The following is a 55,303-nucleotide window of genomic DNA, read 5'->3' as shown; positions in this document are numbered from 1 at the left end:
TTTGCCGGGTGCCGCCGCCGGCGGTGGGTACTGCCCGGTCGACAGCGGATACGCGCTGTCGATGTCCTGTGCGCGCGGCAACGTCGCGCCGCGGTCGTCGTTGATCGTCATCGGGTCGCCCCACATCCCTTGAATTCGGCCAGTTCCACTGCTTCACGCCAGCACCGCACCATCGCGTCCTCCGCCGAGGACAAGGCGGCGGCGCATTGGTCCACCCCGGCGTGGAAGCTCTTCGCCCAGCCCCGCCATTCCTGTTCCCGTCCGTGCACCGCGCGCAGCAGCCCGGAGACCGCGTGATGCGAACGGCAGTGCCCGTCCACCCGCCGCCGCAGGTTCAGCAGCGACGACGCCGTGGTGTGCAACGACTCCGCGCTCACCGGGCGCTGTGTCGCGCGCGTGGCCGCCTCGACCTCTCCGGTGCCGTCCAGGACGACCTCGGCGAGATGGTCCGCCGCGGCGAGCCCGACGCCGGCGGGCCGGTCTTCGGCGACACTGATCTCCAAGGCCCGCCAGCATGCGGCCACCTGGTTCACTTCCTTGCCCAGCCGGGAGAATTCGGTGTCGAGCGTCATCTCGCCCTCCTGCCGAGCTCTTCCATGAAGAAGCCGAAAAGCCGTTTCGGCGGAGCCATCCGTTCGTCGAGTGCGAAGCGGACCGCGCCGATCAGGAACCGTTCCGGGACCACGCCGGGGGAGACCCCGTCGGCCAGCCTTCCGGCGGCTTCTTCGATCATCGCCTGTTCTTTGGCCTCGAACCGCAGCACCTTCGCCAGGGGACGGTGCCCCAGCGAGGGGAACGAGGTGAAGCACATCGCGTCCACCACCGTGGGGATCGCCTTGTCCGCCGTCCGCAGCAGCGCCGGCGGCGCGTTCACCAGCTTCGCGCGCGGGTACAGCTTGTGCCACATCGCCGCGTACGATTCCGCGTGCCGGGTGAAACCCATGCGGCGCAACAGTTCCACCGAGATCTTCGCGCGGAGGTACGGCACCGGGTGCACCGCGCGCGGGGCGAACCCCGTCGTTTCGAGTTCGGTGCGCCCGATGACGTCGAACAGCGAACCGACGACCGCCGGGCCGCCCAGCAGCAGCGCGGCCAGGTCGGCGAACGTCTCCCGGTTCCACCTGACCCAGACGCCGGTCACCTCCCGCGGCACCCCGGCTTCGACTAGCCTCGCCGCCACCTGGAGCGGGATCGCCCTGGCGATGCCGAGGTCGTTCTGCAGGTTGTGACTCACCTCGTGCAGGACCGCGCCGAGTGTCCACGGGTTCACCAGCCGGTGGTACGGGAGCTGGATCAGCGGAAAGGGATTGAGCCGGTTCCCCAGCCGCCGCAAGGGAATCCCGCGGCGCGAGGTGGCCGGGCCGGATCCGGTGCGCAGGTAGCAGAACGGTGGCGGGGTCGGGATCGACCGCCAGCGCCCGATCCCGAGATAGGCGTACTGGTAGCAGTCGAGCGCCACCCGGTCGCACGCCACGAGCCACGGGGCGAACGCGCCTTGCCGCTGGTTGAACAGGTCGAGGTAGAAGTCCCAGACCCCTTCGGTGGTCTTGACCCAGCGCTGTGCCCGTGACTTCGCCCGCAGCAGCCTGGCGAACTCGGCTCGCTCCGGCCGTGCCACCGCCTCGTCCGCGGCACGGCGGACCGCACGGGTCGCGGAGTACAGCGGCTTCCGCAGGGTCGCCATCGTCCGGTTGACCGCCGCGAGATGGGCCCGGCTCGGGCCGGTGGCCGGGTCGCCGAACTCCGACCAGCGGAACGGCCGCAGCGCCTCCAGATGCCGTTCCACGTTGGTGGCCTGGGAGAGCACCCAAGCCGTCAGCTCGTCTTCCCCGGACGGCCTCGCCCGCCGGAACCCGGTGGACGAGGCCGATTCACCGGATGCCGCGGGCGGTGCCTCAGCGGCGGCGCGCACGGCCGCGCGCCTTGCCACGACGGGCGGCGCCCGCCCTGGCCCGGGACTGCGTCCGGCGTCCGCCACGGGCGGCGGGACGACGGCGGCGCTGCTGGGGACGGCCGCGACGGCGCTGTTGCTGGTTCCGGCGGTTCGCGGGCGCGTTCTGCGCGCTGTTCACGGTGTGGCCGACCAGCCTGCGCGTGATGTACCGGGCGTTGATCGGGCGGCCGTCGGCGTACCGGCGCCCGACGTCGCGCGCGGTGCGGCCGATGATCTTCGGGATATGCCGGACGGCGCGGCGGGTCGCCGGGTTCCGCCACAGCTTGCGCCCGAGGTTGACCGCGCCGCGGATCAGCTGCGGACCGTGTTTGATGATCTTCGGCGCCGCCCATTTCGCCGCCTGGAACGCCAGCGGCGCGAGCGCGCCGAGGAAGGCCTCCGCCTCGTCCTCGGTCTCGGCGTTCTCGGCCTGGAAGGCCAGCTGCGCCATCATCTCGGCGTCGGGATAGACCCGCCGCGCCGGATGCGTGAAGTCCTCGTCCTCGGATTCCAGTTCGAACTCGTCCTCGAGTTCGCGGACGACGGCCTCGAACTCGGACTCGAATTCGTCTTCGTCCTCGTACTCGCCGTAGACCTCGTCCTCCAGCTCGTCTTCGAGCTCACGGGCCAGGCCGCCGAGCTCGTCTTCGAACTCGTCCTCGTCCTCGAATTCGCCTTCCAGTTCGTCCTCGAGTTCGTTTTCGAACTCGGCCTCGAGTTCACGGCTCAGCTCGTCTTCCAGCTCGCCGTCCACTGCCGCATAGCCACGGCTCATAACCGTTCTCCTCTGCTCCGGTGAAAATCCGCGATCGCCGGCGCGGTGCGTCGGTGAGCACTGACCCGACACTGCCCGCATACCGGGGGACACCGGTAGTCACACGTTCTTGCGTGACATGAATCGACTAGTTCGTACTTGTCACACAAACCGACGATGCGCTTTTCCTGTCGGAGGGGTTTGCTAGAGAAGGAGGGAGACCTAGAGGGGGGAGACCGGTCTATGTCCACGAGCCCGGTGATGGGATTTCCTGCTTCATCGATACACGACCTCGCGCGGCAGCGGGCGACGGTCGTCACGGAGGACGAAGCCGTACGAAACCTGGCGAGATCACTCGTCAGACGTGTCATGGAACTGAACGACGGGGGCTCCGTGCAGCGGAAGCCGCTGCTCGACGTCACCGAGCACGGCGTCAGATGCCTGCTCGTCCCGGTGGCGCCGGAGCCGCACGACCTGCTCAGCCCGCGTGAGCACGAGGTGGCGCGCATGGTCGGCCGTGGCTATACGAACAAGCAGATCGCCGGTGTCCTGGAAATCAGCTTGAACACGGTTTCCGCGCATATGCGCCGGATCTTCACCAAACTGGGGGTCGGCAGCCGGGCGGCGATGGTGGCCGCGTTGACCGGTGAGAATCTCGCCGCCGGATGAGGCGATCGCCACGCGGGCCCCATTGGTCACAGAACCGCGTCGGCGGGCCTGGAGCGAGTAGGCCGGGTGCTCGTGAGTGGCGATTCGGGTTCTAAGCCGAATCGCCACTCACGAGGACGTGGCACCGCACTCACGTGATCGAAGGCGGAACTCGCATGATCGAAGGCGGAACACCCCGAGTGCGGCCTCCGATCACGCGAGTCACGTCCCTGATCACGCGAATCACGCCTTCGCTCACGCCCGCGCCTCTCCTGCTAGTCCGTGAAGGCCTCCTTGAGGGACCCAGAGTCCCTCAAGGAGGCCTTCACGGACTTTCGACTTGTCCCGTCAAGAAACCGCGCACTACCCGAGAGCCGCGCGCAGCCGCCGGTCCCGTTCCGCCGGGGTCTGCCGGGGGCAACTGGTGCACTTCGGGTTGCCCGCCTCGTAGATCAGGCAACAGGAAGCGCGGCGCACCACGGTGTTCCGCCCGACCCTGGCGAACCGCGGTTCCGGCAGCCCGAGCCCGATCGCGGCCACGAGCGGTGCCGCCAGCGCGATCGCCCGTTCGGTGTCGCCGGTCCACAGCAGGCGGTTGCCGATCGAATCCGTGGCGATCGCGCCCAGCGCACGCGGATTCGCCCCGGTGACGGCCGAAATCGTGCCGATCGCCGTGCCCAGCGTCCCGGCGAAGGCGTCACCGAGTTCGGCGACGCCGCCGGCGAGGAGCCGTGACGATCGGGCGCCGGTGAAACGGCCGTCCGGGACGAGGTCGATCGTGACGGCGTCGAGTGACGGGTCCAAGGGCTCGCCGCGAACGAGTGATTCCACTGAGGGCGCGACGAGGACGGAAGAGAGCGAGTACCACCAGATCGTGCCGAGCACCTCCGGCCGGGAGCAGCCGTAGAGCTTCGCGGCGCCGCCGATGCGGGCGCTGACCCAGGCGGCGTCGGCGAGCAGGGTCGCGGGTGCCTCCATCAGGACACCGGCCGGTACAGCGTCACGCCGAACGAAGTGGTGACGTCCACCGGTCCGGTGATCGCGTCGAGGCGTTCACGCCTGCCGTCACGGTGGAGGTGATGTGCGCTCGGGCCCATCTCCACCACCTGGCGGATCTGGGCGGGCGCCAACGTCACCTGCCGGGTGACGTCGTGCCGGTCCACCCGGGTGAAGTGTTCGCCGAGGGTGTCCTCCAGCCGCGCGTCCTTGCCGCCGTCGACGGAGATCACCAGGTCGCCCAGTTCCCGGAGGTGACCTGGGTTCGGTGTGGCGACGGCCAGCAGCCCGTCCGGGGCGAGGACGCGGTGGAACTGCGGGGCGTTGCGGGGAGCGAAGACGTTGAGGATCAGCGACGCGCACGAGTCCGCCACCGGCCAGGGCTCCCAGAGATTCCACACGGCCGCGCCCACGCGCGGGTGCGCGCGAGCGGCCCGGCGCAGGGCGACGGCGGAGACGTCGAGCGCCAGTCCGTACGCGGCGGGGACGGCGTCGAGCACGTGCGCGAGGTAGTACCCCGTGCCCGCGCCGGCGTCGATGACCATCCCGTTCTCGACGTGCTCCGAAGCGACCTTCGCGAGGGCGTCGGCGAGTGGCAGGTAAACACCCGAAGAGAGAAGGTCGGCACGGGCCGCGACCATCGGCGCCGTGTCCGCGGTCCCCGCCGGGATACGCGCGTGCAGAAGGTTGACGTAACCCTGCTTCGCCACGTCGAACGAGTGGCCTCGGCCGCAACGCACCGTGCGCTCGTTTACGCCGACCGGGTCACCGCAGACCGAACACCGCAACGACCGGACGATCGCCGGTGGCAGAGGGTCATGGCCGGATACACGCGCGTTCATGGCCCTATTCGACCACGAGGTTTCGCAACCGGACAGAACGCACCAGGTCACCGGAAACCTGGCCGTAACAACGCCGTACCGACAGTTCACGCGGGTGAAACCTGAATCGCCGCCCGAGGAAACACCGCGGTCCAAAAATTCCTGCGCAGTACACCCCAGGCACGGGAGGAAGATTGTGCTGAACGCAGGAGACACCGCATGGGTGTTGATCAGCGCCGCGCTGGTCATGCTCATGACACCGGGATTGGCGTTCTTCTACGGCGGCATGGTCCGCGCGAAGAGCGTTCTGAACATGTTGATGATGAACTTCATCGCGCTGGCCGTGGTCGGTGTCCTCTGGACGCTGTACGGCTTCACGATGGCGTTCGGCAACGACGTCGGTGGCGGGTTGCTCGGGAACTTCGACTTCGCGGGTCTCTCGACCATCTCCGGCAAGCTCGCCGGGTTCGCGACCGCCGCGACCAGCTCCACACCCGAGGTCGCCTGGCCCGGCGCGGACGCGTTGCCGCTGTTCGCCTTCGTGATGTTCCAGCTGATGTTCGCGATCATCACGCCCGCGCTGATCTCCGGTGCCATCGCCGACCGCGCCAAGTTCTGGGGCTGGACGCTGTTCGTCGCGGTGTGGGTGACCATCGTGTACTTCCCGGTCGCGCACTGGGTGTTCTCGTTCAACGGCTTCATCAGCGCCGATTCGGTCGGCGGCTGGATCGCCAACCAGCTCAAGGCGCTCGACTTCGCCGGCGGGACCGCGGTCCACATCAACGCGGGCGCGGCGGGTCTCGCGCTGGCGATCGTGCTCGGCAAGCGCAAGGGCTGGCCGAAGGGCACCGGACGCCCGCACAACGTGCCGTTCGTGCTTCTGGGCGCCGCGCTGCTGTGGTTCGGCTGGTACGGCTTCAACGCCGGTTCGGCGCTGGCCGCCAACGACCTCGCCGCGGTCGCGTTCACCAACACCACCGTCGCGACCGCGGCCGCCATCCTCGGCTGGCTGATCATCGAGCAGATCAAGGTCGGCAAGCCGACCACGCTCGGCGCCGCCTCCGGTGCCGTCGCGGGTCTCGTCGCGATCACCCCGGCGGCCGGTTTCGTCAGCCCGCTGGGTGCCATCGCCATCGGTCTCATCGCCGGTGCCCTCTGCGCACTGGCGATCAGCCTCAAGTTCCGCTTCGGTTTCGACGACTCCCTCGACGTCGTCGGCGTGCACCTCGTGGGTGGTCTCGTCGGCACGCTGCTCATCGGTTTCTTCGGCACCACCAGCGTCAACTCGCTCGGTGTCGACGGCCTGTTCTACGGCGGCGGCCTCGGCCAGCTCGGCAAGCAGGCGCTCGCCGCGGCCGTGGTACTCGGCTACTCGTTCGTGCTGACCTTCGTCATCGGCTGGGTGATCAAGAAGCTCGGCGGATTCCGCGTCAGCGCGGAGGACGAGGTCAGTGGTATCGATGAGGCCCAGCACGCGGAGAGCGCGTACGACTTCACCGGTTCGGGCGGCGGCCTCGGCCAGCCGAGCTCCATCCCGGTCAAGACGTCCACCGGAACCGCGGCCACGAAACTCGAGGAGAGCAAGGCATGAAGCTGATCACCGCGATCGTCAAGCCGTTCACGCTCGACGACGTCCGCTCCTCGCTGGAGCAGCTGGGCGTGCTCGGCATGACGGTCAGTGAGGTACAGGGCTACGGCAGGCAGAAGGGCCACACCGAGGTCTACCGGGGCGCGGAGTACTCCGTGGACTTCGTGGCGAAGCTGCGGGTCGAGGTCGTCACCGACGATTCCAACGTCGAGAAGGTCCTCGACGCGATCACCACGGCCGCCCACACCGGCAAGATCGGTGACGGGAAGATCTGGGTGACGCCGGTGGAGACGGTCATCCGGGTACGCACCGGCGAGCGCGGCTCGGACGCCCTATAGGCGCCCACGATGGCCGACGGGGGTGAACTGGTCAAGGCCACCGAGCGTTTGCTCGAAGGCAGGCACGGGAGGCTAGGGGCGTCCGCGTTGCGGGCGGCCTTGGTCGACCTCTACGAATTCTGGTTGGGCAAGGGCGCTTCGGCGGCCGGCGTCGACACCGCTGAACCCGGTGTCGCGCTGGCCGCCGTCGGCGGCCTCGGGCGCAGCGAACTGGTGCCCTTCTCCGATCTCGATCTGTTGTTGCTGCACAACGGCAACTCGCACGTCGGCGAGATCGCCGACGCGATCTGGTATCCGTTGTGGGACGCGAAGATCGGCCTCGACCACTCGGTCCGCACGCCGGGTGAGGCGCTGAAGGTGGCGTCGGAGGATCTGCGGACCGCGATGGGGCTGCTCGACATCCGCCATATCTCCGGGGACGCGGAGATCACCGCGAGGCTGGCGGCCGCGGCACGGGATCAATGGCGGCGGACGGCCAGGAAACAGATGGACGAACTGTCGGACGCGGTGCGTCAGCGCTGGGCCCGCAGCGGCGAGATCGCGCAGTCCGCCGAGCCGGATCTCAAGCACGGCCGAGGAGGGCTTCGCGACTTCGCCGTCCTCGAAGCGCTGGCGGCGGCACAGCTGACGGCGAGGCCCGGCGAGGAATTGCTCGCGGCCAAGAGCCTGCTGCTCGACGTCCGGACGGAACTGCGCCGGGAACTCCGCCGGGAGCGGGACATCCTCAGCGCGCCGGAGGCCGAGACGGTCGCGGGTGAACTCGGCTTCGGCGATCGGTTCACGTTGGCGCGCAAGCTTTCCGGTGCCGGGCGGACGATCGCGTACGCGGTCGACGTCGCGCTCCGGTCCACTGTGGAACCACCGAAGGCGCGGTTCGGCCGCCGTCCGGTGCGGACGCCGCTCGACGAGGGTGTCGTCCTGCACGGGAACGAGGTCGCGCTGGCGCGGGACGCCTTGCCCGCCAAGGATCCGGCGCTGCTGCTGCGGGTCGCCGCGGCGTCGGCCCGGATCCGCAAGCCCATCGCGCACGGGACATTGCGGGCGCTCGCCGACACCGCCCCCGAACTGCGTGCGCCGTGGCCGGCCGACGCCCTCAAGGCGCTGGTGGAACTGCTCGGCGCGGGCGAGGGACTCGTCGACGCCGTGGAGGCGCTGGACCGCACGGGCCTCTGGGCGCGGCTGTTCCCCGAATGGGGGGCGGTGCGGGATCTCCCGCCGAGGTCGCCGGTGCATTCGTGGACCGTCGACCGGCATCTCGTCCGGGCCGCGGTCGAGGCGTCGAAACTGACGACCACCGTTTCGCGGCCGGATCTGCTGCTGATCGGCGCGTTGCTGCACGACATCGGCAAGGGCCGCGACGCGGACCATTCCGAACTCGGCGCGAAGATCAGCGCACAGGTGGCGGCCCGGCTCGGGTTGTCGTCGGCCGATTCGGCGCTGGTGGCGGCGATGGTGCGGCATCACCTGTTGCTGCCGCACACCGCGACGCGGCGGGACATCAGCGATCCCGCCACGATCCAGCGGGTCACCAAGACCCTCGACGACAACCTCGTCCTGCTGGAACTGCTGCACGCCCTGACGACGGCGGATTCGCTGGCCACCGGGCCGGGGGTGTGGACGGACTGGAAGGCGCGCCTGCTCGCCGAGCTGGTGTCGGGTTGTGAAGAAGCGTTGCACGGCAAGGGTTTCGTGCCGCCGGAGCCGATGGGCGCCGAACAACGGGAGCTCGTCGCCGAAGCCGTGGCGTCCGGCCGCGGCGAGGTGCGCATCACCGCCGCCGGCAAGGTGGTGACGGTGGTGCTCGCGGTCCCGGCCCGCGCGGAACTGCTGGCGCCCGCGGCCGGCGTGCTCGCGCTCAACTCGCTCGAGGTCCACGCGGCGGTACTGCGCGGGCACGACGGGGGACGGGCGGGAGTCTTCACGGCGTCACCGAAGTTCGGCTCGCTGCCCGACGTCACGTTGCTGCGGGAGCAGTTCGCGCGGGCGGTGGCGGGGACGCTGCCGCTCACCCAGCGGCTCGCGGCGAAGGAACGGGATTACGGCGGAGGGGAGACGCCGTCGGCCGGGGCGAAGGTGATCTGGTTCGACGACGAGACCAGCGGGCACGACACGGTCGTCGTCGAACTGCGGGCCGCGAACCGGATCGGGTTGCTGTACCGGGTCGCGGGCGCGTTGCGCCGGTGCGAGGCCGAGGTGCGGTGGGCGAAGGTGGCCACGCTCGGTGGCGCCGTCGTCGATTCGTTCGCCGTCGCCCCGCGGAGCGGCCTGGTCGACCAGGCTTGGCGGTCGAAGGTCGAAGCGGCGCTGCTGACGGCCGCTTCCTGACATTCGGGGTGTCGCGCGAGTCACGGAAGGTGGCGGTGGCAGGATGTGCGCGGTCGAGACCTGAAGGAGCCGGAGGGTGGTGAGCGCGTGCCCGGTCCACAGCGTGTCACGTTGCCGCCGACGGTCGTGGCCTCCCATCTCCGCGCGTGCGCGGACGACCTCGCCGTCTCCCTCACCGCCTCCGGTCCCGCCGCGACCGTGCCCGAACTGCTCAAAGTGGTCCGGCACCTCGTCGCGGGCCAGCAGGCACTGGCCATCGCGCTCGAAGGCATGGCGGGCCGGGTCGAAGGGGGAGGCGAAGGCGCGCTTGCCACCGCCCCGATGGTCGACGTCGAGGTGGTCGCTGAAGTGCTCCGTGCGGCGGCCACCGCTGTCGACTGTTCGGCCGAGGCGCTCGCCGAATCGCGTCCGTCATTCGAATGTGTGAGCGATTCAGTCGCCCCTGACACCCGTTTGTAGCTGTCCCGCCGCTTCGGCGCGTGGATACGCTGGCCAGGCGGAGGTGGGCCATGCGCGCGGTGTGGAAAGGCACGATCGGATTCGGGACCTACGCCATTCCGGTGAAGGCGTACAGCGCGACCGAAGAGCACAACATCCCCCTCCACCAGGTGCACGAGCCGGACGGCGGCAGGGTGCGGGTGAAGTGGGTCTGCGAGGTCGACGGCGCCGAGGTACCCGCGGCCGAGATCGCCAAGGGCTATCCCGTCCCCAACGGTGACGTCGTCCTGCTGACCAGCGGGGATTTCGCGTCGCTGCTCGCGCCGACCACCCAGTCGATGGACGTCGTCGGCTTCACCCCCGCCGACCAGGTCGATCCGATGTATTTCGCGCGCAGCTACTACCTGGAACCGGAGCCGGCGGGCACCAAGCCGTACGTGTTGTTGAGCGAAGCGCTGCAGCAGTCCGGGCGGATCGCGATCGTCAAGGTGACCTTGCGGCAGCGCGAGACGCTGGGCGCGCTGCGCGTGCGGGACCAGGTGATCCTGCTCGAGACGATGCTGTGGCCCGACGAGATCCGGCGGCCGGATTTCCCGTTCCTGCACGAGGACGTCGACCTGCGGCGCGGGGAACTGCAGCACGCGGTCTCGCTGATCGAAGACCTCACACGGGATTTCGAACCCGGCCGGTACACCGATCGCTACCGTGAGGCGCTCGAAGCGCTCATCCAGGCCAAACTGGACGGCGACGACGTACGCCAGCCGACCGCCGCCGAACAGGCGGAAGGGGTGACGCGGCTGCTGGCCGCCTTGCAGCAGGGCCCGGTCGAGAAGGCCAAGGAAGCGGCCGACAAGGCACGTCAGGCGCGGACACGGGCGAAGCGGGCTGCGTCGTCGGCGTCGTCGGCCAAGACCAGTTGAGTAGATCTACTCAGGGGGAGTTGGGGGTCTTCACGCTGCCGTGACCCCACGGTGACCGGGCAAGGTTATGCCCATCGCGCGGAGAGAGCGCGGGCAGCGAATCGCCTGGTACTGGGGGTCCGGCGATACCGAGTCCCGCGAAGCTCGCCAAGTGTGCTTACGGTCGGCTCGCGGGGAGGCGAGCCTTCCGTAGGGGCTCCGGTACCGGTCTGCGAGGGGCGATCGGTCCCGGAGCCCTGTTTTTTGCGCTAGTAATTACGCATGGGCGAGGCCTGGCCGTCATGCGATCGCGAGGATTGCCGTGGCGTGCGCGTCCCCGGCTTCGATCACTGCCTCGAGCACCTCGAAACCGGGCAGCAGGACGAGTACTTCCGTGGTCTCTCGCTCGGCGCCGAAGTCGATCTCCGGGGAACCGGGCTTTCCGGGGAACTCGTCGGGAGACTCGTCGACGCCGTCGGCAGCATCGACGGCCGTCGCGCGGAGTTCGGCCGCGCGGATTTCGCCGAAGCGCGCTTCCACGGTCTCGTGGTTTTCGAAGACGTCACGTTCTTCGACGCGGACTTCACGGATGCCACGTTCGAAGGCACCACCAGATTCGACAAGGCCGGCTTTCGTGACAGCGCTTCGTTTCTTCGCAGCCGGTTCGGCGGGTCGGTGACGTTCGAGGACGCTTCGTTCGAGAAGACCACGTTCGAGGACACGCGGTTCGGTGGGCGCGTCTCCTTCGAGAACGCGAAGTTCGAAACCGACGTGTCGTTCTCGCGCGGATTCCCCGGTCAGGTTTCGTTCGCCGGAGCGGAATTCGCGGGCGAAGCGGGCTTCGGCTCGTTGCGTTTCGACGGCCGCGCCATGTTCAGCGGTGCGAAATTCCGTGGCGCCACGACGTTCTCGGAATCCCGTTTCCAGGACTACGCCTGCTTCAAGGACTCCCGGTTCGACGGAGACGTGAAGTTCGAAGGTGCGCGATTCGCGACGACGGCCCGCTTCCGAGGGGTGGATTTCACGGCGGCCGAACGCTTCGGGCCGGTCACCGCCGAGCACCTGATCTTCGGGCGTGCGACCTTCCGCAGACGGATGCTCATCACCGCCGAAGCCGAGGTGGACTGCGCCGAGACCAGGTTCGAGGACGGGGTCACGCTCAGGCTGGGCGCGAACTCGGCGGCCTGCCTGCGGCGGACGATCTTCGGCAAGGCGTCGACGGTCATGGGACCCGCGTCGGTGAAATCCGTCGAGGGCACGGATGTCGCGGATGTCGTGTTCACCGACATCGACCTCGCGGGCTGTCTTTTCACCGGCGCGCATCACCTGGACAAGCTGCGGCTGGAAGGTGACTGCGGATTCGGTTCGTACCGCAAGCGCCAGGTGCTCGCGGAGGAACGGGAGTGGCGGGCCGACCGGAATGCCCCCGTCGGCCCGCGGCGCATCGCGGATCTCTACCGCCAGCTCCGCAAGGCACAGGAAGACAGCAAGAACGAACCCGGTGCCGCCGACTTCTACTACGGCGAGATGGAGATGCGCCGCCACAGCCCGGCCACCCCGTGGTCCGAGCGCGTCATCCTCCACCTCTACTGGCTCGTCTCCGGCTACGGCCTCCGCGCCCTCAGAGCCCTCGCGACCCTGGCGGTCCTCATCGCCGTCGTGAGCACGAGCATCTGGCTAGGCGGCTTCAAGACCACGCCCGCCTTCGGGGACACCTTGATCTACGTCGCACAGAGCACCGTTTCGCTGGACACGAAGCTGGCGTCGCTGCCGAAGGAGCTGACGCCGTTCGGCGAGGTCCTGCGGCTGGTCATGCGCGTCCTCGGGCCACTGCTGCTCGGGTTGACGCTGCTGGCCGTCCGCAACCGCGTCAAACGCTGACCCCGGACACCGACTACCCTGGGAAGCCGCCGGTCCGTACCGGCAAGCCACAACGACCCAGCTGGAGCGTGCACACCCGTGTTCGACACCCTCTCCGATCGGCTCACGTCCGCCCTGCAGACCCTGTCTCGCAAGGGCAGGCTCTCCGACGCCGACATCGACGCCACCGCGCGCGAGATCCGGATCGCGCTGCTCGAGGCGGATGTCGCGCTGTCTGTGGTCAAGGACTTCATCGCCCGCATCAAGGAGCGCGCCAAGGGCGCCGAGGTGCACGGCGCGCTGAACCCGGCGCAGCAGGTCATCAAGATCGTCAACGAGGAACTCGTCACCATCCTCGGCGGCGAGACCAGGCGGCTCACCTTCGCGAAGAACCCGCCGACGGTCATCATGCTCGCGGGTCTGCAGGGTGCCGGTAAGACGACGCTCGCGGGCAAGCTCGCGATGTGGCTGAAGAAGCAGGGCCACGCGCCGATGCTGGTCGCCTGTGACCTTCAGCGCCCCAACGCGGTCACGCAGCTGCAGGTCGTCGGCGAGCGGGCCGGGGTCGCGGTGTTCGCGCCCGAGCCCGGCAACGGCGTCGGAGACCCGGTCGACGTCGCCCGCCGTGCCATCGACGAGGCCAAACGCGCCCAGCACGACATCGTCCTGGTCGACACCGCCGGCCGTCTCGGCGTCGACGAAGAGCTGATGAAGCAGGCCGCGGACATCCGCGACGCCGTCTCGCCGGACGAGACGCTGTTCGTCGTCGACGCGATGATCGGTCAGGACGCGGTCACCACGGCCGAGGCGTTCCGCGACGGCGTCGGCTTCACCGGTGTCGTGCTCACCAAGCTCGACGGTGACGCCCGCGGTGGTGCCGCGCTGTCGGTCCGCCAGGTCACCGGGCAGCCGATCCTGTTCGCCTCCAACGGTGAGAAGCTCGAAGACTTCGACCTCTTCCACCCGGACCGGATGGCCAGCCGGATCCTCGGCATGGGCGACGTGCTCAGCCTCATCGAGCAGGCCGAGCAGCATTTCGACCAGGAGAAGGCCGAGCAGACCGCGGCCAAGCTCGGCAGCGGCCAGCTCACCCTCGAAGACTTCCTCGAGCAGATGCTCGCGGTCCGCAAGATGGGCCCGATCGGCAACCTGCTCGGCATGCTGCCCGGCGCCGGCCAGATGAAGGACCAGCTCGCGCAGGTCGACGACAAGCAGCTCGACAAGCTGCAGGCGATCATCCGCGGCATGACCCCCGCCGAGCGGGCCGACCCGAAGATCATCAACGCCTCGCGCCGGGTGCGGATCTCGAAGGGGTCCGGTGTCGCCGTCCGCGACGTCAACGACCTGGTCAACCGGTTCTTCGAAGCGCGCAAGATGATGGCGCAGATGGCGGGCCGCTTCGGCTTCGGCGGCGGAGGCGGCGGCAGCAAGAACCGCAAGGGCAAGAAGGGGAAGAAGGGCAAGGGGCGCGGCCCGACGCAGCCCAAGGTCCGCGGCGGCTTCCCCGGCGGTATGCCGATGCTGCCCCCGGGCGGCGGGATGCCCGGGGGAGCTGGCATGCCCGACCTCTCCCAGCTCGGCGGCATGAACGACGTACCCGGGTTCGACCCGAAGAAGTTCAAGCTGCCGAAGGACAAATAGCCCGTGGAGGCGCTGCACCTGGCCGGCGTCGTCCTGCCGGACGGCGAGCACCGCGAGCTGTGGGTCACCGGCGGCCGGATCACGACCGAACCCGTCGCCGGAGCGGAAACCGTTGTCCGGGAAGGCTTTCTCGTTCCCGGGCTGGTCGACGCGCACTGTCATCCCGGGATCGGGGTCGGCGGCGCGACCACGCTCGAAGAGGCCACCGAGCAGGCGATCACCGACCGCGACGCCGGGACGCTGCTGATCCGCGACTGCGGGCTGCCGATCGACGTCCGGCCGTTGCAGGAGCGGGCCGATCTGCCGCGGATCATCCGCGCCGGACGGCATCTCGCCCTGCGCAAGCGCTACATCCCGGGCCTCGGTATCGAACTCGAAGACCCGTCCGAGCTGCCGGAGGCGGTCGCCGAACAGGCGCGTGACGGCGACGGCTGGGTCAAACTCGTCGGCGACTGGATCGACCGGGGCGTCGGTGATCTCGCGCCGCTCTGGCCCGACGACGTCCTCGCCGAGGCCATCGCCGCCGCGCACGCCGAGGGCGCCAAGGTGACGGCGCACGTGTTCGGCCAGGCCGCGTTGCCCGGTCTCATCGACGCGGGGATCGACTGCCTCGAACACGGCACGGAGCTTTCGGCGGACCAGCTGGGCGTCCTCGCCGAACGCGGGATCGCGCTCGTGCCGACCCTGATCAACATCGAGAACTTCCCCGGTATCGCGGACAAGGCGGGCAAGTACCCGGTGTACGCGGACCACATGCGGGCGCTGCACGCCGGCGTGGGGGAGATGGTCTCGACGGCGATCGAGGCGGGTGTCGGGGTGTACGCGGGAAGCGACGCGGGCGGCATGGTCGAGCACGGCAGGCTCGTCGACGAGATCGAGGCGCTGCACAAGGCGGGTATGTCCGCGGAGCAAGCGCTGGCGTCGGCTTCGTGGGCGGCCCGCGACTGGCTCGGCGTACCGGGCATCGTCGACGGCGCTTCGGCCGATCTGCTCGTCTACCCGTCCGATCCGCGCGAGGATCTCGCGGTGCTCCGCCATCCGAGCCACATCGTCCTGCGTGGCAAGATCTACGCCTGACCCGACTCCACCCGTGACCGGAGCGGCACTTAGCGTGGAGGCGTGGTGGACGACGGGCAGGCTCGTGAGCGTCTGGTGCTCGGAGCGCACTGGGGATTCGTAGCGTTCTTCGCGGGCATCGCCGGATACCACCTCGTCACGCTCGTCATGAGCTTCCTGATGTCGGGTCGCTTCGGCGGCTACGACCCGCTCGAACTCCGCGACGTCGGCCCGCTGCTGATCCTCGCGTTCCTGCCGACCCTCGTGCTCGGGCTCGGCCCCGCGGTGGGCTCTCGCCTGTGGGGCCAAGGACTTCGCGCGGATTTCGGGCTCAAGCCCACCTGGCGCGACGTCCGGATCGGGCTCGCCTGCGGAGCCGCCGCGCTCGCCGCCGGCTACCTGCTCAACCTGCTCCTGCTCGCCGTCTACGGGACCGACAGCGACGACAGGACCTTCTCCGACGTCTCGCCGGGCCCGATCACCGAACTGTCGGGCACCACCGAAGGCGACACGGTCTGGCTGGTGCTGGCCGCGGTCATCGTCGTCCTCGCCGCTCCGGTCACCGAAGAACTGCTCTTCCGCGGCACACTGTGGAACGCCATGGGCTTCCACCGCCTGCCCTCATGGGTGATCCTGCTGGTGACGGCGCTGGTGTTCGCCCAGTTGCACGGCGAGGCCGCGCGCACGATCGCGTTGTTCGGCCAGGGCATCGCCATCGGTCTGGCCCGTTATCTGTCCGGCCGGGTGTGCGCGTCCGTGATCGCGCACGCGGCCAACAACCTCCCACCGGCTGTATTGCTCTTCGCGGCGAGGTGATCGCCGGTCCTGGCGGTTAGAGTCTTTGAGTAACCGAACGATCACCGGAGGATCGGCGTGACCGTATCTCAGCCAAGGGAGCCGATCCCCGAGGCGGCGCCGCCGGATGAAGTCACTGCCGGAGGTGAGGTGGCCGCGCCCGACACGCCACCGCCGCATCGCTGGGGATTCGGGGCCTTCCTCCTGGTGGAAGCCGTCCTGCTGGCGTCGGCGGCGTTCATCAGCGTCCTGCTCGGCGACGTCCAGCCCGGTCAGCCCCTGCCGATGCGCATGGTGCTGCTGGGCACCATGGTGCCGACGATGATCGCCGCCGGGGTGGCGCTGCTGATCACCCGGCTGCGTGGCAACGGACCGTTCACCGACCTGCGGATCGGCTGGAGCTGGGCCGACGTCAAGGTCGGGCTCAAACTCGGGGTGCTCGGGCTCGGGTTCACCTCGCTGGCCGCCTACGTCTGGACTCAGGCCGTCGGAAACGAGAACGCGACCTCGGCGATCTCCGCGCTCGTCGAGGACCGGCGGATGTCGGTCTCGGCGGCCGTCGTCATGTTCATCTACCTGTGGCTGGTCGGGCCGATCTGCGAGGAGATCATCTATCGCGGCCTCCTGTGGGGCGCGGTGGAGCGGCTCACCTGGCGCACCGAACGCTGGGGGAGGATCGCGGCGTTCCTCGTCTCCACGGCGGTTTTCGCGGCGAGCCACCTCGAACCGCTGCGTACCACCTTGCTGCTGGTGATCGCGATCCCGATCGGGCTGGCCAGGGTGTTCACCGGGCGGCTGCTCGGCAGCGTCGTCGCCCATCAGGTGAACAACTTCCTCCCGGCCGTGACGATCCTGCTCGCCTCGCTCGGGATAGCCGCGTTCTGACGGCGGGCGGGCGTCTGGCAGAATGTTCGCTTGCCTGCTTTGGCCGGACCCTCTCACCGCGCCCGAGCTCACCCTTCGGGTGTGCGCAGCCGTGTCCCCACTCGGCTGGCGTGCGCCTTCCACATGCATCAGAGAGAACTGAGGAGTACCCACACCCGTGGCCGTCAAGATCAAGCTGCAGCGTCTCGGCAAGATCCGTGCGCCGTACTACCGCATCATCGTCGCCGACGCGCGCACCCGCCGTGATGGCAAGGCCATCGAGACGATCGGCAAGTACCACCCCAAGGAGGAGCCGAGCCTCATCGAGGTGAACTCCGACCGCGCCCAGCACTGGCTGTCCGTCGGCGCCCAGCCGACCGAGCCGGTCCAGCGCATCCTCGAGATCACCGGTGACTGGCAGAAGTTCAAGGGCCTGCCGGGCGCCGAGGGCACCCTGAAGGTCGCCGAGCCGAAGCCGTCGAAGCAGGACCTCTTCAACGCCGCGCTCGCCGCCGCCGGCGAAGAGCCCTCCGCCGAGGCCACCACGCCGAAGAAGAAGTCCGCTCCGAAGAAGGCCGAGGCCGAGAAGGCCGAAGCCGCCGAGGGTGACAAGGCCGAGGCGTGAGCTTCCTCGCTGACTCCCTCGAGCACCTGGTGCGCGGGATCGTCGACAACCCGGACGAGGTCCGGGTCGAGCTGCTGACCACGCGCCGTGGCCGCACGCTCGAGGTGCACGTGCACCCCGACGATCTCGGCAAGGTGATCGGCCGGGGCGGTCGTACCGCGACCGCCCTGCGCACCGTCATGGGCGGCATCGGTGGCCGCGGCGTCCGCGTGGACGTCGTCGACACCGATCGCTGACCAAGGACTGAACGGGATGGACGTCGTAGTCGGCCGGATCGCCAAGGCGCACGGAATCCGCGGGGAACTCGCGGTGGACGTGCGCACGGACTCACCGGAACAGCGGTTCGCGGTCGGTTCGGCCGTCACGACGAAGCTGCGTGACGGCAGCAGCAGAAACCTCACCATCGCAGCCGCCCGCGAACACAGCGGGCGGCTGCTGGTGCGTTTCGAAGAGGTGCTGACCAGGGACGTCGCGGAGACCCTCCGCGGCGCGCTGCTGATCGCCGACACCTCGACGCTGCCGCCGACCGAAGACCCCGACGAGTTCTACGACCACGAACTCGAAGGCCTCCGGGCCGAACTCGGCGACGGCACCGTCGTCGGCAAGGTGCTCGAAATCGTGCATTCGCCGGCCGGGGAACTGCTGTCGATCGAACACGACGGACGTGAGGTGCTGGTGCCGTTCGTGAAGGCGATCGTCCCGGCCGTCGACGTCGCGGGCGGCCGCGTGGTCCTCGACCCGCCGGAAGGCCTGCTGGACGCCTGATGCGCCTCGACGTCGTCACGATCTTCCCCGAATACCTCGACCCGCTCCGCGCCGCGTTGCTCGGGCGCGCGATCGACCGCGGCCTCATCGAGGTCGGCGTGCACGACCTGCGGGACTGGACGCACGACGTCCACCGCGCCGTCGACGACGCCCCGTACGGCGGCGGGCCCGGCATGGTGATGAAACCGCAGATCTGGGGCCCCGCCCTGGACGACGTCTGCGGCGAGAACACCCGCCTCGTGGTCCCGACCCCCGCCGGGCGGCCGTTCACCCAGGCCATGGCCCACCAGTACGCCGCCGAGGAGCACCTGGTGTTCGCGTGCGGCCGTTACGAGGGCATCGACCAGCGGGTGATCGACGACGCCGCGCGGAGGATGCCCGTCGACGAGGTCTCCATCGGCGACTACGTGCTGGTCGGCGGCGAGGCCGCGGTACTGGTGATGGTCGAAGCCGTCGTCCGGCTGCTGCCCGGAGTCCTCGGCAACGCCCGCTCCGCCGAGGAGGACTCGTTCTCCGACGGCCTCCTCGAAGGCCCCAGCTACACCCGTCCGGAGGTCTGGCGCGACCTGGCCGTACCGGACGTCCTGCGCTCGGGAAACCACGCGCTGATCGACCGCTGGCGCCGCGACCAGGCGCTGGAACGCACCGTCCGGCGCAGGCCCGAACTGATCGGGCAGCTGCCGGAGGGTAGTCTCGACAAGCACGATCTCGGTGTCCTCGAACGGTTGGACGAGGGCACCGGCCAGGCCGGGTCAAACGCCTGAGACCTGGTCTGCAATACTTGACAGGTTGGCGTGAGTGGACGCGCGGCTTCGCAGCCGGCGCCGTACACCGGAACGCCATCAGCCCCCGGGTAGGTCGCAGTGCCCGACACTGCGCGCCCAAGCTGCACGTAAGCCATACGAAGACGAGGACGGACCACCGATGAACACCCTGGACGCGCTGGACGCGCAGTCACTGCGTTCCGACATCCCGGACTTCCGACCGGGCGACACGCTCAAGGTTCACGTCCGCGTCATCGAGGGCAACCGCGAGCGCAACCAGGTCTTCCAGGGCGTCGTGCTGCGTCGCCAGGGCGGCGGCATCCGCGAGACCTTCACGGTCCGCAAGGTGTCGTTCGGGATCGGCGTGGAGCGCACGTTCCCGGTGCACTCGCCGAACATCGCCCAGATCGAGGTCTTCAAGCGCGGTGACGTCCGCCGGGCGAAGCTGTACTACCTCCGCGAGCTGCGCGGCAAGGCCGCCAAGATCAAGGAACGCCGCGAAAACCGCGAGACGACCTCCGCTTCCTGAGTAGCCACTCGGTTACAGGTAACCTGGCGTCGTGGTCGAACCCGTGTCCCAGAACACCTCCGAAGACGAGCCCGATCGCCCCGAAGAGGAGCGCCCCACCCGGGCCTCCCGCCGGGGCCGATCCGGATCCAAGAAATTCGGCAAGGTCAACAAGAAGCGGTCGTTCTGGAAGGAACTGCCGATCCTGATCGTCGTCGCACTGGTGCTGACGATCTTGATCCAGCAGTTCCTCGCCAAGGTCTACATGATCCCGTCGGGGTCGATGGAGACCACTTTGCACGGCTGCTCGGGATGCACGGGCGACCGGATCCTGGTCGACCGGATCACGTACGACTTCACCGATCCCAGCCCGGGCGACGTGGTGGTCTTCAAGGGACCGCCCGCCTGGGTCGGCGAGATCGACACGCCGGAGTCCAGCAACATCTTCGTCACCGGATTCCGCACGCTGGGTTCCCTGATCGGGTTCGCGCCGCCGGACGAGCGTGACTTCGTCAAGCGGATCATCGCGGTCGGCGGCCAGACGGTCCAGTGCTGCGACAACAACCGCGTCGTCGTCGACGGCAAGGCACTCGACGAGCCGTACGTCCACTGGGAAGAGGGCATGGCCCCGACCGAGCGGACCTTCGAGCCGGTCAAGGTGCCCGCCGGATACGTCTGGGTGATGGGCGACAACCGCAACAACTCCAGCGACTCCCGTATCCAGGGTGGCGGTGGGGTCAACGGCGCCGTCCCGGTGGACAACATCATCGGCAAGGCACGGGTCATCGTGCTCCCGCCCGGCCGCTGGGGTGGCGTTTCGGACCACAACCCGCAGGCGAACGCTCAGCCGCTGGCGCTCGGCGCCCCGGCTTGGCAGCAGGGGCTCCCCTTGGGGGTCGGTATCGCCGCGGCGTGGCCCGTGCTCTTCCTCGGCAGGCGGATGTCGGCCGGAGTGCGCAAGGCGGTCGACCGGAGGCGGTAAGGCCTTGAGAGTTCCTGTACCGCTCACACCGGCCGAGCCGCTTCGGCCGCCGCGGGCAGTGGTGCGTGGCGACCTCTTCTGGGGTTTGCAGGGTGCGCTGGACCGGCGGGGCCTCGGGCCCGTCGCCGGAGTCGACGAGGCAGGGCGCGGTGCTTGCGCCGGCCCGCTCGTCGTGGCCGCCTGCGTCCTGCGGCCCGGCGACGCCGCGCGATTGCCCGAGCTCACCGATTCGAAGGTGCTCACGGCCAAGGCGCGCGACCGCGTGTACGACCGGGTCGTCCAGCGTGCCGTCGACTATTCGGTCATCGTCATCCCGGCGGCCGAGGTCGACCTGTACGGCATCCACGTCATGAACCTCGAAGGCATGCGGCGCGCCGTCTCGGCGTTGCGGAACGCGCCCGGTTACGTCCTGACCGACGGATTCCGCGTGTCCGGGCTGCCCGCGCCGAGCGTCCCGGTGATCAAGGGGGACAAGGCCGTCGCGTGCGTCGCGGCGGCTTCAGTGCTGGCGAAGGTCACCCGTGACCGGATCATGGGCGACCTGCACGACGTCCATCCGCACTACGGTTTCGACGTGCACAAGGGATACAGCACCACCGATCACAGCGCGGCGCTGAACACTCACGGTCCGAGTCCGGTCCATCGCTGGTCGTACGCCAACGTGGCCACCGCCGCCGCCGCGCACCGTGTCCGGCCGCCTCACCCGGTCGTGCTCACCGTCGCGGCGCTGGAAAACCCGAGCGTGCCGATACGTGCCCTCGGCCCGTACGTGGGTGACAATGAACGCTCCGCCGCTGGAACAGCAGCAAAATCGCGAGGAGGGGCGCGGATTTCATGAGCGCAGAGGATCTCGAGAAGTACGAGACCGAGATGGAGCTCTCGCTTTACCGCGAGTATCGCGACATAGTCGGCCAGTTCTCGTACGTGGTGGAGACCGAGCGGCGGTTCTATCTCGCGAACGCCGTCGACGTGCAGGTGCGCGACGGTGGCGGTGAGGTGTACTTCGAGGTCCGCATGTCCGACGCGTGGGTCTGGGACATGTACCGGCCCGCCCGGTTCGTCAAGCACGTCCGGGTCATCACGTTCAAGGACGTCAACGTCGAAGAGCTCGACAAACCGGATCTCCGGCTGCCGGAAGACGGACCGTTCTCCGGCTGATGCCCTGAGTACGTGGAAGGCCCCCTTCACCTGGCGTCCAGCCCGTGAAGGGGGCCTTCCACGTACTTGCCCGGGGCGCATAGCACAACCCACCGACGATTCCGTCCGACGAGCTCCCACGACGGCCCAACCATCCACAACACCCCGGTTGTCCACAGGCGGCCAAATCGGGTCTGTCCGCCACCCCCTCACCCTGGCAGCGTTGATCGCACACGCACCGTGACGATCGCTGAGGGGGATCGAGATGACGAGCACCGCCGAACAACCATCCGCCGGGACACCCCGGATCGAACTGGGCCGCTGGGGTGAGGACCTCGCGGTCCGGCATCTGGAGAAAACGGGCTATGTCGTCCTGAGCCGTAACTGGCGTTGCCGTGACGGCGAGCTGGACCTCATAGCGACCGACACGAAACGCCTCGTCTTCTGCGAGGTCAAGACGAGGACGGGGCTGGGCTTCGGTACTCCGGCCGAGGCGGTGACCCCGGACAAGGCGGATCGCATCCGCCGTCTCGCGTACCAGTGGCAGCGCAAGTTCATGCTCCGCTGGTGCCCGGTCCGCTACGACATCATCGCGATCGTCGCCCAGCCCGACGCCCCGCCCCGGGTGCGGCATATCAAGGCGGCGTTCTGAATGGCGCTGGCGAAGGCCTGGTCCGTCGCGCTGCTCGGCGTCGACGGCAGGATGATCGAGATCGAGGCCGACATCGGCGGTGGCTCGCCGAAGGTGACGATGGTCGGCCTTCCCGACACCGGGCTGAAAGAGGCCAAGGACAGGGTCCGTTCCGCCGTGCGCAATTCCGGGCGGACCTGGCCGGACGAGAGGGTGATCCTCGGCCTGTCGCCGGCGAATCTGCCGAAGGTGGGGTCCGGCTACGACCTGGGGATCGCGGCGGCGGTCCTGGCCGCCACCGGCTCGGTCCCCGCCACGAAGCTGCTGAACACCGTGCTGCTCGGTGAGCTCGCCCTCGACGGCCGGGTACGGGCGGTCCGCGGGGTCCTGCCGGGGCTGTTGGCGGCGCGCAACGCCGGGTACCGGCGGGCCGTCGTCCCCGCCGAGTCGCTGTTCGAAGCCGCTCTCGTGGACGGGCTGGAGGTCGGCGGGGTAGCGCGGCTGAGCGAGTTCTTGGACTGGCTCAAGGGCGAAGGGGAACTCACCCGCCCCGAGCCGTCGGCAGTCCAGAAGCCGCCGCGGGTGCCGGACCTCGCCGACGTCGTGGGGCAGCCGGAAGCGCGATGGGCGTTGGAGGTGGCCGCGGCAGGCGGGCATCACCTGCTCATGACCGGCCCGCCCGGGGTGGGCAAGACGATGCTCGCGAAACGCCTTCCCGGTCTGCTTCCTCGGCTGACCGCCGAAGAGTCGTTGCAGGTGACAGCGGTGCATTCGGTCGACGGTTCGCTCTCCCGCGCCGAACCGCTGGTCACCGTGCCGCCGTTCGTCGCGCCGCATCATTCGATCAGCGTGCCCGCCCTGATCGGCGGCGGAAGCGGCCTGGCGGTCCCCGGCGCGATCAGCCGGGCGCACCGGGGAATCCTGTTCCTCGACGAGGTGTGCGAATTCGGCCCGGAACGGCTGGAGTCGCTGCGCACGGTGCTCGAAGAGGGCGAAGTGCGGATCGCGAGGGTCAAGGGCTCCGTGCGATACCCCGCGCGTTTCCAGCTGGTGCTGGCGACCAACCCCTGCCCTTGCGCCCCGGCGAAGGACGCCGACTGCACCTGTTCGGCGACCGTGCGAAGGCGCTACTTGGGCCGGCTGTCCGGGCCATTACTCGATCGGGTGGATCTGCGGGTTCGGCTGCGCCCGCTGTCCGCGCTCAGCGCGCACCTGAGCGAGCCGCCCGAGGCGTCGGCGGCCGTCCGGGAGCGAGTGCTGGAGGCACGCGAGCGGGCCGGGAAACGCTGGGCGGAGCAAGGCTGGCTCACGAACGCGGAAGTGCCCGGACCCGCGCTGCGCCGTGAGTTCGCCCTGCCACCGCAGGTCACGGCGCTGCTGGACCGGGCGCTGGAGAGGGGTGCGATCACCGCCCGCGGCGCCGACCGCTGCCTTCGCATCGCTTGGACGCTCGCCGATTTGAAGGGGGCCGACAAGCCGGAGGCGGATGAGGTCGCGGCTGCCCTGAACTTCCGCGAGAGGTCATCCGGATGAGTGAACTCGAAGCCGAACGTCTCGCGCGGTCGTACCTCCTGCGCGTTGCCGAGCCTCCGGCACCCGCTTTGGCCGGCTTCGTCGGCGAAGTCGGCCCTGTCGTGGCCGCGGAACGGGTGCGGCGCGCCGACTGCCCGCCCAAGGTGCGGGACGAGACGGCCGCCCGGCGGGCGCACGACTACGCCGAGCGGGATCTGGAGCGGGCCGCGGCCGACGAGACCAGGCTCGTCATCCCGGAAGACGGCGAATGGCCCGCTTGGCCGTTGCTTTCGCTGGCCGTGGCGCAGAGCAGGGGCGTTTCCGGTGTGGCACCTCCGCTGGCACTGTGGGTCCGCGGCCCGGCCAAGCTCGATGAAGCGGTCGACCAGGCGATCGCGATCGTCGGCGCCCGCGCGGCGACCGGATACGGCGAGCACAACGCGGCCGAGGTGGGTTATCACCTCGCGAGCCGCGGGATCCCGGTGTTCTCGGGAGCGGCGTACGGCATCGACGGCGCGGCCCACCGGGGCGCGCTGAGCGCGGGCGGGACGACGGTCGCCCTCCTCGGCTGCGGAGCCGACGTCGGGTACCCGGCGCAGCACGCGACCTTGTTGCGCAACATCGGAAAGGCCGGCGCGGTGGTCAGCGAATACCCGCCGGGCACCTCGCCCGCGAGGCATCGGTTCCTCGTGCGGAACAGGCTCATCGCGGCGCTCACGGAGGGGACGGTCGTGGTCGAGGCGGGCAGGCGCAGCGGCGCGCGGAACACCGCGAGTACGGCCGGGGCCCTGGGCAAGGTCGTGATGGCCATGCCGGGGCCGGTGTCGTCGGGGATGTCCGCCGGCTGCCACGCGCTGATCCGCGAAGGCGAGGCCACGCTGGTGACCTCGGTCGACGAGATCCTCGAGACCGCCGGACGGCTGGGAGCGCCGGGAGCGGATCCGTCGAAACCGCGCCGCCGCACCGATCGGCTCGGTCCGGAGGCGCTGCGCGTGCACGACGCGCTGTCCGAGCGATCGGCGAGACCGGAGGAACGGCTGGCGGCCGAGTCCGGCATCCCGGTCGAGCGCGTCCGCTCGCTGCTTCCCGAACTGGAACTCGAGGGCTTCGCGGAAAAGAGTGACACAGGGTGGCGAAGAAGGGCCGCCAAGACCTGACTGGCCTACACCTGAGACGCCATCCCGGCACGATCCGACCACGGACACCGCAACAGGGTGCGGCGATACTTGACCATCCGCCGTACATCGCGCAGCGTGATCGGCATGCCGTCGACCGAAGGTCCCCACGGCACGGGGAAACGCGCCCGCAGACCCGATCTGCGCGCCGCCCGTGCCGCGCTGCCGGAATCTGTCCGGAAGCTGATCGACGACTACGAGCGGCACCTTTCGCTGGAACGCGGGCTGTCCGCGCACACCGTGCGTGCCTACCTCGGCGACGTGGTGTCGCTGACGGGTTTCGTGGACGGGAACGGCGGCCGGTTCGAAGATCTCGACATCGGGGTACTGCGCGGTTGGCTCGCCCGGCAACGCGAGGAGGGAGCCGGCCGGACGACTTTGGCGAGGCGTGCGGCCGCGGCCCGCACCTTCACCGCGTGGGCACACCGACGTGGGGCGCTCGCGTCGGATCCGGGCGGACGGCTGGTGGCGCCCCGCGCGCACCGCAAGCTTCCCGGGGTCCTCCGCGCGGAGCAGGCGAGCGATGTCATGCGCTTCTCAGCCGCCGGTGCCGAACAGCGCGACCCGGTGGCTTTGAGGGACAGTGCCATCGTGGAACTGCTCTACGCGACCGGTGTGCGGGTCTCGGAACTGTGCGGGCTGGATGTGGGCGACGTCGACTTCTCCCGCCGGGTCGTGCTCGTGCTGGGCAAGGGCGGCAAGGAACGGGTCGTACCGTTCGGCGTCCCCGCCGAAACGGCTTTGCGGGCATGGCTGGACGAGGGCAGGGGAAAGCTCGCCGTCGAGACGAAGGATCCGGGGAAAGCGGCGCTCTTCCTGGGGGCCCGGGGTGGCAGGCTCGACCCGCGGGCGGCCCGGCGGATCGTCCACGACGCCGTCGGTTCGGTGCCGGGCGCGAACGACATGGGGCCGCACGGCCTGAGACATTCCGCGGCCACCCATCTGCTCGAAGGTGGCGCTGATCTTCGAAGCGTTCAGGAACTGCTTGGTCACGCTACGCTGGCTACAACGCAGCTCTACACTCATGTGACCGTCGATCGGCTGAAGGCGATCCACGACCGCGCGCACCCCCGGGCCCGATGATGCCGGGGAGAACTCGGCAGGTGACCCGGCGGCCCGGACCGGCGGCGCACGCGCATCCGCACGAGCACGGAGACCACGCTGAGTCGCATGCTGAGAACGGCGGTCCGATGACCGCCGACCCACATGTCACCGAAGCCGCCGGGAAACATCGTCCCGGCGGGGACGGTCCTGCCGTCGCACCCGAAGCACGGACCGGCTACGAAGTGGACGCCGGGATCCAGGCGCTGTGGCGGGAGTTCACCGAGTCGCCGGACCAGGTCGTGCGCGACCGGCTCGTGCTCCACTACGCCCCGCTCGTCAAATACGTCGCGGGCCGGGTCGGCACCGGCCTGCCGACCCACGTCGACGTCGGTGACCTGATCCAGTCCGGGATCTTCGGCCTGGTCGACGCGATCGAGAAGTTCGAACCCGCCAGGGGCCTGCGGTTCGAGACCTACGCCATGCAGCGCATCCGTGGCGCGATCCTCGACGATCTCCGTTCCCAGGACTGGGTGCCCAGGGCGGTCCGCAGCAAGGCCCGCGAGGCCGAACGCGCGCTGGAACGTCTCGGCGCCCGGCTGAACCGCACACCGACCGACGCCGAGCTCGCGGCCGAGCTCGAAATCAGCGTCGACGACCTGCGCGAGTTCTACGGGCAGATGCAGCTGACCAGCGTCATCGCACTGGAAGACCTGGTCGCCGCGGGCAAGGACAGCGGCTCGCTGGTGGACACCCTGCCCGACGACGGCGCCGTCGACCCGGTGGCCGTCCTGGTCGACCAGGACAACCGGCGCCAGCTGGCGCAGGCGATCGCCCAGCTGACCGAACGCGACCGGATCGTGGTCGGTCTCTACTACTTCGAAAGCCTCACGCTCGCCGAGATCGGCAAGGTCCTCGGCGTCACCGAGTCACGGGTCAGCCAGCTGCACACCCGCGCCGTCATGCGGCTGCGCGCCAAACTGGTCGAGCAGGCCTAGCCGGTCGGTCCCGCGACGATCAGCCGCGGTGCCCGGCTGTCCGACGCCCGCCCGGGCCGCTCCGGGTGAACCGGCAAGGCCGCACGTCGCGGCCTTGCCGCGCTACTGGAAGCCCCTTTCTCGAGTGAGTGCGCCGCACGCGCCTCCTGACAGAGGGACGGCGCGCGTGTCTGGAGGGACGGCACATGTGTAAGGCCGGACGGCGGGTGTGTCTGGCCGGACGGCGGGTGTGTCTGGAAGGGCGACGCGTGTGTCTGGAGGGACGACGCGCGTGTTCGGGCCGGGTGACGTGTGTTTTGGGGCCGGAACAGGCGTGGAGCCGGAAGGCACGTCGCGGCCCCGGACTCGGAGTGATCGTCCGCCCAGCATGGGAGTTCCGCCTTCCAGCACGCGAGTTCCGTCTCCAAGCACGCGTGTTCGGCCGTCGATCACGCGAGTTCCGTGCTCAGGCAAGTGCGAATCGCGTGATCTGCCGAGGACCCCGCGTCCCGCTCTGGCAACCCAGGCCCCACCTGGATCATTCGCGGGCAGGGAGCGGCGCTGGCCCCGGAACGGTCACTCAGTCCCCTTCCCACGGTTTGAGCCGGATCTCGGACGGCTCGCCGATCAAGGCGAGCGGATCGACGTACTCCTCGCCACGCCGGACGCCGAAATGCAGGCACGCCGGCTCCGGGCAGCCAGGGTGTCCCGCCGCGAGCGTCCCGAGCACCTGCCCGCGGTAGACCTGATCACCCGCGGTGACCGTCGGGGCGAGCGGTTGATAGGTGGTGCGAAGCCCGCCATCGTGGTCGATCGACACCACGCCGCGGCCGGCCACCTGCCCGGCGAACATCACCACTCCTTCGGCGGCCGCGAGCACGTTCGTTCCCGGTGCCGCGGCGAGGTCGACTCCCCGATGACCGGGGCCGTACGGAGTCGAGGGCGGCTCGAAGTACCTGGTGACGCTCGGTGCCGGCGAGAGCGGCCAGGAGAGGCGCCCTTGCGGGGAGGGCGCGCCTCTGGCCGTGCCCGGCATCGCCGCCGACGCGAAGATCGCGAGCAGTGTCGCGAGGATCGCGAGGCGGGGAAGCCGCCGAGGGCGCCCAGGGCGGCGGTGCCGCCCACCGGTGCGGTCGAGAGCGAAGGAGTGCCTGGTGACAGGGCGGGAACAGGTCGTCATGGTCATGTGTTCCAGGCTGGGGGACCGGCGTGGCGTGCGGGGCGCGCCGGGGGAATCTGTGGATAACCGAGGTGGTTGTGGACAACCCCTCTCAGCAGGGGCTGCCGGTGCGGTACCCGGTGGCGACAGGGAGTAGACTCTTTTGCGCGGTCCGCGGCAGCGGACTGACTTCGCGTGCACGTGCGCGCTCCCGATGGCCGATCTCCTCACGGAGGGTCAGGACAGCCGGGGGCACACGGCCCGGCGGTCCTTGGGGTCACTTCGCCACAGGGTCCGGGCCCGAGCATCGGCACCAGGGCGATCGGCCACCCGGCCGAGAGCGACGAACCGAGCAAGCGCGTTCCGGCGGAGCCGGGCGCGCACGACACAGAAGAGGTTGATTCCGGCAATGGCCGTCGTCACCATGAAGCAGCTGCTCGACAGCGGCGTGCACTTCGGGCACCAGACCCGTCGGTGGAACCCGAAGATGAAGCGCTACATCTTCACCGAGCGCAACGGCATCTACATCATCGACCTGCAGCAGACGCTGACGTACATCGACCGTGCGTACGAGTTCATCAAGGAAACCGTCGCGCACGGCGGCACCATCATGTTCGTCGGCACGAAGAAGCAGGCTCAGGAAGCCATCGCCTCCGAGGCCTCGCGCGTGGGCATGCCCTACGTGAACCAGCGCTGGCTCGGCGGCATGCTGACCAACTTCCAGACGGTGCACAAGCGTCTCCTCCGCCTGAAGGAGCTCGAGTCGCAGGAGCAGACCGGCGGTTTCGCCGGCCTGACCAAGCGCGAAATCCTCACGCTCACCCGTGAGAAGGACAAGCTCGAGAAGACCCTCGGCGGTATCCGCGACATGGCCAAGGTGCCGAGCATCGTGTGGATCGTCGACACGAAGAAGGAGCACATCGCCGTCGGCGAGGCTCGCAAGCTGAACATCCCGGTGGTCGCGATCCTGGACACCAACTGCGACCCGGACGAGGTCGACTACCCGATCCCGGGTAACGACGACGCCATCCGTTCGGCCGCGCTGCTGACCAAGGTCGTGGCCGAGGCCGCCGCCGCCGGTCTGATGGCCCGCTCCAGCCGCAACGGTGCCTCCGCCGACGCCAAGCCCGAGGCCGGCGTCGCCACGGACGAGCCGCTGGCCGAGTGGGAGAAGGAGCTGCTCGCCGGTTCCGAGACCGCCGCCGCGGACGCCAAGGAAGCCGCCGCCGCGACCGACGCCGCCACCGAGGCCCCGGCCGAGCAGGCCACCGCCTCCTCCTGATCCACCAGCTCGTGGGGCCGCCTCCGGGCGGCCCCACGAGTGAATTCCCCAAAAGACTTTCTCGTACCTGAAAAAGGACGGACACACCCACGATGGCGAACTACACCGCCGCAGACGTGAAGCGTCTCCGGGAGCTCACCGGCTCCGGCATGATGAACTGCAAGAAGGCGCTGGAGGAGAACGACGGCGACTTCGACAAGGCCGTCGAGTTCCTGCGCATCAAGGGCGCCAAGGACGTCGGCAAGCGCGCCGAGCGCGCCACCGCCGAGGGCCTCGTCGCCGGTGACGGCGGCGTGCTGATCGAGCTCGACTCCGAGACCGACTTCGTCGCGAAGAACGAGGACTTCCAGGCCCTCGCCGCGAAGATCGTCGAGGTCGCGAAGGCCGAGAAGACCAGCGACGTCGAGAAGCTGAAGGCCGCCTCGCTCGACGGCAAGACCGTCGAGGAGCAGGTCCAGGAGCTGGCCGCCCGCATCGGTGAGAAGCTCGAGCTGCGCCGTGTCGCCGCTTACGAGGGCACCACCACCACGTACCTGCACCGTCGCGGTGCGGACCTCCCGCCCGCCGTCGGCGTGCTCATCGAGTACACCGGTGAGGGCGAGGCCGCCGCCGAGGCCGCTCGTGGCGCCGCCATGCAGGTCGCCGCGCTCAAGGCGAAGTACCTCACCCGTGACGAGGTCCCGGCCGAGGTCGTGGAGAACGAGCGCCGCGTCGCCGAGGCGACCGCCCGCGAAGAGGGCAAGCCGGAGCAGGCCATGCCCAAGATCATCGAGGGCAAGGTCAACGCCTACTACAAGGACAACGTCCTGCTCGAGCAGCCTTCGGTCAAGGACAACAAGAAGACCGTCAAGGCCCTGCTCGACGAGGCCGGCGTGTCCGTGAGCCGGTTCGCCCGGTTCGAGGTCGGCCAGGCCTGATCAAGGCGCGGAACACAAGAATCACCACTGTGCCCCGTCTCCGTCCATCGGGGACGGGGCACAGTCGGGTTTCAGAGCATTAGGGAGGGCGACATGGGTGTCCGGGTCGAAGGCGGATACCGGCGGGTGCTGCTGAAACTGGGCGGCGAGATGTTCGGCGGCGGTTCCATCGGGGTCGATCCCGATGTGGTGCACTCGGTCGCCCAGCAGATCGCCGACGTCGCACGGACGGGTGTGCAGATCGCCGTCGTGATCGGCGGTGGCAACTACTTCCGCGGCGCGGAACTGTCGCAGCGCGGCATGGACCGCGACCGCGCGGACTACATGGCGATGCTCGGCACCGTCATGAACTGCCTGGCGCTGCAGGACTTCCTGGAGAAGGAGGGCCTGCCCACCCGGGTGCAGACCGCCATCACCATGGGGCAGGTCGCCGAGCCGTACATCCCGCGCCGCGCCGAGCGTCATCTGGAGAAGGGCCGCGTCGTCATCTTCGGCGCGGGGGTCGGCATGCCGTACTTCTCGACGGACACCGCCGCCGCGCAGCGCGCGCTCGAACTCGGCTGCGAAGCCGTCTTGATGGCGAAGGCCGTCGACGGCGTCTACACCGCGGACCCGAAGAGCGATCCGACCGCCGAGATGTTCCACGAGATCAGCCACCGCGAGGTGCTGGAACGGGACCTCAAGGTCGCCGACGCCACCGCGTTCAGCCTGTGCATGGACAACAACATGCCGATCATCGTGTTCAATCTGCTCACCGAGGGGAACATCGCCCGCGCGGTCGGCGGTGAAAGGATCGGCACCCTGGTCGACACCCCCGCCGACGGGGTGCCCGCGTAGTCCTGCTCTGATCTCCGTAATCGGTACGCATACACAACAACGGGAGTTGCCGTGATCGACGAGACCCTCCTCGACGCCGAGGAGAAGATGGAAAAAGCGGTGTCCGTCGCCAAGGAGGACCTGTCGTCGGTACGCACCGGCCGGGCCCACCCCGGGATGTTCTCGCGCGTTGTCGTCGATTACTACGGCGCGCCGACCCCGCTGAACCAGCTGGCGGGCGTCAACATCCCCGAAGCCCGGATGGCGTTGATCAAGCCTTACGACCAGAGCTCCCTCAACGCCATCGAGAAGGCGATCCGCGAGTCGGACCTCGGCGTGAACCCGAGCAACGACGGCAACGTGATCCGCATCGTCATCCCGCAGCTCACCGAAGAGCGCCGCAAGGAGATGGTGAAGGTCGCCAAGGCCAAGGGCGAGGACGCCCGCGTCTCGATCCGCAGCGTCCGCCGCAAGGCCAAGGAAGAACTCGACCGGATCAAGAAGGACGGCGAGGCAGGCGAGGACGAGGTCGTCCACGCCGAGAAGGAACTCCAGAACCTCACCGACACCTACACCCACAAGGTGGACGAGCTGGTGAAACACAAGGAAGCCGAGCTACTCGAGGTCTGATGAGCCAGGTGAGCGAGGAACGCGAGGACCGGGTGGACGCCCCGGAACCGGTTCCGGCGGAGAAGCCGGAACCGGCGAAGAAGGTTTCCCGCGCCGGCCGTAACCTGCCCGCCGCGATCGGGGTCGGGCTGCTGCTGGGCGCGGCGATCATCACGTCCCTGCTCACCGTGCGTTTCCTGTTCATCGGCATCATCGCGATCGCCATCGCGGTCGGCACGATCGAGCTGGCCGGGGCACTGAAACGCGCGGCGGGCATCCGGATCGCGCTGGTCCCGGTGCTCGTCGGCGGTCAGGCGATGATCTGGCTCGCGTGGCCGTACGGCCGCGAAGGCGCGTTGACGGCGTTCGTGCTGACGGTGCTCGTCTGCCTGCTGTGGCGGTTGCCCGGCGGCGCGGACGGGTATCTGCGCGACATCAGCGCGTCGGTCTTCGCCGCCGCGTACATCCCGCTTTTCGGCGCCTTCGCCGCCATGCTCGTCCCGCCTGCCGACGGTGTCGGCCGGGTGCTGGCGTTCATGATCGGTGTCGTCGCCTCGGACACCGGTGGCTACATCGCCGGTGTGCTGGGCGGCAAGCACCCGATGGCGCCGACCATCAGCCCGAAGAAGACCTGGGAAGGGTTCGCCGGTTCCCTCGTGGCCGGTGTGGTCGCCGGTGCGCTGACCCTGAGCCTCCTGCTCGACGGCCACGCCTGGCAGGGTGTGCTGTTCGGCGCGGCGATCGTCTGCACGGCGACGCTGGGCGATCTCGTCGAGTCGCTGATCAAACGCGACCTCGGGGTCAAGGACATGGGGAACATGCTGCCGGGTCACGGCGGTTTGATGGACCGGCTCGATTCTTTGCTTCCTTCGGCCGTCGTCTCCTGGTTGCTGCTCTCGGCGTTCGTCCCCGTTTAGCCCCGGCCCGGCTCAGTCGTCGTAAGGATCGTCGACTTCGGCGGTGCCCCAGCCCTCGACGGCCCGGGAGTGGTCGATCACGGCGAAGACCGAACCGTCCGGGTCGGCGAGGATCGCCATCCGGCCGTACGGGGTGTCGTAGGGCTGGACCACGACGGAGCCGCCGAGCATCAAGGCCTGCCCGGCCGCGGCGTCCGCGCCGCGAGCCGGGTCGAGGGCCAGGTAGACCATCCAGTGCGGGGGAGTGTCCGGCCGGTACTCCGAGCCCATCACGTACCGGTACAGCACCGGTTCGTGCTCGATGAGCCATTCGGCGTAGTCGAGCGACGCGCCGTCGCCGATCTGGTGGCTGGTGTAGTTGAAGAGGCGGCAGTAGAAGTGATCCGCCGCCGCGCCGTCGTGGGTGTTGAGGTCCGCGCCGCTGAAGGTGTTCGGCACCCCGGTCGCGAATTCCCAGGTGGCGGGCGGCTCCCAGAAGACGACGTGCGCGCCGCACGCGTCGATCGCGTGAAGGATGTTGCCGCGATGCGGGATCGCCATCGGCCCGAGCGTGACCCGGCCACCGAGACTGTCGACCCATTCGGCGGCGGCGGCCGCCTGGTGCACCGAGATGTGGACGCTCCAGCCGGACGGCCCCTCCGCGCCCGCGCGGTACAGACCAGCGGTCGGGACGCCGTTCAGTGTCGCGATCGAGTACCGGCCGGTCGGCGTCGCCGGATCACGCTGAACGGTGAACTCCCAGTCGAAAAGCCCGCTGTAGAAGGCTTGTGTGGCCGCTTCGTCTCTGCACGCGAGCTCGATCCAGCACGGGATTCCTGAAGGTATGACGGAAGTGTGGGCGGCCGAGCCAAGCGACATGCGGTTCTCCCTTACCGGTGGGAGTAAAGTCTAGTCGCTGACCGCATTGTTTCCGTCAAAGATTTCGACCCGGATACCCCGGAACCCGGCCCGGTGTCCCTTCGTTGGAGCTTCCGTGCGCTGGTTTCCCCGAGCCCTCTCCTCCTCCCGCCGCGGCGGCGAGGAGGTGCTGCCGAGCCCGAACATCTGGTATTACCAAAAGGCCTACGAGGTCGAGAACCGCGCGCAGGACGTCGACGACGAAATCTGGCGCGTGCTCGCCGGCTCTCGCGATTGGTCCGGGGCGGACGTCCTCGACATCGGCTGTGGTGACGGTTTCCACCTGCCGCGGTTCGCCGCGACGGCGCGGTCGGTGGTCGGTGTCGAACCCCATGAGCCGCTCGTCCGCGACGCGCGGAACCGGGTGGAGCGGCTGGCGAACGTCGAGGTGCGGCAAGGACGTGCGCAGCGGCTTCCCTTGCCGGACGCGGCTTTCGACGTCGTCCACGCGCGCACCGCGTACTTCTTCGGCCCAGGTTGCGAACCCGGCCTTCGCGAAGCGGAACGGGTGTTGCGCCCGGGTGGGCTGATGATGATCGTGGATCTCGACGTGACGAGTGAGCCCTACGGCCGCTGGATGCGGCTGGATCTGCCGCACTACGACCCGCCCGGCGTCGAGAAGTTCTTCGCCCGTCAGGGATTCGACTGCCGCAAGGTGATGACGCGGTGGCTGTTCGAAGACGCCGCCGCGATGGAAGCGGTGCTCAAGATCGAGTTCAGCGCGCCTGTCGCGGCGAAGGCGATCGCGGAGGTCCGGCGCCTCAACGAGGTTTCGTCAGGTGCCGGGGAGAAGCAGGTGACGCTGCCGGTGGGCTATCGCGTGCATACGCGGGTCAAGCCCACCGGCCTCGTCGTGCCGGATCACTCCGTGTCCTCGTCCGGGGTGGTGTCCTCGGCCTCGCCGAGGATTCCGTAGATCGCCCGGCGTGCCTCGTTGAGCACGTCGACGGTGCGGGCCTGCTGGCTTTCGCTGCCGGCGTGCATGACCTGCGCGACCGCCGCGGCCAGGGTCGCGCCCGCCTTGCGCAGGTTCACCTCGACCGGGTCGACGTCGTGGGCGATCTGTTCCCACGGCGGGACGGCGTCCTGCTGCTCGGCCGCGGCGCGGCCGGTTTCGGTGAGCTCGAACAGCTTCTTGCCGTTCTCGTCCTTGCTGATCACCAGGCCTTCGTCGGCCAGCATCTGCAGCGTTGGGTAGACCGAGCCGGGGCTCGGCTTCCAGAAGCCGCCGCTGCGTTCGCCGATCTCGCGGATGATCTCGTACCCGTGCCTCGGCTGCTCGGAAAGCAGCGCCAGGATCGCGGCGCGGACGTCGCCGCGTTTGCCGCGCCGTCCGCCGGGGCCGCCGCGACGGCCGTGCCGGTGCCGATGGCCCGGTCCGCCCGGCCCCGGGGGGAATTCGCCGAAGCCGCCGCGAGCCCAAGGCCCGAAGGCGGGTCGGCCGTGTTCTGGGGGGAAAGGTCGTCGTCGCATGATGTGAATCCTCTCTTCGTAATGTTCCGACCCGTTCACGATATATCGGAAACAGTCGCTCGGCAACCCCTTTCGCGTGAGTTGGGTCTCAGTGACTTGTGGTGTCGTGATCTGGGGAACAGTGATCCGGGGCGGCCCGGCCGCGCGGAAGGTGGACATGGGAGACTGGGTGGGCTATGACTGCCCTCCCTCTCGTCTTCGACGCGCCCAAGCGCGGCCTCCCGCCGCGCCACCTCGCCGATCTCACCGCCGCCGAGCGGGCCGCGGCCGTCGCCGAGCTGGGTGAGAAGCCGTTCCGCGCGAAGCAGCTTTCGAACCACTACTTCTCGCGGCTCACGGTGAACCCGGAGGAGATGACCGACATCCCGGCGGCGTCACGGGAGAAGCTCGTCGGCGATCTGATGCCGACGCTGCTCACCGAGGTCAAGGCGCTCGCCTGCGACGACGGGACCACCCGCAAGACCTTGTGGCGCGCGCACGACGGGACGCTGCTGGAGAGCGTGCTGATGCGCTACCCGGACCGCGCGACCCTGTGCATCTCGAGCCAGGCGGGTTGCGGCATGGCGTGCCCCTTCTGCGCGACCGGGCAGGGCGGCCTCGACCGGAACCTGTCGACCGCGGAGATCGTCGACCAGGTCCGCTCCGCCGCCGCCGTGATGCGCGACGGCCTCATGCCCGGCGGCCCCGGCCGTCTGTCGAACATCGTCTTCATGGGCATGGGCGAACCGCTGGCGAACTACAAGCGGGTGGTGGCGGCGGTCCGGCGGATCACCGACCCCTCGCCGGAAGGGCTCGGTATCGGTCAGCGTTCGGTGACCGTGTCGACGGTGGGTCTCGCGCCGGCGATCCGGAAGCTGGCGGACGAGAAGATGCAGGTGCGCCTGGCGGTTTCGCTGCACACGCCGGACGACGAACTGCGGGACACGCTGGTGCCGGTGAACGAGCGCTGGTCGGTGGACGAGGTCCTGTCCGCGGCCCGGTACTACGCGGACACTTCCGGTCGCCGCGTGTCGATCGAGTACGCGCTGATCCGGGACGTCAACGACCAGCCTTGGCGTGCCGAGCTGCTGGCGAAGCGGCTTCGCCAGCACCTGGGCCAGCTGGTGCACGTGAACGTGATCCCGCTGAACCCGACGCCGGGAAGCAAGTGGGACGCGTCGCCGAAGCCGGTGGAGCGGGAGTTCGTCCGGCTGGTGAACGCGGGCGGAGTGGCGTGCACGGTGCGTGACACGCGTGGTCAGGAGATCGCGGCGGCGTGCGGTCAGCTCGCCGCCGAGAACTGAGTTTCCTTTCAGTGATGGAGATTTTGTCGTGATGTATGCCCCCAGCCTGCTGGATCCGGCTGCGGAGGAGCTGAAGCTCTCGGACGTGCTCGGCCGTGGTGCGACCGGTGTCGCGCGCGAGGCCAGGACGTTGCTCGGCGAGCGGTTCAGCTCGGTGACCTTCATGTACGTCCTGATGCGGGCGTTCGAGGTGGAGTACACGGCGGCTCGGGACGCTTCGCGGTGGCACGAGTTCCACGGCGGCCCGTACGCGCTGTCGGACGCCGACCTCGAAGCCCTGCTTGCGCCCTGGCTCGGGGCCGCGTCGGTCACGGCGTAGGCAGGATCGACGCGGCCGTCCTTTGTGGATGGTCAGCTCGATTCGTGCCGAGTGGGCCGGTAGACGAGCTCCTGGATACGCCCGTCGAACGTCCGGCTCTCGAGCAGTTCGAGGTCGAAGTCGGCCGCACCCTGGAAGATCGAGGCGGCTCCGGTCCTTCCGGTGATCACCGGGAAGACCGTCACCTGGACGCGATCCACCAGACCGGCGGCCATCAGTGCCCGGTTCATCGCCAGGCCGCCGTGCGAGCGCAGCGGCACGTCGGACTCCTCCTTGAGCCGGGCCACGACGTCGACCGCGTCCCCGCTCACGACGGTCGCGTCCGGCCAGTCGAGCGGTTCCCGCAGCGTGGTCGAGACGACCGTCGCCGGCAGGTGCTTCAGCCGGGAGACCCACGGATCCAGCCCCTCGACCTCCGGGGACTCCGCGTTGAGCATCTCCATGTTCGCCCGGAACGTGGTGGCGCCGAAGACCATCCGCTGCTCCTCGGAGTACAGCGCGAGGCGGTGGTCGAGGAATTCCGGGCCTTGCTTGCCCCAGTAGCCGCCCCAATCGCCGGTGTGGGAGCCGTAGCCGTCGAGGCTGGAAAAGACGTCGAACGTGTACGTCGCGGTCATGATGCTCCTTCGGTGAGTTCGTCTCTCACCCTGGCTACGAACGCGTCCGGCGCCGATCGACATCGGCGGCGGAAATTCTTCGCGGGACGGCGAAGTGGCAGGATGCGGGCGTGTACTGCCTCCAAGCCGTCATCGTCACCGAGTCCGCGCGGAGCCGATTGCTCGATGCGATCGAAGGCGCACGGCTCGTGCCGCTCGGACACGGCCTGTCGCTGATGCCGGTGACCGAGACCCGGTTCGATACCAGGCCGCTCGCCGAGTGCTCCCAGGACGGAGCCGTGGCATACGTCGAGGCCGAGTACTTCGGTGGCGCCGGGACGCAGTCCGCGCAGGTGTGGGAGGGCGGCGAGACCGTCCTCGGCCCGCTGCACGTCGACGAAGACGAACCCGGCCCGGCCGACGGCAGCCCGATCTCCCAGGCGCTTCGGCGGCTGGGCGTGCTCAAGGGCGACCACTTCGACGAGTTCGACGCCGTCGGGCTCGGCGGACATCGCAGCACGGACGACTGGCTGTCCGCTTAGGCGTCCTTCGCTGGGCCGGACGGACCAGTCGCGCGGCGGTCTTCATCGTGGGCGGCGACACTCGATGAAGAGGAGGTGGACCGGATGTCCGCGACCAAGGCGAGACAGGTGCGCCGCAACAAGGCCGTCCAGGTGCTCGGACGGATCGGCATGGGCTGCTATGGCCTGGTGTATCTGCTCATCGGGTATCTGGCGGTGCGCGTCGCCGTCGGCGGTGGCGGCCAGGAGGCCGACGGACGCGGCGCGATCGCCGAAGTCGGTTCGACCCCGGCGGGCGGGGTGCTGTTGTGGGTGCTGGCGGCAGGGCTGGTGGCCTACGGCCTGTGGCAGGGGTTGCTGGCGGCGGTCGGCTACACCTGGATCGGCAAGCAGCGCACTCGCACCGTCAAGCGGGTGACGTCCGGAGTGCGCTGCCTGGTCGGGATCTCGCTGGGTGTGTACGCGGCCAAGGTCGCCATGGGTGCGGGGGAACAGGGCGGCGGTGACCAGAAGCAGCGTGAGTTCACCGCGTGGCTGCTCGGGTTGCCCGCCGGCCCGTTCCTGGTGACCGTGGTGGCCGTCATCGTGTTCGGCGTCGCCGTCGGCTCGGCGGTGAAGGGGATACGCCGGACCTTCGAACAGGACCTCGACCTCGCGAAGCTCCCCACGGGGACCCGGCGGTGGGTGGAGCGTCTGGGCAGGATCGGTTACGTGGCAAGGGGTTTCGTGTTCGGTGTGGTCGCGGTACTGGTCGGGTACGCGGCGCTGACGCATGATCCGTCCCGTTCCGGCGGGCTCGACGCCGCCCTGCGGACCTTGGCCGCCCAGCCGTTCGGCACGGTTCTGCTCATCGTGGTGGCCGCCGGGGTCGCGGCCTTCGGTGTGTACTGCGTCGGGGCGGCACGGGCGCAGCGCGGGTGAGCCGTCAGGCGAACTGGATTCCGCCGTCGATCATCACCGACTGGCCGGTCATGTAGTCGGAATCCGGGGAAGCGAGGTACGACACGTACGCCGCCACGTCCTCGGGTACGGAGACCCGCCCGAGATGGATCAGGTTCGAATACTTCTCGATCGCCTGGCCCTTCCGGATTCCTTCCGATTCCGCCAGTTTCTCGTCGATGAGGTCCCACATGGCGGTTCCGACGATGCCGGGGCAGTACGCGTTGACGGTGATTCCGTGCCGTGCCCATTCCATCGCGGCGGCCTGGGTCAGCCCTCGCACCGCCCATTTGGACGCGGAATAGTGGCCCAGCAAGGCGAACGGGCGGTGGGCGACGATGGACGCCGCGCCGATGATCTTCCCGCCGTTCCCCTGTTCGATCATCTGCTTGGCCGCGGCCTGGTAGCAGAGGAACATGCCGCGCGCGTTGACGGCCATCATCCGGTCCCAGTCCTCGGGGGTCACTTCGAGCAGCGGCAGGACCTGCGCGATCCCCGCGTTCGCGACCATGACGTCGAGGGAACCCAGCGCGGCGGCGGTTTCGCCGACCATGGCGGTGACGGACGCCGGGTCCGAGACGTCCGCGGTGATCGCCGTCGAGCGCCGTCCCGTTTCGCGGATCTCCTTGGCGACCGCTTCGAGTTCCGCTTCGTTGGCGGCGACGTCGTTGACCGCGACGTCGTGCCCGTCGGCGGCGAGCCGGAGCGCGATCCCCTTTCCGATCCCTCGTGCCGCACCGGTGACGAGTACGTTCTTGCTCATGCGATGAACTCCTTTGTTCGCCTGGGCTTGAACGAAACGTAGGGGCGGCGGCGGAACCGCGGGAGGGGCGCCGTGTCTCACTTTGAGACACCGGGGTTCAGAGCGCGGACGCGGCGCGGTAGTCCTTCGGCGAGGTGCCGAGAAGCCGGTTGAACATCGTCGAGAACGCGGCGGGGCTCTCGTAGCCGAGCGAGGCGGCGATCGCGGCGATGGGCAGGCCGTCCGACAGCAGTGACAGGGAATGCAGGACGCAGGCCCGCTGCCGCCAGCGGGCGAAACCCATCCCGGTCTCCGCGGTGAAGAGCCGGTTCAGCGTCCGCTCGCTCACGTGCAGCCGCCTCGCCCAGGCACTCGCCGGATCATGGATGTCCGGAGCGTCCAAAAAGGACTCGCACAGGGCGCGCAGCCGTTCGTGCTTCGGCAGCGGGAGGTCGAGCCGGACCGGGGCGGACCGGCGGATCTCGTGCAGGGCCAGTCCGATGACCGCGGCGTCCCTTCCACGGGAGGCGTACAGCTCCGGCACGCCGACGGCCTCGTTCAGAAGTTCCCGGAGCAGCGCGGACACTTCGACGACCTGGCAGCGGCGCGGGAACCACGGCACTGCCTTCGGCTCGATGTACAGGCTCCGGGTGCTCACGTTCGTCGTGAAGACCTGATGGACGGTTTCCGGCGGGACGAGCACCGCGCGCCGCGTCGGGATGGTCCACGTGCCGTCGGCCGTTTCGACCCGCATCGATCCCGTCGCGCTGTAGAGGAACTGCGCCCGACGGTGCCGATGCGGGAGGATCCGGTGCCCCGGCGGGTAATCGGTGCGGATCGCCACCACCGCGCGGTCGAGATGGTCGACCTCGTCGATGGGGATGTCACGCATCTCACCAAGGCTACGCGGGATGTCCGATCGGCGAAAGAATCTGGCGCCCTTTCGAATGCCCGACGTACCGGCGAGGCCTACCGTCGAGGGAGTGCTGATCGAGATCTCGGTGCTCCTCGGGTTCGGTTGCCTGAGCGGCGTCACCACCGTCCTTTTCGGATTCGGCGGCGGGTTCATCACCGTGCCCGTCGTCTACGCCTTCGCGCTCGCCGATCCGGGACACGCATTGGGCGCGATGCACGTGGCGGTGGCCACGTCGACCGCGGTGATGGTGGTCAACGCCGGGAGCGCGACCCTCGCCCAGCGGCGGACAGGGCGGCTCCGCCGCGACTACCTGTGGCCGCTCATCGTCTTCATCGGGTTGGGTGCCGTGCTCGGGTCCTTCGCCGCCACCGTGGCCGACGAGAGTGTCCTGCGCTGGCTCTTCGTCGCCTACCTCGCGCTGACCATCGCGGACAGCGTCGTCCGGACGGGTTTCGTGAGCAGGCGGGACGACGGCGGGCCGCGTGCGCTCGGCGGGATCACCACCGTCGCGGGCGGAACCGGGATCGGTGCCGTGGCGAGTTTCCTCGGCGTCGGGGGCAGCGTCCTCACCGTGCCACTGATGCGGCGCAAGGGATTGCCGATGGCCGACGCGACCGCGCTGGCGAATCCGCTGAGCCTGCCCGTGGCGGTGATCGGCACGGCCGTCTACGCCTTCGCGGCGACGGGCACGGCTTCGGGCGCCGCTCACCTGGGCTACGTCGATCTGGTGGCCGCGGGCGCGCTGCTGTGCGGGTCGCTGCCGACCATCGCCGTGACGCGCCGGGTGGTCGGCCGGATCCCGGACCGTGCGCACGCGATCGCGTACCTCGCCCTACTGGTCGCCGCGCTGATCGCGATAGTGGTCCGATGAGTTGCCGCGAAGTCAAGCCTTGACAAGGCATCCGTGAGCTGGCAAGGGGTTATCGCCAGGCAAAGATCCGACGAATCCTCTATCTCTTTTCCGGATCTTGCGCCAAGATCTCCCGCATGAAACTGAGATCGATCACCAAACGCATGTTCGTTCTCGGGCTGCTGACGGTTCTCGGCACCACCGGGGCGACGTCGGTGGCCACCGCCGAACCCCGGACACCGCCCGCGGACGTCAACGCGACCGGGCTGCCGCGCGGCGGCTGGGAACCGATCGGCCCGAACAGCGTCGGCGGACTGCTCGCCGCTTCGCCCGCCGGACTGGCGATGATGCAGCCGAGCCCGCCCGCGCTCTGGCTTTCCGGCGATCGCGGCGCATCGTGGAGTGTGCGCCGCGGACTGCCGCAAGACACCTCCATCCAGGGATTCTTCGTCGATCCGGCGAACCCGGACCGGATGCTCGCGGTGGGCAACAAACCGGCGGGCTTCCTCGGCGAATGGCGTGGCGTGCTGGTGCGGACCACCGACCGCGGCCAGACCTGGGAAACCCTGCGCGAGTGGTACCCCGACGGCGCGTTCGGCATGGCCACGGACCCGGCGGGCCGGGTCGTCGTGGTGCAGAACATGGATTCCCTGAGCGTCAGCACCGACGGTGGCGAGCACTGGAACGACGTGCCGAGGACCTGGCCGCGCGAGGGCAACGCCTCGCCGGTCGGCTCGCTCAAGCTCACGATGGTCGGTGACGACGCCTACCTCACGACGGTCTACCCCGAGTACGCCCTTTGGGTGGTCCGCGGGGTCAGCGGCAAGGAACCGCAGGCCGAACTCGTCTACCGGACCAACGGCGAGATCAACCAGGTCGCTTCGGACGGCAAGCGGCTCGTGGTCACGGCCGGTCCCGAACTGCACGGCTCCACCGACGGCGGCAAGACCTGGGCGGTGCTGCGCCGCGACCCGGGCGAGCAGACCCTGCGCGAACCGCGTTTCCTCGGCGGACGTCTGTACGTTTCGACGTATAACGACATAGACGTCAGCGCGGACTTCGGCCGCACCTGGACCCGCAAACCGGTACCCGCGCCGGGCGAGGGCGTCAGCGACATGATCGATCTCCCCGCCGGACCGGGCAAACCCGCCACCACGCTGATCTCCTCGCTCTACCGAGGCGTGTACGCGGACGAGGGCAAACGGGGCTACCGGCAGCTCGGTGTCCCCGGTGAGTCCATCCGCGACCTCGTGACCACCGGGAACCTGCTGCGCGAGAGCGTCGTCGCGGCGGGCGTGCAGGAGATCTACAACACCCCGCTCCCGCGCGGGAAGGTGGCCGCGGCGGACCGGGTCTGGCAGTCGCATCCGACCGACCGGCTGCACGAGGACGCGCGTCTGTCCGTCTCCCCGGGCCGTCCGGACGTCGTATGGCAGGTCACCCGGAACGGGTTCTCGCTCGACGTGCTCCGCAGCGGCGACGGCGGACGGACCTGGCAGTTCGCGGCGAAGGCGAAGGAAGGCCTCCCGCGGACGATCTTCGCCCACCCGGCCGATCCGGACCGGGTGATCGTCTCGGCCTTCGCACCCAGCGGTTACGTGCTTTACCGCAGCAACGATGCCGGGAAGACCTGGGAAAAGCTCGCGACCGACAACGGCTTCATCGCGTTCGCCGGTGATCCCTGGAACCCGGACCGGGTCTGGGGCGGGGACTCCGACGGCCTGTCCCGGTCGGACGACGGGGGCAAGACCTGGACCCACGTCACCAGCCAACCGGTCAGTTCGATCTCGATCAGCCGATGGGGTGGCGGCCGCATGCTCATCGGCGGCGCGGGCGTCCACCTGAGCGAGGACGGCGGCAAGACGTTCCGCCGGGTCCTCGACGGCGAGGACCCCCGTGAGATCAGCCGGATCCTGCCGCATCCGTTCGACTTCCGGGTGTGGTTCGCGAGCAACGCGACCGGCGGCGGGGTGCTGCGCAGCACGGACTTCGGCCGCACCTGGTCGCCTGTGCCCGGCGCGCTGCCCGATCCCAGGGTGCTCTCGCTTGCGGTGAGCGCGGACGGCCGGTACCTGTTCGCCGGCACCGCGCAGTCCGGCGCCTACCGGTTGACGCTGTACTGAGTCCGGAGACGCTTCGTGGCCGGAGGAAGTTCCGGCCACGAAGCGTTTACGCGTGCCTCGCCGGATGCGAGAGTCGAGGACATGGCCATCGATGTCGCCGCTCTCCGGCTCCATTTCCCTTCCCTCGCCGACGGAACCGCCTTCTTCGACGGACCCGCGGGTACCCAGACACCCCGGGCGGTCGCCGACGCCATCGCCGGGACGCTGACCGGTCCGTTGTCGAACCGGGGCAAGGTCACTCCGTCCGAACTCAACGCGGAGAACGCCGTCTCAGGGTTCCGCGACGCCTACGCGGACTTCCTCGGAGTACCTGCCGAAGGTGTCGTCCACGGCCGCAGCGCCACTCAGCTGACGTACGACTTTTCCCGGCACCTGGCCAAAAGCTGGCGCGAGGGCGACGAGATCGTCGTCAGCCGTCTCGATCACGACGCCAACGTCCGGCCGTGGGTCCAGGCCGCCGAACGAACCGGGACGACCGTCCGCTGGCTCGACATCGACCCCGAGACCACGGAACTCGACCTCGATTCCCTCGTCCTCACCGAACGGACGAGGCTGGTCGCGGTGACGGCGGCTTCGAACGTCCTCGGCACCAAACCGCCGATCCGCCGGATCGCCGATCTCGCCCACGACGCCGGGGCGCTGGTGTTCGTGGACGGAGTGCACTACGCCGCCCACGAACTGGTGGACGTGCCCGCGCTCGGAGCGGATTTCTTCGTCTGCTCGCCGTACAAGTTCCTCGGCCCGCACTGCGGGGTGCTCGGCGCGTCGCCCGCCCTGCTGGAAACCGTCGAGCCGGACAAGCTCATGCCGTCGCCGGACACCGTGCCCGAACGGTTCGAATTCGGCACGCTGCCCTACGAAATCCTCGCGGGCGCCACGGCGGCGGTGGACTTCCTCGCCGCGCTGGACCCCGGATCGGGCGGAGCACGACGAGAACGGCTCGCGGACTCGATGAACTCGTTGCACGAGCACGAAAGCGCGTTGCGCGCCAGGCTGGAGAAGGGGCTGGGCGACGCCGTCACCGTCCACTGCAAGGCGGCGGACCGGACCCCGACCGTCCTGATGAGCCTCGGCGGCCGCGAGCGTGAGGCACAACGGCTTCTCGCCGAAAGGAACATCGTCGCGCCGGCGGGATCCTTCTACGCCTACGAAGTGTTCGCGGCCTTGAAACTGGAGGATCCGGCGCTCCGGGTCGGGCTCGCACCGTACACCAGCACCGACGACGTCGACAGGTTGCTCGACGGGCTTTCGACGTTCGGATGAAGACCACAGTGGACAGTCGGGCGTAACCCGAACAGGTTGGATTTCCGCGTCGTCACCAGGAGCCGTATTACCGTTCGGTCATGATCGACAACGGGAGGTTCGCGATGCGTTTCCGGTCGATGGCCGCTTCTGTTCTTCTCGGTTGCGCGCTGTGCGTGGCGCCCGCGGCGCTCGGGGCGGGGGCTTCGTCGCTGGCGATCCAGCCCTGCCCCGAGGTCAACGATCCGCCCGACTACAAGATCTCGAACGGTGCCAAGGCCTGGATGAAGACGAACCTGCGCAGTGACTACCTGCGCGGACCGGGCACGATCACCTACAACAAGACGACGACCTCCTCGGTCAATGCCTCCATCACCGGCACGACCAGCGCCGAGGCGGGCGTCATCTTCGCGAAGGCGAGTGTCTCGCTGGCGGTGAGCGTCGGCGCGAGTTACTCGAAGGCCGACTCCTGGTCCTACGCCGCGACTGTGCCCGCGGGGAAGACGTTGCGGCTGCAGCAGTACAAGGAAGGCCGTTCCTTCACCGTGCAGAAGTACCGGATCGTCCCGCCCTGCAAGGTGAAGTACCTCTGGAAGAAGAACGCCGTCGCACCGGTGAAGAGCCCGAGCTATCTGTGGCAGCTCGTCGGCTGATCCTCGTTTTGGGCCCGATCACAAGAGTCGTCCGCCCGATCTTGTGATCGGCCCCATGGACGTACGGTGACCGTACCGACACTCTGAGAAGGAGTGCCGTGGGCGACGGGGCCCTGGCGGAACGGGACGGGTGACCATCATGGGGAGACTTCGCGCACGGACACTCATCGCCGGGATGGTCGCGCTCGCCACCGTCGGCCTCGCGCCCGCCGCGACGGCCGCGACCGGCATCGACACCCGGTGGAGTGAACCAGGCCCCTACGCGGTGACCGTCGAAGCCCTCGACAGCGCGCACACCGTGTACCGGCCTTCGCGGCTGGAGCGACACCCGGTGATCCTGTGGGGCAACGGGACCGGCGCGAACCCGAAGATCTATGACGGCCTGCTGCGGCATCTGGCCTCCCACGGTTTCGTCGTCGCGGCGGCCGACACGCCGAACGCCGGCTCGGGACAGGAGATGCTGGCCGGGGCCACGACCTTGATCGCCGAGAACTCCCGTCCCGGCAGCCGTTACGAAGGGAAGATCGACACCGCCCATATCGGCGCCACCGGCCACTCCCAGGGCGGGGGCGGAGCGATCGCCGCCGGTGCCGACTCGCGCGTCACCACCACGATCCCGATCGAGCCGGGGCCGCAGGGCTCCGCCACGGCGCTCAAGGGCCCTTCGTTCTTCCTCGGCGGCCAGTTCGACACCATCGTCGTCCCCGGGCTGCTGGTCATCCCGCGATACCGCCTCGCGGGCCAGGTCCCCGCCATCTACGGCGAACTCGGCGGGGCGACCCATTTCACGCCCGTCGGCGACGGGGGCGGGTTCCGCGGCGCGATCACGGCGTGGTTCCGGTTCTGGCTTTCCGGCGACGAGCGGGCCCGCGCGGAGTTCTTCGGCCCGTCCTGCGGATTGTGCGGTGACGGCGCGTGGTCCGATGTCCGGCGCAACGCGAAGGCGCTGGCCGTTCCGGGGGCTTGATCGCCGGTTCTTGTCGGTGGTCCGGGCTAGGGTCTGCCTCGGCAGCCTGACCTGGAGGGATACCCGTCATGACCACTCTCGACAACCGGCCGAACACCGCGCTCCTCGTCGTCGACGTCCAGAACGCCGTCGTCGAAGACGGATACCGGCGCGACGCCGTGGTCGCGAACATCGGCGGTCTCGTCGGCAGGGCACGGCGGGAAGGCGTCCCGGTCGTGTGGGTGCAGCATTCCGACGACGAGCTCGTGCGAGGGAGCGAGGAATGGCGCATCGTCGGCGAGCTGAAGCGGGAGGAAGCCGAGCCACTCGTCGAAAAGTCCTACGGGGACTCGTTCGAGGACACCGATCTGGAGAAGGTGCTGGCCGAACGCGGTGTCGGACGGCTCGTGGTCGTCGGGGCCGAGACCGACGCCTGCATCCGTTCGACGCTGCACGGCGCCATCGTCCGCGGTTACGACGCGACGCTGGTCGGCGACGCGCACACGACCGGGGACAAGACCGAGTGGGGCGGGATCGCGCCGGAGCTGGCCATCGCGCATACGAACCGGTACTGGCGGTATCACGTCGCGCCGGGCCGGAAGGGAGGGACGGTGATGACCGAAGACGTCGATTTCAACGCCTGAGCGGCTTCACGGCGTTCCCGGCCAGTGAGCGAGCAGCAGGCCGGCGTCACCGGCGAAAGTGTTGTGGCAGTGGGACTTCGCCGCCTGCAGCACCCGACGGGCGATTTCAGGCGGTACGTGCCCGGCGTTGGCGGCCAGACTTCCGGCGAGTGAGAACCGCGCGCCGTCTCCGGAACGCGCGTCCGAGAGGCCTTCGGTGTGCAGGACGAGGAGATCTCCGGGCCGGAGGCGGGCGGCCGAGACACGGCCGGGCGTCCCGGCGCCGAACGGCGATCGCCGCGCACTGTCCACTGTGGCCGGTCCGTGCCCGTCGCCGAGCACGAGCGGGGCTTCCCCGCCCGCTTCCAGGTGGCGCAGCTCCCCGCGGGCGAGGTCCACTTCGGCCAGGGTCCCGCGGACCGCGGTGCCGACGCCGAACTGAGCCGAAAGCGCTTTGTCGACAGCGCTCTCCTGGCCCTGCAGGCCTTGGCCCTCGCGGCGGGCGGACCGGTAGGCCGCGAGTGCCGCCGACACCACCAGCCCCGCGGACTCGGTGTCACGGCCCGCGTCGAAGATCGCCAGCCATGCCGTCGTTTCGGAAAGGGCGTAGTCGAAAGTGACGCCGCGAAGGTCGTAGGCGGGCTCGACGCCGCCTGCCACCACGACGTCGCGCGTCGCCGCCGTCAACGGGGGCAGGTGCTCCCAGAGCAGCTCGGCGGTGGGTCCGCGCCGTCGACGGCGGCGCGTCACGTCGAGGCCGTCGCCGTAGCGCATCGCGGCGGCGATGAGGTGGCCGGACAGCGACGCGAGCCAGTGGCACTGTGTGCGCAGCGTGGGGTCGTTGAGGTCGGTGTTCACGCCGGCTTCGACCTCGAGCACGCCCACGCGCTCGTCGCCGTCCAGCAGCGCGGTCCACAGGCGCGGTCCGGCGGAGTCTTCGGCGAGCATGGCGCCCGCGCGCCGGTACGCCTGGCCCGCGGTGCTGGTTTCGATCGCCAGCGGCACCCGGCCGGGCGGCTGCCCGGGGAACGGGATGAGCCGGTGCTGGTCGTAGTCGGCGAGATAGACGGCTATCCGGAGGTCCAGCGCGCGCCCCGCCGCGGCGATGACCTCGGGCAGCCGTTCCGGGGCGACCCGGTGGGCACCGTCGAGAAGTCCCACCAGCGCGGCCAGCGGGCCGCGAGGGCGGGCGTCCTCACCGGTGTCGCGGCTGTACGGTGCCCGTCGTGCGCCGGAGATCTCGTCGAGGCGCTCGTTGACCGCGTGGGCGACCATGTCCCGCTGAATCCTCGGCAAGGAGGACGAACCCCGCAGGAACGCCCGCAGTTCGCCTTCGCTGACGTCACCGCCGAGCGCGAAGTACCTCAGCCACAGCTGTTCCACCGTGAGCCCGGTGCGCGCGAAGCAGGCCGCGACGAGCCGTCGCTGCTCCTCGGCCTGGAGCGAGGACACAGTGACCACCCCCGGAGTGCTCGGCGATACGGGGCCCGGATACCAACCGCGACCGCGGATGAAACATGACCGGAAGGGCGTCGCGTTACGCCAGGTGGCCGAGCGGTCCGCCGACGGCGCGGCCGGAAGTGACGATCCGGGGCGGGCCGAACGTGGGTCGCGGTAGGCGAGGTGATCGCATTCGGCTAAGGTCGGCTTCCGAAAGCGGTTCTGAGCGTTGAGAAGTTAGCGCCGATCCGCCGGTAACCGGGTTGGTTGCGGCGGTTGATGGTGCGCGCTCGGCGCCGGTTCCCGCCGGTGGCTCCCGTGGTGCATCACGCCGATGTGCAGAAGTGGGAGAGGCGGGCTTTGGACGATGAAATCGACTGGCAGCGGGACAAGAACCGATTCGTCGAGGATGTCGGCGACGGCGAACTGCCGGTGACCTCTGAAAACGGCGCCCGGCTCCTCGCCGGGCCACTGGTCAACCAGTTCGTGTCCCTGACCAGGGCGTTGCTGGATTCCGGTTCGATCGCGGCGGTACTCGAACGAGTGGTCTTCGCGACGCGTGATCTGGTGCCGGGCGCGGATCTGGTCAGCGTCACCCTCCTCGATCCCGACGGGGGGTTCCACACCCCGGTGGGCACCGACGAGATCGCCGGCGAACTGGACCAGTTGCAATATCAGTACGGCGAGGGTGCCTGTGTCGAAGCGGCGCGGGTTTCGGGACCGGCGGCGGCCTTCAGCGACAACCTCGCCGAAGACGCTCGATGGCCGCGTTTCGGCCCCGCCGCCGCGGCGCTCGGGTTCCACTCGCTGGTCTCGACGGCCTTGCTGCCGGAAGCGTCGAGTTCGCAGCTTTCCGGCGCGCTGAACGTCTACTCGCGCCGTCCGCACGGCATCGCCAGGGCCGACCGCGACGTGCTGCTGCTGCTGGCGACGCACGCGTCGCTGGCTTTGGCGACGACGCACGCGGTCACGCGCGGTCAGCTTCAGGAGGAGCAGCTCCAGCAGGCGCTGGACAGCCGGGACGCGATCGGGCAGGCGAAGGGCATCTTGATGGCGCGGCGCGGGATCGACGCCGCGGAGGCGTTCGAGGTGTTGCGGCATACGTCGCAGAACATGAACGTCAAACTCCGGGAACTGGCGGAGATGCTGTCCAAACGGCATACGGAACTGCAATTGCCCGACTGAACGGGTGGCCGCCACTACGATCGCGATCATGGGTTTCGGCGAGCTGGAATTGTCGCGGACGTTCGAGTGGCGTGGCCGTTCGGTCGCGTGGGAGCGCCTCGGCGAAGGCGCCCCGGTGGTGCTGTGCCACGGGACACCGTGGTCGGCGCAGCTGTGGGCGCCTTTCGCGCGGGCGCTCAGCGAGGAGTTCGCCGTCCACGTCTGGGACATGCCCGGATACGGTGCTTCGTCCAAGGATCCCGGGCATGCCGTCGATCTCGGCACGCAGGGCGAGCTTTTCGCCGACCTGCTCAAGTATTGGGGGCTGACCGCCCCGCACGTGATCGCCCACGACTACGGCGGGGCCGTTTCGCTGCGCGCGAAGCTGCTGCACGGCGCGGAGTACGCCTCGCTCGCGCTGGTGGACGTCGTCGCGCTGCGGCCATGGGGTTCGGAGTTCTTCCGGCTCGTCGCCGAGAACGCCGAGGTCTTCCAGGCGCAGCCCCCGGCGGTGCACCGGGGCGCGCTCGAGTCCTACATCGGGACGGCCTCCCATCGTGGTCTCACCGGCGCGCAACTGGCCACGCTGACCGGGCCTTGGCTGGACGAGGCGGGGCAACGCGCCTTCTACCGGCAGATCGCCGAGGCGGATGTCCGGTACACCGACGAGATCCAGGACCGCTACCCGGAACTCGCGTTGCCGGTGAAGGTGATCTGGGGCGCGGACGACACATGGATCCCGGTGGACCGCGCGGAACGGCTCGCCGGCGCGATCCCGGGTGCCCTCCTGGACGTCATTCCCGATGCCGGGCATCTGATCCAGTACGACGCGCCGGTCGAACTCGCCTTTTCGCTGCATCGGTGGCTGACCACGGAAGTGGGCCGGTGGGGACCAGCCGGGAGCGGACGCTGAAACGCGCCGCGAAGATCAACATCGTTTCATTCGGATATTAGAAGTCGTCTACGTGATATCCGGCCACGTATGCGCTCGAAAGGAGCGCGCCGTGACATTCCGCCGTCGAGGGGCCGAAACCGATCGGCACCCAATGTCCGACGGTGTACCAAAAGGAGGAGCCGGACGCGCAGTGGGCGACCACCCGATAGGTTTCCGAGTGTCTCGGCAGTGAGAAGCAGGTCATCGAAATGCCCTCACCGAAGAGGATTCCGTAGCGATTGCTGTCGCATCCGTAGGGCGGGAACTGGCCTTCGGTCGCCGCGGCGGCCGGCGAGGCGGCCAGGAATCCGGCCGCCGAAAAGGCGGCCATGGCCAAAGCGGCGATTTTCTTCTTCATTGTTTCTCCCGCGTCTTGTTCCCGGTGGAAAGGCCAGATTAGCCGCACGGAAGAATTGCCGTGAATTCATCGGGCAGGTGAAACGAGAACGCGTGCGGTGAACCGCGCTGCTCCGAAAGGGCGTCGCCCGCCCCTCTTCTGAGTTCCCGGCTCCCCTTTTGGCCTAGCGTCGCCGGTACTGCGCCGGAGAGGTGATGGTGGACCGGTCCTCATAGGATCCGGGCCTGCCGCGGTCGACGTGGAACGTCGTCAAGGTGCTCACCGGGGAGCGCGGGTCGCGCCGGTCGCCGATCACCCGCATGTGCGTGCTCCAGCGGCGCGGGGTGACCTCGTAGACGTCGTAGCCGTACCGGTCGCCCTCGAAGTACTTGAGGTGCGGGTTCGCCGCGCCCATCCTCGGTCCGTTCGTGGCGTTCCATTCGGGGGAGTAGGCGCCGGAGGTGATCGAATGCGCGGTGAACTCCGTGCCGATCACCGGGGTGGACGGGTCCGCGAAGTCCGGGCGGATGTCGTCGACGAACGCGGAATGCCAGTCGCCGGTGATCACCACGAGGTCTTCGAGACCGCTCTGTGCCACGTGGGTCAGCACCTCCTCGCGTTCGGCGAGGAAGCCGTCCCACTGGTCCGTGAACATGTAGCCACCGCCGGGTTTCGCCAGCTGGCTCAGCATGATCGAGTTCACCCAGCAATGCCAGGCCTCGCCGGCGCCGGTCACCTGGTCCTTGAGCCACGCCTTCTGGTCCGCGCCGAGGATCGTGCCGTCGGGCAGGTTCTGCGCCGACCGGTACTGCCGAAGGTCCAAAATGGACAGATCGAGGAGGTCGCCCCAGCGGCGCTGCCGGTGGATCCTCGGCGACGAGGGGTGGTCCGGGCGCACCGGCATATGCTCGAACCAGGCTTGATACGCCGCCGAGCGCCGGGCCCGCAGCGACGGGGTGGTGCCGCTGTAGTCGTTGACGACCTCGTGATCGTCCCAGGTGATGAACCAGGGGTGGGCCGCGTGGGCGTCCCGCAACGAGGGGTCGGATTTGTAGAGCGCGTGCCGCCGCCGGTACGCCGGCAGGGTCAGCACCTCGGGGCCTTCGTGGTCGCGCAGTGGGTTGCCGCCGACCTGACCGTGCTCGTAGACGTAGTCGCCGAGGTGGACGACGAAGTCCAGTTCCTCCCGCGCGATCCCGGCGTGCGCCGCGTAGAACCCGTCGTGGAACGCCTGGCAGTTCGCCGAGGCGAACCGCACCCGCCGGACCGGCCCGACCGGGGCGGTGCGGGTGCGGCCGACCCGGCTGACCTTGCCGAGCGCGTGGAAGCGGTAGTAGTACTGCGAGCCCGGCTCCAGCCCGGAAACCGGCACGTGCACGCTGTGCCCGAGCCCGGCGGTGGCGGCCGCCGTCCCGCGCGCCACGCGGCGGCGGAACCCGCGGTCGGTGGCCACCTCCCAGCCGACCTCGACGGTGTCGTCCAGTGGCTGCTCGAACTCCATCGGCTTCGGCGCGAGCCTGGTCCAGAGCGCGACGCCGTACGGGACCGGGTCGCCGGACGCGACGCCGAGCGTGAACGGCGCCTCGTCCCAGGTCGCGCCCAGCGCGGCGGCGGCCTCCTCGGCCTGCGCGACCGTCATCCGCGAACTCAACGGCCAGGCCAGCCCCAGCGCGCCGGCGGTGGCGGCGCCTCGCAACAGGTCGCGGCGGTTGACGGACATCGGTGGTCTCCTCGGAACTCGTCGGATCGCTCACCGACACCGAACACCGCCGAGATGGCCGGAGGTCGACGTGGGGGAGAACATCAGACGGTGATGACGACCTTGCCGCTCGTATGACCTTCCCGCACGTGGCGGACGGCTTCGGGTACCTCGGCCAGTGAGTAGGCCCGGCCGATGACCGGGGTCAGCTTCCCGGCCTCGATGAGCGCGCGCAGCGTCTGAAGATCGTCCTGGTTCTCTGTGGAGAACAGGCCGCGCAGCTTCTGCTTCACGAACGGCCCGAGCATGAGCGCCCGGAGATTGCGGCCAACCGCGCCGATCCATTTCCCCTCGCTCTCGCCGCCGACGAGGACGAGGGTTCCGCGCGGGGTAAGGGATTTCCGCAGCGAGGTCAGCGACCGGTTGCCCGCGGTGTCGACGATGAGGTCGTAGCCGCCGCCGAAGTCCTCGCGGGTGTAGTCGAAGACCCGGGCCGCGCCGAGCGAGCGCACCAGGTCGACCTTGCCGGTGCCGCAGACGCCGTCCACGTCGGCGCCGAACGCCTTGGCGATCTGCACCGCGAAGGTGCCCACGCCGCCACCCGCGCCGATGACGAGGACCTTCTGCCGGGGAGCGACCCGGCCTCTGTCCCGGAGCGCTTGGAGCGCGGTGAAAGCGGAGATCGGGACGGCCGCCGCTTCGTCGAAGCCGAGCCCCTCGGGTTTCCGGGCGATCTTGTCCACTGTGGTCAGTGCGTACTCGGCGAAAGATCCCTGACAGGTGCCGAAAACCTCGTCGCCGGGGCGGAATCGCGTCACCTCCCCGCCGACGGCGTGCACGACGCCGGCGAAGTCCAGCCCGCGAACACGGGCCTTCGGTCTCCGTACCCCGAAACCCATCAGCCGTACCAGATACGGAGAGCCCTCCATGAGGTGCCAGACGCCGGGATCGACCCCCGCGGCCCGGATCCGCACCACCACATCGTCCGGCCCCGCTTCGGGTTCGGGCAGATCGGCGGGCTTCAGTACGTCGGCGGTGCCGTACTCGTTCTGGACGATCGCCTTCACGGCGGCCTCTTTTCCTAGTCTGGGTACTGGAAAACGTCGTCGAGCCCGACGCCGAACACGCGGGCTATCTGGAAGGCCATCTCGAGCGACGGCGAGTATCGGCCTTGCTCGATCGCGATGACCGTCTGGCGCGTGACGCCGATCCGGTCCGCGAGTTCGGCCTGGGTCATCTCGCCCTCGGCGAACCGCAGGGCGCGGATGGAGTTCGTGACCTTGGTCGGTTTCACCATGCCTGGAATCCCCAGCGGTACGCGGCGATCTTCGCGATCGAGCCGAGCAGGGACGCGCACACGAAGGCGAGGTAGACGGCGTTGGCGATCCAGAAGTGGTCCAGTTCCGCCATCGCCATGACGAGCGCCGCGACGCCGCCGATCACGACGAACGACTGTCCGATGTACTCGCCGAACCGGTCGATCTCGCGGTCTCGCTGGTCTTTGCGGCCGGCGTCACGCGGGGAGGCGATCGCCGCGGCGACGTTCAGCACGATCGAGGCCGCGATGGCCGCTCCGATCGTCCACAACAGCGTCGCCACGTAGGGGACGTCGACGAGCGGGCCGGAGCCTGCCCGGCCGAGGACGACGATCAGATACGCCGCGTAGGCGCAGATCGTGACCACCACCATGATCCACGCGCGTTTCTCTTCCATCGCCACGAGAGCCAAGGTAAAGAGTTCTAGACATCATGTCAAATATCCTTTACATCGACACCAAGAATTAGTTCGTGATACAAATAGTGCGTACTACGAACTTAGGGAGTGGTGATGGCACTGTTCGGATTCGGCCTCGAAACCGGCGTCGGCGAGGTGGACGACCTTCTGCGGCACGCCGAACAGGCCGATCGCGCGGGACTCGACCTGGTCAGCTTGTCCGATCACCCGTACTTCGCCGACCGGCTGGACGCCTACGCGGCGCTGGGCGTGATCCTCGGCAGGACGTCGCACGTGACGGCCGCCGTCAACGTCACCAACCTGCCGAGCCGCCCCGCGCCGATGCTGGCGAGGACGATCACGTCGCTTTCGGCGCTCTCGGGTGGTCGTGTCGCGCTCGGGATCGGTGCGGGCGGGCTCTGGCGGGAGATCGCCAAACTCGGGGTGGAGCACCGGACGCCCGCCGAGGCGGTCCGGGCGATGGGGGAGGCGATCACCCTGATCAAGGCGCTGTCCGGGGGCGGGGCGCCGGTGACGTTCGAGGGGGAGTTCTACTCAGTCGACGGATTGGTTCCGGCGGCCGCCGCCGCGCCGCCGGTCTGGACGGGCGCGGTCGGGCCCAAATCCCTCGCGGTGACCGGGAAACTGGCCGACGGCTGGATCCCGGGGCACGCCGCGGACTGGCTCAGCCCGCGGTTCGCCGAATCCCGCCCGGTGATCGATCAGGCGGCCGTCGACGCGGGACGGGACCCCGGTGAGATCGCGACCATCTACAACTTCCCCGGCCGCATAACGGAAAACCCGGTGGCGTCCCCGCGTGACGGCGACGGGCGCTGGGTCGGTGGTTCGCCGGAACAATGGGCCGAGGAACTGGTCTCGGCGGTGCGCGATCACGGTGCGGCGGGGTTCATCTACTTCCCGGTCGAGGACGGGACCTCCACCGACAGCGCGCTCGGCCGCTGGGGGAACGAAGTCGTCCCCGCGGTTCGCGAGGAGCTGGCCCGGGGCTGACCACCATGGCCTCGTGTGTGGGGGGCGGGGTTATTAACCGCGGTGGGCCCCACGCGGGGGGGGGTGAGGGGTGGAGGGGGAGGGGGGGTTTGGGGGTGGGCCCGGGGGT

At 69.2% G+C, this 55,303-nt stretch carries 61 protein-coding genes (1 of these 61 running past the window's edge); 43 read left to right on the top strand and 18 right to left on the bottom strand.

The annotated features are described in order from the left end of the window. The 4 genes in view from ACFWIW_RS12950 to ACFWIW_RS12935 are tightly spaced (each overlapping or abutting the next) and all read right to left on the bottom strand, a layout consistent with a single transcriptional unit that may run on beyond the window. Positions 1-111, bottom strand: partial view of a hypothetical protein gene (locus ACFWIW_RS12950; protein ID WP_378368605.1) — the 5' end (the start) only. The gene continues 1,257 nt to the left of window position 1, outside the view; the window shows 111 of its 1,368 coding nt (coding positions 1-111); it begins with the start codon at positions 109-111; its stop codon lies off the left edge, out of view. Continuing rightward, positions 108-572, bottom strand: coding sequence for a hypothetical protein (locus ACFWIW_RS12945; protein WP_378368604.1), 465 nt, complete (start codon positions 570-572; stop codon positions 108-110). Before ACFWIW_RS12945 ends, ACFWIW_RS12950 begins: the two co-directional genes overlap by 4 nt. Beyond that, positions 569-1,912: a hypothetical protein gene (locus tag ACFWIW_RS12940; RefSeq protein ID WP_378368603.1), complete on the bottom strand. Its 1,344-nt coding sequence runs from the start codon at positions 1,910-1,912 to the stop codon at positions 569-571. The genes ACFWIW_RS12945 and ACFWIW_RS12940 overlap by 4 nt, the downstream gene beginning before the upstream one ends. Continuing rightward, on the bottom strand, positions 1,896-2,708 hold the full coding sequence (locus ACFWIW_RS12935; protein WP_240594245.1) for a hypothetical protein: 813 nt from the start codon (positions 2,706-2,708) through the stop codon (positions 1,896-1,898). Before ACFWIW_RS12935 ends, ACFWIW_RS12940 begins: the two co-directional genes overlap by 17 nt. A 348-nt stretch (positions 2,709-3,056) precedes the next feature. Between ACFWIW_RS12935 and ACFWIW_RS12930 the strand changes: the two genes are divergently transcribed. Beyond that, positions 3,057-3,356, top strand: a complete 300-nt coding sequence (locus tag ACFWIW_RS12930) for a helix-turn-helix transcriptional regulator (RefSeq protein WP_043848303.1) — start codon at positions 3,057-3,059, stop codon at positions 3,354-3,356. A gap of 342 nt (positions 3,357-3,698) precedes the next feature. On the opposite strand, the gene ACFWIW_RS12925 is transcribed toward ACFWIW_RS12930, so the two are convergent. Together ACFWIW_RS12925 and ACFWIW_RS12920 are read right to left on the bottom strand one after the other, a co-directional pair. Next, positions 3,699-4,313, bottom strand: a complete 615-nt coding sequence (locus ACFWIW_RS12925) for a (2Fe-2S)-binding protein (RefSeq protein WP_378368602.1) — start codon at positions 4,311-4,313, stop codon at positions 3,699-3,701. Further along, positions 4,313-5,173, bottom strand: coding sequence for a putative RNA methyltransferase (locus tag ACFWIW_RS12920; RefSeq protein ID WP_378368601.1), 861 nt, complete (start codon positions 5,171-5,173; stop codon positions 4,313-4,315). The genes ACFWIW_RS12925 and ACFWIW_RS12920 overlap by 1 nt, the downstream gene beginning before the upstream one ends. Before the next feature lie 175 nt (positions 5,174-5,348). Between ACFWIW_RS12920 and ACFWIW_RS12915 the strand changes: the two genes are divergently transcribed. The 23 genes from ACFWIW_RS12915 (at position 5,349) to ACFWIW_RS12805 (ending at position 27,094) form a co-directional block, all read left to right on the top strand. Then, entirely contained in the window at positions 5,349-6,743 is a 1,395-nt protein-coding gene (locus ACFWIW_RS12915; protein ID WP_378368600.1) for an ammonium transporter, read from the top strand. After that, on the top strand, positions 6,740-7,078 hold the full coding sequence (locus ACFWIW_RS12910) for a P-II family nitrogen regulator (protein WP_038509839.1): 339 nt from the start codon (positions 6,740-6,742) through the stop codon (positions 7,076-7,078). Before ACFWIW_RS12915 ends, ACFWIW_RS12910 begins: the two co-directional genes overlap by 4 nt. Positions 7,079-7,087: 9 nt before the next feature. After that, complete coding sequence (locus tag ACFWIW_RS12905) at positions 7,088-9,403, top strand: [protein-PII] uridylyltransferase (RefSeq protein WP_378368599.1); 2,316 nt, start codon at positions 7,088-7,090, stop codon at positions 9,401-9,403. A gap of 45 nt (positions 9,404-9,448) precedes the next feature. After that, positions 9,449-9,862: a hypothetical protein gene (locus tag ACFWIW_RS12900; RefSeq protein WP_378368598.1), complete on the top strand. Its 414-nt coding sequence runs from the start codon at positions 9,449-9,451 to the stop codon at positions 9,860-9,862. Between the two features lie 50 nt (positions 9,863-9,912). Then, positions 9,913-10,761 carry a Ku protein gene (locus tag ACFWIW_RS12895; protein ID WP_378368597.1) on the top strand — a complete coding sequence of 283 codons (849 nt, stop codon included), beginning with the start codon at positions 9,913-9,915 and terminating at the stop codon, positions 10,759-10,761. A 306-nt stretch (positions 10,762-11,067) separates the two neighbouring features. Next, on the top strand, positions 11,068-12,621 hold the full coding sequence (locus ACFWIW_RS12890; protein ID WP_378368596.1) for a pentapeptide repeat-containing protein: 1,554 nt from the start codon (positions 11,068-11,070) through the stop codon (positions 12,619-12,621). Between the two features lie 78 nt (positions 12,622-12,699). Further along, on the top strand, positions 12,700-14,241 hold the full coding sequence (ffh, locus tag ACFWIW_RS12885) for a signal recognition particle protein (protein ID WP_063271547.1): 1,542 nt from the start codon (positions 12,700-12,702) through the stop codon (positions 14,239-14,241). Between the two features lie 3 nt (positions 14,242-14,244). Further along, a complete protein-coding gene (locus ACFWIW_RS12880; protein WP_378368595.1) occupies positions 14,245-15,318 on the top strand; it encodes an amidohydrolase family protein in 1,074 nt (357 codons plus the stop codon). A gap of 45 nt (positions 15,319-15,363) precedes the next feature. Then, positions 15,364-16,113, top strand: a complete 750-nt coding sequence (locus ACFWIW_RS12875) for a CPBP family intramembrane glutamic endopeptidase (RefSeq protein ID WP_378368744.1) — start codon at positions 15,364-15,366, stop codon at positions 16,111-16,113. A 57-nt stretch (positions 16,114-16,170) separates the two neighbouring features. Then, positions 16,171-16,977, top strand: coding sequence for a CPBP family intramembrane glutamic endopeptidase (locus tag ACFWIW_RS12870; protein WP_378368594.1), 807 nt, complete (start codon positions 16,171-16,173; stop codon positions 16,975-16,977). A 157-nt stretch (positions 16,978-17,134) separates the two neighbouring features. Continuing rightward, positions 17,135-17,581, top strand: a complete 447-nt coding sequence (gene rpsP, locus ACFWIW_RS12865) for a 30S ribosomal protein S16 (protein ID WP_240594235.1) — start codon at positions 17,135-17,137, stop codon at positions 17,579-17,581. Further along, complete coding sequence (locus tag ACFWIW_RS12860) at positions 17,578-17,817, top strand: RNA-binding protein (RefSeq protein WP_003103110.1); 240 nt, start codon at positions 17,578-17,580, stop codon at positions 17,815-17,817. Before rpsP ends, ACFWIW_RS12860 begins: the two co-directional genes overlap by 4 nt. A gap of 16 nt (positions 17,818-17,833) precedes the next feature. Further along, a complete protein-coding gene (gene rimM / locus ACFWIW_RS12855; protein ID WP_378368593.1) occupies positions 17,834-18,346 on the top strand; it encodes a ribosome maturation factor RimM in 513 nt (170 codons plus the stop codon). Further along, entirely contained in the window at positions 18,346-19,110 is a 765-nt protein-coding gene (gene trmD / locus ACFWIW_RS12850; RefSeq protein ID WP_378368592.1) for a tRNA (guanosine(37)-N1)-methyltransferase TrmD, read from the top strand. Before rimM ends, trmD begins: the two co-directional genes overlap by 1 nt. A gap of 160 nt (positions 19,111-19,270) precedes the next feature. Further along, positions 19,271-19,639, top strand: a complete 369-nt coding sequence (gene rplS / locus ACFWIW_RS12845) for a 50S ribosomal protein L19 (protein ID WP_378368591.1) — start codon at positions 19,271-19,273, stop codon at positions 19,637-19,639. Positions 19,640-19,670: 31 nt separating this feature from the next. Then, complete coding sequence (gene lepB / locus ACFWIW_RS12840) at positions 19,671-20,600, top strand: signal peptidase I (protein ID WP_240594233.1); 930 nt, start codon at positions 19,671-19,673, stop codon at positions 20,598-20,600. 58 nt (positions 20,601-20,658) lie between these two features. After that, complete coding sequence (locus ACFWIW_RS12835; protein ID WP_378368743.1) at positions 20,659-21,438, top strand: ribonuclease HII; 780 nt, start codon at positions 20,659-20,661, stop codon at positions 21,436-21,438. Further along, on the top strand, positions 21,435-21,758 hold the full coding sequence (locus tag ACFWIW_RS12830; RefSeq protein ID WP_003096226.1) for a DUF2469 domain-containing protein: 324 nt from the start codon (positions 21,435-21,437) through the stop codon (positions 21,756-21,758). The genes ACFWIW_RS12835 and ACFWIW_RS12830 overlap by 4 nt, the downstream gene beginning before the upstream one ends. 244 nt (positions 21,759-22,002) lie before the next feature. Continuing rightward, positions 22,003-22,389, top strand: a complete 387-nt coding sequence (locus tag ACFWIW_RS12825) for a YraN family protein (RefSeq protein ID WP_378368590.1) — start codon at positions 22,003-22,005, stop codon at positions 22,387-22,389. Continuing rightward, positions 22,390-23,901 (top strand): YifB family Mg chelatase-like AAA ATPase, encoded by a 1,512-nt coding sequence (locus tag ACFWIW_RS12820; RefSeq protein WP_378368589.1) that lies wholly within the window; start codon positions 22,390-22,392, stop codon positions 23,899-23,901. Then, entirely contained in the window at positions 23,898-25,037 is a 1,140-nt protein-coding gene (gene dprA / locus ACFWIW_RS12815; protein WP_378368588.1) for a DNA-processing protein DprA, read from the top strand. The genes ACFWIW_RS12820 and dprA overlap by 4 nt, the downstream gene beginning before the upstream one ends. Before the next feature lie 105 nt (positions 25,038-25,142). Beyond that, positions 25,143-26,138 carry a tyrosine recombinase XerC gene (locus ACFWIW_RS12810; protein ID WP_378368587.1) on the top strand — a complete coding sequence of 332 codons (996 nt, stop codon included), beginning with the start codon at positions 25,143-25,145 and terminating at the stop codon, positions 26,136-26,138. Positions 26,139-26,245: 107 nt separating this feature from the next. Then, positions 26,246-27,094, top strand: coding sequence for a FliA/WhiG family RNA polymerase sigma factor (locus ACFWIW_RS12805; RefSeq protein ID WP_091600115.1), 849 nt, complete (start codon positions 26,246-26,248; stop codon positions 27,092-27,094). 559 nt (positions 27,095-27,653) lie between these two features. Here ACFWIW_RS12805 and ACFWIW_RS12800 read toward each other — a convergent pair. Further along, complete coding sequence (locus ACFWIW_RS12800; protein ID WP_360967297.1) at positions 27,654-28,259, bottom strand: M23 family metallopeptidase; 606 nt, start codon at positions 28,257-28,259, stop codon at positions 27,654-27,656. Positions 28,260-28,641: 382 nt separating this feature from the next. Here ACFWIW_RS12800 and rpsB point away from each other — a divergent pair, with 382 nt between their 5' ends. The 5 genes from rpsB (at position 28,642) to ACFWIW_RS12775 (ending at position 32,773) form a co-directional block, all read left to right on the top strand. Further along, positions 28,642-29,514: a 30S ribosomal protein S2 gene (rpsB, locus tag ACFWIW_RS12795; protein WP_378368586.1), complete on the top strand. Its 873-nt coding sequence runs from the start codon at positions 28,642-28,644 to the stop codon at positions 29,512-29,514. Between the two features lie 92 nt (positions 29,515-29,606). Further along, entirely contained in the window at positions 29,607-30,431 is an 825-nt protein-coding gene (gene tsf / locus ACFWIW_RS12790) for a translation elongation factor Ts (RefSeq protein ID WP_378368585.1), read from the top strand. Between the two features lie 93 nt (positions 30,432-30,524). Next, positions 30,525-31,268, top strand: coding sequence for a UMP kinase (gene pyrH, locus ACFWIW_RS12785; protein WP_364035029.1), 744 nt, complete (start codon positions 30,525-30,527; stop codon positions 31,266-31,268). A 51-nt stretch (positions 31,269-31,319) separates the two neighbouring features. After that, positions 31,320-31,877: a ribosome recycling factor gene (gene frr / locus ACFWIW_RS12780; RefSeq protein ID WP_240594227.1), complete on the top strand. Its 558-nt coding sequence runs from the start codon at positions 31,320-31,322 to the stop codon at positions 31,875-31,877. Continuing rightward, entirely contained in the window at positions 31,877-32,773 is an 897-nt protein-coding gene (locus tag ACFWIW_RS12775; protein ID WP_378368584.1) for a phosphatidate cytidylyltransferase, read from the top strand. Before frr ends, ACFWIW_RS12775 begins: the two co-directional genes overlap by 1 nt. 12 nt (positions 32,774-32,785) lie before the next feature. Here ACFWIW_RS12775 and ACFWIW_RS12770 read toward each other — a convergent pair whose 3' ends face one another. Then, the gene (locus ACFWIW_RS12770) at positions 32,786-33,631 is read right to left on the bottom strand and encodes a VOC family protein (RefSeq protein WP_378368583.1); all 846 of its coding nucleotides are present in this window, start codon (positions 33,629-33,631) and stop codon (positions 32,786-32,788) included. Between the two features lie 115 nt (positions 33,632-33,746). Here ACFWIW_RS12770 and ACFWIW_RS12765 point away from each other — a divergent pair, with 115 nt between their 5' ends. Then, positions 33,747-34,586, top strand: coding sequence for a class I SAM-dependent methyltransferase (locus ACFWIW_RS12765; protein WP_378368582.1), 840 nt, complete (start codon positions 33,747-33,749; stop codon positions 34,584-34,586). Here the strand turns inward: ACFWIW_RS12765 and ACFWIW_RS12760 are convergent. Next, entirely contained in the window at positions 34,532-35,143 is a 612-nt protein-coding gene (locus tag ACFWIW_RS12760; protein WP_378368581.1) for a PadR family transcriptional regulator, read from the bottom strand. The two genes, ACFWIW_RS12765 and ACFWIW_RS12760, sit on opposite strands and share 55 nt — an antisense overlap. 176 nt (positions 35,144-35,319) lie before the next feature. Here ACFWIW_RS12760 and rlmN point away from each other — a divergent pair, with 176 nt between their 5' ends. Further along, positions 35,320-36,426, top strand: coding sequence for a 23S rRNA (adenine(2503)-C(2))-methyltransferase RlmN (gene rlmN, locus ACFWIW_RS12755; protein WP_240594222.1), 1,107 nt, complete (start codon positions 35,320-35,322; stop codon positions 36,424-36,426). Positions 36,427-36,457: 31 nt separating this feature from the next. Then, positions 36,458-36,745: a hypothetical protein gene (locus ACFWIW_RS12750; RefSeq protein WP_378368580.1), complete on the top strand. Its 288-nt coding sequence runs from the start codon at positions 36,458-36,460 to the stop codon at positions 36,743-36,745. 32 nt (positions 36,746-36,777) lie between these two features. Here ACFWIW_RS12750 and ACFWIW_RS12745 read toward each other — a convergent pair whose 3' ends face one another. Then, positions 36,778-37,362, bottom strand: a complete 585-nt coding sequence (locus ACFWIW_RS12745) for a dihydrofolate reductase family protein (protein WP_378368579.1) — start codon at positions 37,360-37,362, stop codon at positions 36,778-36,780. A 110-nt stretch (positions 37,363-37,472) separates the two neighbouring features. On the opposite strand from ACFWIW_RS12745, the gene ACFWIW_RS12740 reads away from it, so the two are divergent. After that, on the top strand, positions 37,473-37,883 hold the full coding sequence (locus tag ACFWIW_RS12740; RefSeq protein ID WP_378368578.1) for a hypothetical protein: 411 nt from the start codon (positions 37,473-37,475) through the stop codon (positions 37,881-37,883). A gap of 84 nt (positions 37,884-37,967) precedes the next feature. Further along, positions 37,968-38,783 (top strand): DUF1206 domain-containing protein, encoded by an 816-nt coding sequence (locus tag ACFWIW_RS12735; RefSeq protein ID WP_378368577.1) that lies wholly within the window; start codon positions 37,968-37,970, stop codon positions 38,781-38,783. Positions 38,784-38,787: 4 nt separating this feature from the next. On the opposite strand, the gene ACFWIW_RS12730 is transcribed toward ACFWIW_RS12735, so the two are convergent. Further along, positions 38,788-39,564: an acetoin reductase gene (locus ACFWIW_RS12730; RefSeq protein ID WP_378368576.1), complete on the bottom strand. Its 777-nt coding sequence runs from the start codon at positions 39,562-39,564 to the stop codon at positions 38,788-38,790. A 97-nt stretch (positions 39,565-39,661) separates the two neighbouring features. Next, a complete protein-coding gene (locus ACFWIW_RS12725; RefSeq protein WP_378368575.1) occupies positions 39,662-40,435 on the bottom strand; it encodes an AraC family transcriptional regulator in 774 nt (257 codons plus the stop codon). Positions 40,436-40,526: 91 nt separating this feature from the next. Here ACFWIW_RS12725 and ACFWIW_RS12720 point away from each other — a divergent pair, with 91 nt between their 5' ends. The 6 genes from ACFWIW_RS12720 to ACFWIW_RS12695 all read left to right on the top strand — a co-directional run bounded on the left by ACFWIW_RS12720 (position 40,527) and on the right by ACFWIW_RS12695 (position 46,917). Then, positions 40,527-41,330, top strand: a complete 804-nt coding sequence (locus ACFWIW_RS12720; protein WP_378368574.1) for a sulfite exporter TauE/SafE family protein — start codon at positions 40,527-40,529, stop codon at positions 41,328-41,330. A 116-nt stretch (positions 41,331-41,446) separates the two neighbouring features. Continuing rightward, on the top strand, positions 41,447-43,432 hold the full coding sequence (locus tag ACFWIW_RS12715) for a peptidase S8/S53 subtilisin kexin sedolisin (protein WP_378368573.1): 1,986 nt from the start codon (positions 41,447-41,449) through the stop codon (positions 43,430-43,432). 81 nt (positions 43,433-43,513) lie between these two features. Next, the gene (locus ACFWIW_RS12710) at positions 43,514-44,695 is read left to right on the top strand and encodes a cysteine desulfurase-like protein (protein ID WP_378368572.1); all 1,182 of its coding nucleotides are present in this window, start codon (positions 43,514-43,516) and stop codon (positions 44,693-44,695) included. Positions 44,696-44,775: 80 nt separating this feature from the next. Continuing rightward, complete coding sequence (locus tag ACFWIW_RS12705; protein ID WP_378368571.1) at positions 44,776-45,327, top strand: hypothetical protein; 552 nt, start codon at positions 44,776-44,778, stop codon at positions 45,325-45,327. Positions 45,328-45,466: 139 nt separating this feature from the next. Beyond that, positions 45,467-46,294 carry an acetylxylan esterase gene (locus tag ACFWIW_RS12700; RefSeq protein ID WP_378368570.1) on the top strand — a complete coding sequence of 276 codons (828 nt, stop codon included), beginning with the start codon at positions 45,467-45,469 and terminating at the stop codon, positions 46,292-46,294. A gap of 68 nt (positions 46,295-46,362) precedes the next feature. Continuing rightward, positions 46,363-46,917 (top strand): isochorismatase family protein, encoded by a 555-nt coding sequence (locus tag ACFWIW_RS12695; protein ID WP_378368569.1) that lies wholly within the window; start codon positions 46,363-46,365, stop codon positions 46,915-46,917. A 6-nt stretch (positions 46,918-46,923) separates the two neighbouring features. Here the strand turns inward: ACFWIW_RS12695 and ACFWIW_RS12690 are convergent, their stop codons facing one another. After that, positions 46,924-48,357, bottom strand: coding sequence for a PP2C family protein-serine/threonine phosphatase (locus ACFWIW_RS12690; protein ID WP_378368568.1), 1,434 nt, complete (start codon positions 48,355-48,357; stop codon positions 46,924-46,926). 339 nt (positions 48,358-48,696) lie between these two features. On the opposite strand from ACFWIW_RS12690, the gene ACFWIW_RS12685 reads away from it, so the two are divergent. Beyond that, positions 48,697-49,521 (top strand): GAF and ANTAR domain-containing protein, encoded by an 825-nt coding sequence (locus tag ACFWIW_RS12685; protein ID WP_378368567.1) that lies wholly within the window; start codon positions 48,697-48,699, stop codon positions 49,519-49,521. A 28-nt stretch (positions 49,522-49,549) separates the two neighbouring features. Further along, a complete protein-coding gene (locus tag ACFWIW_RS12680; RefSeq protein ID WP_378368566.1) occupies positions 49,550-50,413 on the top strand; it encodes an alpha/beta fold hydrolase in 864 nt (287 codons plus the stop codon). A gap of 37 nt (positions 50,414-50,450) precedes the next feature. Here the strand turns inward: ACFWIW_RS12680 and ACFWIW_RS12675 are convergent, their stop codons facing one another. The 5 genes from ACFWIW_RS12675 to ACFWIW_RS12655 form a co-directional block, all read right to left on the bottom strand. Beyond that, positions 50,451-50,792 carry a hypothetical protein gene (locus ACFWIW_RS12675; protein ID WP_043848297.1) on the bottom strand — a complete coding sequence of 114 codons (342 nt, stop codon included), beginning with the start codon at positions 50,790-50,792 and terminating at the stop codon, positions 50,451-50,453. Positions 50,793-50,955: 163 nt separating this feature from the next. After that, positions 50,956-52,491 (bottom strand): alkaline phosphatase D family protein, encoded by a 1,536-nt coding sequence (locus ACFWIW_RS12670; RefSeq protein WP_378368565.1) that lies wholly within the window; start codon positions 52,489-52,491, stop codon positions 50,956-50,958. A gap of 83 nt (positions 52,492-52,574) precedes the next feature. Then, positions 52,575-53,537: an NAD(P)-dependent alcohol dehydrogenase gene (locus ACFWIW_RS12665; RefSeq protein ID WP_378368564.1), complete on the bottom strand. Its 963-nt coding sequence runs from the start codon at positions 53,535-53,537 to the stop codon at positions 52,575-52,577. A gap of 14 nt (positions 53,538-53,551) precedes the next feature. Further along, entirely contained in the window at positions 53,552-53,767 is a 216-nt protein-coding gene (locus tag ACFWIW_RS12660) for a helix-turn-helix transcriptional regulator (RefSeq protein ID WP_240594208.1), read from the bottom strand. Then, positions 53,761-54,183: a hypothetical protein gene (locus ACFWIW_RS12655; protein WP_378368742.1), complete on the bottom strand. Its 423-nt coding sequence runs from the start codon at positions 54,181-54,183 to the stop codon at positions 53,761-53,763. The genes ACFWIW_RS12660 and ACFWIW_RS12655 overlap by 7 nt, the downstream gene beginning before the upstream one ends. A gap of 114 nt (positions 54,184-54,297) precedes the next feature. Between ACFWIW_RS12655 and ACFWIW_RS12650 the strand changes: the two genes are divergently transcribed. Continuing rightward, positions 54,298-55,194, top strand: coding sequence for an LLM class flavin-dependent oxidoreductase (locus ACFWIW_RS12650; protein ID WP_378368563.1), 897 nt, complete (start codon positions 54,298-54,300; stop codon positions 55,192-55,194). Positions 55,195-55,303 lie beyond the last annotated feature (109 nt).

Origin of the sequence: Amycolatopsis sp. NPDC058340 (assembly GCF_042723975.1) — a bacterium.
Lineage (GTDB): Bacteria > Actinomycetota > Actinomycetes > Mycobacteriales > Pseudonocardiaceae > Amycolatopsis.
Note: the sequence above shows the minus strand (reverse complement) of the source record. Positions and strands in the feature narration are given on the sequence as shown.

Coding starts and splice junctions, on each gene's coding strand:
- ACFWIW_RS12945 (WP_378368604.1), bottom strand. CDS start 572: ATGACGCTCGACACCGAATTCTCCCGGCTGGGCAAGGAAGTGAACCAG.
- ACFWIW_RS12935 (WP_240594245.1), bottom strand. CDS start 2,708: ATGAGCCGTGGCTATGCGGCAGTGGACGGCGAGCTGGAAGACGAGCTG.
- ACFWIW_RS12930 (WP_043848303.1), top strand. CDS start 3,057: ATGGAACTGAACGACGGGGGCTCCGTGCAGCGGAAGCCGCTGCTCGAC.
- ACFWIW_RS12925 (WP_378368602.1), bottom strand. CDS start 4,313: ATGGAGGCACCCGCGACCCTGCTCGCCGACGCCGCCTGGGTCAGCGCC.
- ACFWIW_RS12920 (WP_378368601.1), bottom strand. CDS start 5,173: ATGAACGCGCGTGTATCCGGCCATGACCCTCTGCCACCGGCGATCGTC.
- ACFWIW_RS12910 (WP_038509839.1), top strand. CDS start 6,740: ATGAAGCTGATCACCGCGATCGTCAAGCCGTTCACGCTCGACGACGTC.
- ACFWIW_RS12905 (WP_378368599.1), top strand. CDS start 7,088: ATGGCCGACGGGGGTGAACTGGTCAAGGCCACCGAGCGTTTGCTCGAA.
- ACFWIW_RS12895 (WP_378368597.1), top strand. CDS start 9,913: ATGCGCGCGGTGTGGAAAGGCACGATCGGATTCGGGACCTACGCCATT.
- rimM (WP_378368593.1), top strand. CDS start 17,834: ATGGACGTCGTAGTCGGCCGGATCGCCAAGGCGCACGGAATCCGCGGG.
- trmD (WP_378368592.1), top strand. CDS start 18,346: ATGCGCCTCGACGTCGTCACGATCTTCCCCGAATACCTCGACCCGCTC.
- rplS (WP_378368591.1), top strand. CDS start 19,271: ATGAACACCCTGGACGCGCTGGACGCGCAGTCACTGCGTTCCGACATC.
- ACFWIW_RS12830 (WP_003096226.1), top strand. CDS start 21,435: ATGAGCGCAGAGGATCTCGAGAAGTACGAGACCGAGATGGAGCTCTCG.
- ACFWIW_RS12825 (WP_378368590.1), top strand. CDS start 22,003: ATGACGAGCACCGCCGAACAACCATCCGCCGGGACACCCCGGATCGAA.
- ACFWIW_RS12820 (WP_378368589.1), top strand. CDS start 22,390: ATGGCGCTGGCGAAGGCCTGGTCCGTCGCGCTGCTCGGCGTCGACGGC.
- dprA (WP_378368588.1), top strand. CDS start 23,898: ATGAGTGAACTCGAAGCCGAACGTCTCGCGCGGTCGTACCTCCTGCGC.
- ACFWIW_RS12810 (WP_378368587.1), top strand. CDS start 25,143: ATGCCGTCGACCGAAGGTCCCCACGGCACGGGGAAACGCGCCCGCAGA.
- ACFWIW_RS12805 (WP_091600115.1), top strand. CDS start 26,246: ATGACCGCCGACCCACATGTCACCGAAGCCGCCGGGAAACATCGTCCC.
- ACFWIW_RS12800 (WP_360967297.1), bottom strand. CDS start 28,259: ATGACCATGACGACCTGTTCCCGCCCTGTCACCAGGCACTCCTTCGCT.
- rpsB (WP_378368586.1), top strand. CDS start 28,642: ATGGCCGTCGTCACCATGAAGCAGCTGCTCGACAGCGGCGTGCACTTC.
- tsf (WP_378368585.1), top strand. CDS start 29,607: ATGGCGAACTACACCGCCGCAGACGTGAAGCGTCTCCGGGAGCTCACC.
- pyrH (WP_364035029.1), top strand. CDS start 30,525: ATGGGTGTCCGGGTCGAAGGCGGATACCGGCGGGTGCTGCTGAAACTG.
- ACFWIW_RS12775 (WP_378368584.1), top strand. CDS start 31,877: ATGAGCCAGGTGAGCGAGGAACGCGAGGACCGGGTGGACGCCCCGGAA.
- ACFWIW_RS12770 (WP_378368583.1), bottom strand. CDS start 33,631: ATGTCGCTTGGCTCGGCCGCCCACACTTCCGTCATACCTTCAGGAATC.
- ACFWIW_RS12760 (WP_378368581.1), bottom strand. CDS start 35,143: ATGCGACGACGACCTTTCCCCCCAGAACACGGCCGACCCGCCTTCGGG.
- rlmN (WP_240594222.1), top strand. CDS start 35,320: ATGACTGCCCTCCCTCTCGTCTTCGACGCGCCCAAGCGCGGCCTCCCG.
- ACFWIW_RS12750 (WP_378368580.1), top strand. CDS start 36,458: ATGTATGCCCCCAGCCTGCTGGATCCGGCTGCGGAGGAGCTGAAGCTC.
- ACFWIW_RS12745 (WP_378368579.1), bottom strand. CDS start 37,362: ATGACCGCGACGTACACGTTCGACGTCTTTTCCAGCCTCGACGGCTAC.
- ACFWIW_RS12735 (WP_378368577.1), top strand. CDS start 37,968: ATGTCCGCGACCAAGGCGAGACAGGTGCGCCGCAACAAGGCCGTCCAG.
- ACFWIW_RS12730 (WP_378368576.1), bottom strand. CDS start 39,564: ATGAGCAAGAACGTACTCGTCACCGGTGCGGCACGAGGGATCGGAAAG.
- ACFWIW_RS12725 (WP_378368575.1), bottom strand. CDS start 40,435: ATGCGTGACATCCCCATCGACGAGGTCGACCATCTCGACCGCGCGGTG.
- ACFWIW_RS12715 (WP_378368573.1), top strand. CDS start 41,447: ATGAAACTGAGATCGATCACCAAACGCATGTTCGTTCTCGGGCTGCTG.
- ACFWIW_RS12710 (WP_378368572.1), top strand. CDS start 43,514: ATGGCCATCGATGTCGCCGCTCTCCGGCTCCATTTCCCTTCCCTCGCC.
- ACFWIW_RS12705 (WP_378368571.1), top strand. CDS start 44,776: ATGATCGACAACGGGAGGTTCGCGATGCGTTTCCGGTCGATGGCCGCT.
- ACFWIW_RS12700 (WP_378368570.1), top strand. CDS start 45,467: ATGGGGAGACTTCGCGCACGGACACTCATCGCCGGGATGGTCGCGCTC.
- ACFWIW_RS12695 (WP_378368569.1), top strand. CDS start 46,363: ATGACCACTCTCGACAACCGGCCGAACACCGCGCTCCTCGTCGTCGAC.
- ACFWIW_RS12680 (WP_378368566.1), top strand. CDS start 49,550: ATGGGTTTCGGCGAGCTGGAATTGTCGCGGACGTTCGAGTGGCGTGGC.
- ACFWIW_RS12675 (WP_043848297.1), bottom strand. CDS start 50,792: ATGAAGAAGAAAATCGCCGCTTTGGCCATGGCCGCCTTTTCGGCGGCC.
- ACFWIW_RS12670 (WP_378368565.1), bottom strand. CDS start 52,491: ATGTCCGTCAACCGCCGCGACCTGTTGCGAGGCGCCGCCACCGCCGGC.
- ACFWIW_RS12660 (WP_240594208.1), bottom strand. CDS start 53,767: ATGGTGAAACCGACCAAGGTCACGAACTCCATCCGCGCCCTGCGGTTC.
- ACFWIW_RS12655 (WP_378368742.1), bottom strand. CDS start 54,183: ATGGAAGAGAAACGCGCGTGGATCATGGTGGTGGTCACGATCTGCGCC.
- ACFWIW_RS12650 (WP_378368563.1), top strand. CDS start 54,298: ATGGCACTGTTCGGATTCGGCCTCGAAACCGGCGTCGGCGAGGTGGAC.